Annotated in this window: 39 protein-coding genes and 4 pseudogenes; 22 read left to right on the top strand and 21 right to left on the bottom strand. The window is 39.8% G+C overall.

What is annotated here, in order from left to right; all coding sequences use genetic code 11:
* The first annotated feature begins 204 nt into the window (after nt 1–204).
* The 12 genes from AB4298_RS20615 (at nt 205) to hepT (ending at nt 14468) form a co-directional block, all read left to right on the top strand.
* Nucleotides 205–570 carry an STAS domain-containing protein gene (locus tag AB4298_RS20615; RefSeq protein WP_371988234.1) on the top strand — a complete coding sequence of 122 codons (366 nt, stop codon included), beginning with the start codon at nt 205–207 and terminating at the stop codon, nt 568–570.
* Nucleotides 571–614: 44 nt separating this feature from the next.
* Complete coding sequence (locus AB4298_RS20620) at nt 615–1898, top strand: polysaccharide biosynthesis/export family protein (RefSeq protein ID WP_371988236.1); 1284 nt, start codon at nt 615–617, stop codon at nt 1896–1898.
* 20 nt (nt 1899–1918) lie between these two features.
* Nucleotides 1919–3328 carry a GumC domain-containing protein gene (locus AB4298_RS20625; protein ID WP_371988237.1) on the top strand — a complete coding sequence of 470 codons (1410 nt, stop codon included), beginning with the start codon at nt 1919–1921 and terminating at the stop codon, nt 3326–3328.
* Entirely contained in the window at nt 3286–4584 is a 1299-nt protein-coding gene (locus AB4298_RS20630; RefSeq protein WP_371988238.1) for an O-antigen ligase family protein, read from the top strand. Before AB4298_RS20625 ends, AB4298_RS20630 begins: the two co-directional genes overlap by 43 nt.
* Before the next feature lie 479 nt (nt 4585–5063).
* A complete protein-coding gene (locus AB4298_RS20635) occupies nt 5064–6527 on the top strand; it encodes an oligosaccharide flippase family protein (RefSeq protein WP_371988239.1) in 1464 nt (487 codons plus the stop codon).
* Between the two features lie 45 nt (nt 6528–6572).
* Entirely contained in the window at nt 6573–7697 is a 1125-nt protein-coding gene (locus AB4298_RS20640; RefSeq protein WP_371988241.1) for a glycosyltransferase family 2 protein, read from the top strand.
* Nucleotides 7698–7944: 247 nt separating this feature from the next.
* Nucleotides 7945–10080 carry an exopolysaccharide biosynthesis polyprenyl glycosylphosphotransferase gene (locus AB4298_RS20645; protein ID WP_371988242.1) on the top strand — a complete coding sequence of 712 codons (2136 nt, stop codon included), beginning with the start codon at nt 7945–7947 and terminating at the stop codon, nt 10078–10080.
* A gap of 10 nt (nt 10081–10090) precedes the next feature.
* Complete coding sequence (locus AB4298_RS20650) at nt 10091–11575, top strand: sugar phosphate nucleotidyltransferase (protein WP_371988243.1); 1485 nt, start codon at nt 10091–10093, stop codon at nt 11573–11575.
* Between the two features lie 53 nt (nt 11576–11628).
* Nucleotides 11629–12075, top strand: a complete 447-nt coding sequence (locus AB4298_RS20655; RefSeq protein WP_371988244.1) for an adenylyltransferase/cytidyltransferase family protein — start codon at nt 11629–11631, stop codon at nt 12073–12075.
* A 2-nt stretch (nt 12076–12077) separates the two neighbouring features.
* Nucleotides 12078–13457 (top strand): CDP-glycerol glycerophosphotransferase family protein, encoded by a 1380-nt coding sequence (locus AB4298_RS20660; RefSeq protein ID WP_371988246.1) that lies wholly within the window; start codon nt 12078–12080, stop codon nt 13455–13457.
* Between the two features lie 191 nt (nt 13458–13648).
* Nucleotides 13649–14071 (top strand): type VII toxin-antitoxin system MntA family adenylyltransferase antitoxin, encoded by a 423-nt coding sequence (gene mntA / locus AB4298_RS20665; RefSeq protein ID WP_371988247.1) that lies wholly within the window; start codon nt 13649–13651, stop codon nt 14069–14071.
* A complete protein-coding gene (hepT, locus tag AB4298_RS20670) occupies nt 14064–14468 on the top strand; it encodes a type VII toxin-antitoxin system HepT family RNase toxin (RefSeq protein ID WP_371988248.1) in 405 nt (134 codons plus the stop codon). The genes mntA and hepT overlap by 8 nt, the downstream gene beginning before the upstream one ends.
* Before the next feature lie 217 nt (nt 14469–14685).
* Here the strand turns inward: hepT and rfbC are convergent, their stop codons facing one another.
* The 8 genes from rfbC to AB4298_RS20710 form a co-directional block, all read right to left on the bottom strand.
* Complete coding sequence (rfbC, locus tag AB4298_RS20675; RefSeq protein ID WP_371988250.1) at nt 14686–15252, bottom strand: dTDP-4-dehydrorhamnose 3,5-epimerase; 567 nt, start codon at nt 15250–15252, stop codon at nt 14686–14688.
* Between the two features lie 290 nt (nt 15253–15542).
* Nucleotides 15543–16553, bottom strand: coding sequence for an NAD-dependent epimerase (locus tag AB4298_RS20680; RefSeq protein ID WP_371988251.1), 1011 nt, complete (start codon nt 16551–16553; stop codon nt 15543–15545).
* Nucleotides 16554–16823: 270 nt separating this feature from the next.
* Nucleotides 16824–17990 (bottom strand): nucleotide sugar dehydrogenase, encoded by a 1167-nt coding sequence (locus AB4298_RS20685; RefSeq protein ID WP_371988253.1) that lies wholly within the window; start codon nt 17988–17990, stop codon nt 16824–16826.
* 178 nt (nt 17991–18168) lie between these two features.
* A complete protein-coding gene (gene rfbB / locus AB4298_RS20690) occupies nt 18169–19206 on the bottom strand; it encodes a dTDP-glucose 4,6-dehydratase (RefSeq protein WP_371988255.1) in 1038 nt (345 codons plus the stop codon).
* A gap of 12 nt (nt 19207–19218) precedes the next feature.
* Nucleotides 19219–20115, bottom strand: coding sequence for a glucose-1-phosphate thymidylyltransferase RfbA (gene rfbA / locus AB4298_RS20695; RefSeq protein ID WP_527251190.1), 897 nt, complete (start codon nt 20113–20115; stop codon nt 19219–19221).
* 194 nt (nt 20116–20309) lie between these two features.
* Nucleotides 20310–22253, bottom strand: coding sequence for a polysaccharide biosynthesis protein (locus tag AB4298_RS20700; protein WP_371988257.1), 1944 nt, complete (start codon nt 22251–22253; stop codon nt 20310–20312).
* Nucleotides 22254–22941: 688 nt separating this feature from the next.
* The gene (locus tag AB4298_RS20705; RefSeq protein WP_371988259.1) at nt 22942–23304 is read right to left on the bottom strand and encodes an XRE family transcriptional regulator; all 363 of its coding nucleotides are present in this window, start codon (nt 23302–23304) and stop codon (nt 22942–22944) included.
* A gap of 1391 nt (nt 23305–24695) precedes the next feature.
* Nucleotides 24696–25811, bottom strand: coding sequence for a Fic family protein (locus tag AB4298_RS20710; RefSeq protein WP_371988261.1), 1116 nt, complete (start codon nt 25809–25811; stop codon nt 24696–24698).
* A 732-nt stretch (nt 25812–26543) separates the two neighbouring features.
* Here AB4298_RS20710 and AB4298_RS20715 point away from each other — a divergent pair.
* The 3 genes and pseudogenes from AB4298_RS20715 to AB4298_RS20725 all read left to right on the top strand — a co-directional run.
* Nucleotides 26544–26699, top strand: a pseudogene (locus AB4298_RS20715) (type II toxin -antitoxin system TacA 1-like antitoxin); the annotation flags it as partial.
* A 108-nt stretch (nt 26700–26807) separates the two neighbouring features.
* On the top strand, nt 26808–27056 hold the full coding sequence (locus tag AB4298_RS20720; protein WP_239891619.1) for a type II toxin-antitoxin system Phd/YefM family antitoxin: 249 nt from the start codon (nt 26808–26810) through the stop codon (nt 27054–27056).
* Nucleotides 27046–27318, top strand: coding sequence for a type II toxin-antitoxin system RelE family toxin (locus AB4298_RS20725; RefSeq protein WP_371988263.1), 273 nt, complete (start codon nt 27046–27048; stop codon nt 27316–27318). The genes AB4298_RS20720 and AB4298_RS20725 overlap by 11 nt, the downstream gene beginning before the upstream one ends.
* A gap of 245 nt (nt 27319–27563) precedes the next feature.
* Here the strand turns inward: AB4298_RS20725 and AB4298_RS20730 are convergent, their stop codons facing one another.
* From AB4298_RS20730 to AB4298_RS20750, 5 genes and pseudogenes are all read right to left on the bottom strand, one after another.
* Nucleotides 27564–28574, bottom strand: coding sequence for a YecA family protein (locus AB4298_RS20730; RefSeq protein WP_371988264.1), 1011 nt, complete (start codon nt 28572–28574; stop codon nt 27564–27566).
* A 231-nt stretch (nt 28575–28805) separates the two neighbouring features.
* Entirely contained in the window at nt 28806–29729 is a 924-nt protein-coding gene (locus AB4298_RS20735) for a nucleotidyl transferase AbiEii/AbiGii toxin family protein (RefSeq protein WP_371988265.1), read from the bottom strand.
* The gene (gene abiEi / locus AB4298_RS20740) at nt 29722–30261 is read right to left on the bottom strand and encodes a type IV toxin-antitoxin system AbiEi family antitoxin (protein WP_371988267.1); all 540 of its coding nucleotides are present in this window, start codon (nt 30259–30261) and stop codon (nt 29722–29724) included. The genes AB4298_RS20735 and abiEi overlap by 8 nt, the downstream gene beginning before the upstream one ends.
* A 634-nt stretch (nt 30262–30895) precedes the next feature.
* Nucleotides 30896–32107 (bottom strand): annotated as a pseudogene (locus tag AB4298_RS20745) (IS256 family transposase).
* A 148-nt stretch (nt 32108–32255) separates the two neighbouring features.
* Nucleotides 32256–34049, bottom strand: coding sequence for a hypothetical protein (locus AB4298_RS20750; RefSeq protein WP_371988269.1), 1794 nt, complete (start codon nt 34047–34049; stop codon nt 32256–32258).
* Between the two features lie 337 nt (nt 34050–34386).
* Here AB4298_RS20750 and AB4298_RS20755 point away from each other — a divergent pair.
* A pseudogene (locus AB4298_RS20755) lies at nt 34387–35247 on the top strand (IS5 family transposase).
* Here the strand turns inward: AB4298_RS20755 and AB4298_RS20760 are convergent.
* A pseudogene (locus AB4298_RS20760) lies at nt 35239–35584 on the bottom strand (IS30 family transposase); the annotation flags it as partial. The pseudogenes AB4298_RS20755 and AB4298_RS20760 sit on opposite strands and share 9 nt — an antisense overlap.
* Before the next feature lie 246 nt (nt 35585–35830).
* On the opposite strand from AB4298_RS20760, the gene AB4298_RS20765 reads away from it, so the two are divergent.
* The 6 genes from AB4298_RS20765 to AB4298_RS20790 all read left to right on the top strand — a co-directional run bounded on the left by AB4298_RS20765 (nt 35831) and on the right by AB4298_RS20790 (nt 44960).
* Nucleotides 35831–36529 carry a hypothetical protein gene (locus tag AB4298_RS20765; RefSeq protein WP_371988271.1) on the top strand — a complete coding sequence of 233 codons (699 nt, stop codon included), beginning with the start codon at nt 35831–35833 and terminating at the stop codon, nt 36527–36529.
* Between the two features lie 565 nt (nt 36530–37094).
* On the top strand, nt 37095–37568 hold the full coding sequence (locus AB4298_RS20770; RefSeq protein WP_371988272.1) for a hypothetical protein: 474 nt from the start codon (nt 37095–37097) through the stop codon (nt 37566–37568).
* Between the two features lie 13 nt (nt 37569–37581).
* Nucleotides 37582–39186, top strand: coding sequence for a hypothetical protein (locus AB4298_RS20775; protein WP_371988274.1), 1605 nt, complete (start codon nt 37582–37584; stop codon nt 39184–39186).
* Nucleotides 39179–42079 carry a site-specific integrase gene (locus tag AB4298_RS20780; protein WP_371988276.1) on the top strand — a complete coding sequence of 967 codons (2901 nt, stop codon included), beginning with the start codon at nt 39179–39181 and terminating at the stop codon, nt 42077–42079. Before AB4298_RS20775 ends, AB4298_RS20780 begins: the two co-directional genes overlap by 8 nt.
* Nucleotides 42072–43376: a hypothetical protein gene (locus AB4298_RS20785; protein WP_371988278.1), complete on the top strand. Its 1305-nt coding sequence runs from the start codon at nt 42072–42074 to the stop codon at nt 43374–43376. The genes AB4298_RS20780 and AB4298_RS20785 overlap by 8 nt, the downstream gene beginning before the upstream one ends.
* A gap of 417 nt (nt 43377–43793) precedes the next feature.
* On the top strand, nt 43794–44960 hold the full coding sequence (locus AB4298_RS20790; RefSeq protein ID WP_371988280.1) for an Arm DNA-binding domain-containing protein: 1167 nt from the start codon (nt 43794–43796) through the stop codon (nt 44958–44960).
* A 124-nt stretch (nt 44961–45084) separates the two neighbouring features.
* On the opposite strand, the gene AB4298_RS20795 is transcribed toward AB4298_RS20790, so the two are convergent.
* The 7 genes from AB4298_RS20795 to AB4298_RS20825 form a co-directional block, all read right to left on the bottom strand.
* Nucleotides 45085–46089, bottom strand: coding sequence for an NAD-dependent epimerase (locus tag AB4298_RS20795; RefSeq protein ID WP_371988282.1), 1005 nt, complete (start codon nt 46087–46089; stop codon nt 45085–45087).
* A 17-nt stretch (nt 46090–46106) separates the two neighbouring features.
* The gene (locus AB4298_RS20800; RefSeq protein WP_371988284.1) at nt 46107–47273 is read right to left on the bottom strand and encodes a nucleotide sugar dehydrogenase; all 1167 of its coding nucleotides are present in this window, start codon (nt 47271–47273) and stop codon (nt 46107–46109) included.
* 88 nt (nt 47274–47361) lie between these two features.
* Entirely contained in the window at nt 47362–47910 is a 549-nt protein-coding gene (locus tag AB4298_RS20805; RefSeq protein WP_371988286.1) for a sugar transferase, read from the bottom strand.
* Complete coding sequence (locus AB4298_RS20810; RefSeq protein ID WP_371988288.1) at nt 47907–48821, bottom strand: NAD-dependent epimerase/dehydratase family protein; 915 nt, start codon at nt 48819–48821, stop codon at nt 47907–47909. The genes AB4298_RS20805 and AB4298_RS20810 overlap by 4 nt, the downstream gene beginning before the upstream one ends.
* Nucleotides 48822–49419: 598 nt before the next feature.
* On the bottom strand, nt 49420–50271 hold the full coding sequence (locus tag AB4298_RS20815) for a glycosyltransferase (protein WP_371988290.1): 852 nt from the start codon (nt 50269–50271) through the stop codon (nt 49420–49422).
* Nucleotides 50262–51548, bottom strand: coding sequence for an adenine nucleotide alpha hydrolase family protein (locus tag AB4298_RS20820; RefSeq protein WP_371988291.1), 1287 nt, complete (start codon nt 51546–51548; stop codon nt 50262–50264). Before AB4298_RS20820 ends, AB4298_RS20815 begins: the two co-directional genes overlap by 10 nt.
* A 21-nt stretch (nt 51549–51569) precedes the next feature.
* Nucleotides 51570–52418, bottom strand: coding sequence for a glycosyltransferase (locus AB4298_RS20825; RefSeq protein WP_371988292.1), 849 nt, complete (start codon nt 52416–52418; stop codon nt 51570–51572).
* Nucleotides 52419–52531 lie beyond the last annotated feature (113 nt).

Raw genomic sequence — 52531 nt, forward strand, 5'->3', positions numbered from 1 at the left:
TCTCTCTTCTCTCTTCTCTCAGCATTTTGCTTTGCAAATTAAGAACTCAACAAGAACAAATCCAAAAACAAACAATAAAGCAAACAAATACAACAAGATAAATATTGGCCTTGTTATTGCAACCATCAATATAACAATCAGATATGACACATGGTTAATAGACCTGATAAGCAAAATGCATCGAGCATTTTTAAGGACAATAATATGACCTTCTCGCAATTAGCACAAAACAACGCATGTAAAATCACTCTACCAACAGAAGTTGTGATGACACAAACTCCGACTCTTAGGGCCGCCATATTGCAACAAATTAACGCAGGAATGAGTCAGCTAATCATCGATTTAAGCCAAGTGGAATACATCGACTCAAGTGGTCTTTCAGTACTCATTTCAGCACTCAAACGTATTGAACAAATTGATGGTGACATCGTGTTGCTATCACCAACAGCAGGAGTGAGATCCTTGATAGAACTCACTCGCTTACACCAAATTTTTGCTATTTACGAAGATGAAAATGCCGCCATTGAATATATCTGCAATGAATCAAACGTTGAGCCAGCAATGCTTTAAACCTTAGTTTAAACAATGTCGGTATATAAAGAGAGGATAACGCTATGAACCCCAATCAAAGCATCCTAATAAGTTCAAATAGTCATAATGCGCATTCGTTAATAATCGCCGCATTAATGCTCGTAATAATCGCACCATTATTATCGGCTTGCGTGACACCACATGCACCGGAACAAAAAGCGATTTGTGATGAAGATAATAACGACATGACCCTATGCCACTTTTACGACAGTGACACTCCTTATCTGCGCAGTAAAGCGAATCATAATAAACAGACTTCGACACCACTAACTAATGCAATGGGTAACACATACTTAATGTACGCTGGACAGTCGCAGCAAGCTTTGCACCTTCCACAAAATATTCGTTTATCTGTGGGAGATAGACTTAATGTTAAAGTGTTAAATGGAGAAGAGTTTAGCGGCAGTGTTGAAATCAATAACGATGGCTATATCTATTTACCCTATCTAGCGCCAATTCATGCTAAAGGCCTTGATGTGCAAGCCCTTTCTATCAAGATAAAGCAGCATTTAGTCGATGAACAATTTATGTTGAGAAATAGTGTGCGCTTGAGTATTACCCCATTGAAGTGGGCCCCAGTTCAAATCACGGTATCCGGTGGAGTATTTGAACCTGGTCAACACCAAATCAATAAAAAATCAGATCTAGAGATCATCGATGATGATGGCGATCATAGCGGTGATCAAGCGTCAAAAAGAAGCATTGCAGCCGCGCTGCGTGCATCTGGCGGCGTCCGCCCCGATGCTAACATTAAAGAGATTATGGTTATCCGTGACCAACATAGCTTTACATTAGATCTTTCAGGTGTGATCCACGGTTTTCCTGTACCTAGTATGACTTTAATGTCAGGCGATCATATTCATGTCCCTCAACATGACTACTTTGATGATGCGCTGGCACGCCCATCTCAAATTACCGCTCCAGGTATTAGAGTCTTTCTATCCAACTTAACCCAGCCAGCCAGCAGTAACTCGCAATCTGCGGTCGACACTGATGCAACACGATTTCCTTATGGTACTCGTTTACTTAACGGCGCAATCGCTGCCAACTGTGTGGGTGGTGCACAATCTACCAATGCTAGCAGGCATTTACTGCTGATAACTAAGAACCCTCTAACTGCCCAAGTAGATGTTATTGAGCGTTCAATGGATGAACTCATTAGGCATTCATGGGAAACCGGCATGAATCCTATTTTAATGCCTGGTGATGGTATTGCTTGTTATGACTCTCGCGTCACTAATATTCGTGAAATTGCCCGCTCAATTACCGAAGTATTAGTTCCAGCCACATTACTAGAGCTGCTTTAAGCAAATAGGGAGAGGCGATAATGAAATCAATACACGCCTATAGACCACTGCTTTGGCTTCAACGCTATTTTATCAATGGTAGCCAAGTTAGCGTAAAACAAAGAAGGCGAACTTACGTGCGTTCAACTCTTTGGTTACTAGTATTATTGTGGGCATTTGTCCTGCTATTCGTATTACTAAGCCCAAGCCGTTATGTAAGCCAATGGACTCTTATTTTACCCGGTGCGGGTGCAGGTGCTCACGTGTCTTTAGATAGTGTTGGACAAGCCAACAGCTCTACTAATTCACCTTATGCTAGCAGCGCAATTGATCCTAGAGTGAATTACAAATCTATTGGTACAAGTAAATCGTTAATTAATGCCGCAGCTGAAACCTTAGCGTTAACGGCCGGAGAGTTTGGTACACCAAAACTTAAATTACCAAGTCAAACAGGAATAATGCAGTTCAGCATTAAAGCTAATTCAGCTAAAGCTGCGCAGCAAAAAGCCTGGGCCCATTATCACAGCCTACAAGCCATTCTGTCCGCTCTTAGAAGTGATGAAATAGAGCAGCGAGAAGATGCCATTCGCGTAGGCATGGCGAGCTTTGCCAACAAAGTAAACCATACTCAAGAAAAGCTACTTAAATTTCAATCTGAACATGGTTTGGTATCACTCGATCAATTTAAAGAATTGGCTTTGACGATGGAAAGATTAAGACACAGCAAAGTCAACTTGGTGTCAGAGCTACAAGGGGTCAAGGCTAGTCAAAAGATGCTGGAAATACACCTTTCACTGACACCGAAACAAGCAGCAGGACTACTTACATTAAAAAATGATCAGCTATTTCAACAGCTGTTGATTAGTTATACCCGAGTAACAGCATCTCTTGCTGAATATCGCAGCCGCTTTGGCCAACGTCATCCTAAAGTTGTCACTTACCGCGATGAGCAAACATCGATTCTGCGGGCGCTTAGCAAAAGATGTAAAGTCTTGCTTGGCTATACAGATAAACGCTTAATGCTGATGCTATCGGCCGATGATTTAGATGGCAGAGCACAGCTTATGCAGCAATTATTAACGCTTAATACAGAAGCTGAAGGTTTAAGGCATCAAATCGATACCCTTTCAAAACAAATTCATGATTGGGATCATCGCTTTACAGATAGTAATGACGATGCAGCAAAACTCGAAGACTTGCAGCGTGAACACCAAGTCGCTACGGCCGTATTTACCTCTGCCCTAGCCAAAATGGATATAGGTAAAGCTGACATCTATGCAGCCTACCCTCTACTACAACTGATGGCCGCGCCAAGTTTAGCTGAAGAGCCTGATAATCTTCTTGTTTTACTCGCTTTGGTTGGCGGCGTATTCGCTTCGATTTCACTAATTGCAGGGATGGGAATGCTATGGATCCGCAAACCTATACTCCAGAAAATTCTGACGAAGTAATCGTTTGGCGTGCAATTACTGGCACCTATGCATTTTGGTTATTGGGCGCTATGTATGTTGTGGCGCCAGTGATCGCTTGGATCCTTTTACTTAAAATGTTCAAACGTCGCTTAGTCGATAAAACGATTTATCCTATCAGTCGTGCACAAACGACTTGGTTAATCGCTATGGTGGTAATGCTGTTGGCCCTTATTATTGGCCACCTAACTTATGAGCTAGGTCTCGCTAAACTAATTAAGTCCAGCATTGGCTGGGCCAAAGGCTGGGCACTGCTCGCTATTTTTCCTTTGTTAGGATCACTTAATATCCGCCCACACCTTATTTATCGTGCCTGCTGCATTGTCTGCAAACATACACTTTTTTTGCTGCCGCTCTTTATCCTTGCTTGGGCTGTCAGCCTACCAAGTACTTTATATACTTCACCACTTAGCATTATTGGAGGCCCAGGACCTGAGTTTTTCAGTGTTAGTTTATATGAAATTGATCCAGCCAGTGGCTTGCCCCGTTGGCGCTTATTCACGCCTTGGGCACCAGCTCTCGGCATGGTGGCAAATCTATTTTTCATTTTCGCCACTCAAGAACAATCAGCTCGCTACAAGTTCTATGGTATTACGGGCAGTCTATCTATGGTTTTAATCTCGCAATCACGGTTAGCACTAGTGTGTTATCTATTAGTAGCTGGCTTCTTTTTGTTTATTCGTTTTTACCGCAGTCCATGGATATACCTTATTGCCAGCCCAATATTATTATTGTTTGGCGTATTCGGTATTGAGGTGATTGAAAAGCTACAACAGAGTGTTGAAGCTTTTAAAAGTGCACGAGCAGGTTCAACTCGAGTACGTCAAGAACTAGCCAATATCGCTATTGAGCGATGGGCAAATGAAGCTGTGTTTTGGGGGCATGGCATAGTCGAACGAGGGCCACATTTAGTTGAGTATATGCCAATTGGCTCTCACCATACTTGGTACGGTTTACTATTCGTAAAAGGTATAGTTGGTGCCTTAGCATTAGCGATCCCGATGTTAATAAGCCTATTGAGTTTACTCGGGCATATCTTTAGCTCTAAGTTATCAGCAGTTGCCGTTGCCATCTTATTACAGCTATTTCTTTATACCTTTGGAGAAAATTTAGAGATCTTAGCTTACCTGTTTTGGCCAGGCCTTATCATCATAGGTATTGCTCATAAAGAACGCGCTAATCACGCCCAAAATGAGCCTGTAATAGGTGATATAGCAAGCACAAGGATTATCATTTAACGATATAAAGACTGCTACGAACACAATATCAAAGTCGGTTCATTCGCCCATATATTTTAAATAGATCCACATATCGGATGTTAATTACACATCTACCAAATACAACTCTTAGCAACAACTATGAGCAAAAGACGTTTTATTCACTCTACTAACGATTAAAGCCTTAGCCTTACTCTCAAGGCTGCTTTTCCCAAAAACCACTAAGCTCTCTCATTAATCACATCACAAAACACTTTCTAATGCGTTAACTTTTACTTCAGAGGTGATTTGCATTTTGCGACGCTAATTTGCAAAGAGGCTTTTATCACATTATCAAAAACACAAAACGCTAGAAAAGATATTTTAATCATATGTTTTTAATGAAAATAAAATTATTTCAATTAAATAGTAAAACTTGGCATAAACCCTGTATTACCTCTGTACACCCTAAATATAAAAAGCATTTTATTCTTACCCATAAACACAGGAGGGCGTGCCATATGCAAAGCTTATCGCTATATCATAACGCGCTAACCGCGGCTTTCAGTACCGCATTGGGTAAAAGTCTTTTTTGGCTTGGGTCAGCTCAAGTGCTGGGGCGCATTGTACGCCTTGGCTCAAGTATTATTATCGCCCGACTGCTCACGCCTGAAGTATTTGGGCAGGTCGCCATTATTCTCGCTAGCTTTGAAATTATCTGTACGCCAACTCGCAGGATCTCCTCAGCAGCATTAATAAAAATGAATGATTCAGAGCTGAAACAGTCTTTAAATGCCGCAAACCAGGTCAATTGGTTTGCGGCAATAACCGCCTTCGTTGCCATGAGCTTACTCAGCTGGCCGCTTGCCATCTATTTTGATGACATGCAGCTAATTCCACCTATGATACTTATGGCAACAAGCTATTTACTCCTGCCGTTAGGCATGCTCTACGCAGCAATTAACCTACGCGCCAATAAAATGCGTGTTGTTGGCCGCGCAGTGCTGTGGCAAACCTTTTTTGATGGAGTGTTAACTGCATCATTTGCGTTACTCGGGCTGGGGATCTGGGCAATTATTTTGCCCAAGGTTATTGTGGTATTTATTTGGATTGGGGTTCATAAATACCGCAATCCTCTGCCCGAGGCTTCATCGCCACAATCAACACCAATGGCTCATGATAAAGCGAATAATAAGACAAATAGTCAAATAAGCGATAAAGCGGCAGATAACCCACAACTAGCAATCCCCATGGGACTTCTATCTAAAATATTATCAACTCAAGCACAGGCAATGCTTACCTTTGGTTTGCAGGTGGGCTTTGGTGATTTAGCTATCGCACTTAGACAAAATATTGATTACATCTTAGTGGGTTACTTTTTGGGGATTGAAGCACTAGGCATTTACTTCTTTGCCTTTAATGCAAGCCTAGGGATCAGCCTTGGCTTGGTACAAAGCTATGGCACGGCCTTATATTCCCACTTATGCCAACAGCAGCCCAAAGGCCCAACGCAGTCTAATCCAAAGCAACATTTTGTCTCAAAACAGCAGAAGTACTTTGATTCATTGAAGTTCATCATGCTATTAACTGTACCGATCATTGGATTGCAAAGTCTACTCGCCCCCCTATATGTACCTTTAGTCTACGGCCAAAAATGGCTCGATGCCGGTGCATTACCTGTATTTATTTTGCTTTGTTTAAGTGGATTTGTAAGACCGCTTGGCGAAGCTGCAAGCCAGTACCTTATAAGTGTTGGTAAAACCCGATTCAATCTAATTTGTAATGCGGCATTTACTCTTATTCTTGCACTGACAATTGCTATTTCGAGTCACTTTGGGCTCGAGGCTGTAGCGTTTGGAATACTGCTTGTTCATCTATTGATGATGCCTAGCCTCACACTGTATTTAAAATTATCTAATCAAGGTGAATCAACATCAATAGCCTCTTTAAACTTGCAAGGCACCAATACTGCCAAGCCTAAGTAAGCAATAGCGAACTCTAAGCCAATTAGCATTAGACGGAGACAAAATATGATAATCAACTCAAACTTCGACAATGATAAGCAAAATAGCTATCCAGCAATTGTTTCCGTTGTAATGCCAATCTATAACGTTGAAGCATTTGTACAGCAAGCTATAGAATCTGTGCTAACACAAAGCTTTAGCGACTTTGAGCTACTGCTCATTAACGATTGCTCTCCGGATAACAGTTTAGATATTTGTAAGCAGTTTACTGACCCTAGAGTTAAAATTATTAGTCACCAACATAACCAAGGTCTGTCGGCAGCGCGTAACACCGGGATCCGTAACGCTATTGGTCGATATATCGCTTTTATTGATTCAGATGACATGTGGCATCCTGATAAATTAACCGAGCATGTTAAGCATTTAGATAATGCCCCCGAGGTTGGAATAAGTTTTAGTCGCTCGTTATTTATCGACTTTGATGGTAAAAAAACGCCTTTTTACCAAATGCCACAACTTACCAATATCATGCCTAGTGATCTGCTATGTCGCAACCCGGTCGGCAATGGCTCTGCACCGGTGATCCGCCGCGAAACCTTAAGTGATATCCAATACTTTGGGGCACATAGCAAAGAAGCGCATCTTTGCTATTTTGATGAAGAATTTCGTCAATCAGAAGATATTGAGTGCTGGGTCAGAATTGTCACAACTACCCACTGGAAAATAGAAGGTCTCCCTGCACCGTTAACCTTTTATCGCCTAAATGAACAAGGGCTATCAGCCGACATTAGCAAGCAATATGCGTCATGGGAAAAAATGATAGATAAGGTGAGAAGCTATGCACCGAAGCTGCTCTTACAGCATGAAAATAAAGCCAGAGCATTTCAATTACGCTATATAGCGCGTCAAGCAATACGTAACAAAAATGGTAAACAAGCGGTGAAGTACCTTAATAGAGCGATCCTCACAGCTCCAGGGATTATCCTGCAAGAAACTGCGCGTACGTTATCAACCATGGCAGCGGCATACCTATTAATGTTACTGCCCTTTGCAATTTACAATACCGTTGAAAGATTAGCCCAAGCAGCACTGGGCAGAATTCAAATTGCCAAAATAAGCAAAGATGGTGTCAGTCAACGCGTACTGCAACATGAGTTAACTGGAACCTCCAATACTGAGCTCAATTCATAACTCAAACAGGAAAAATAGAGGCTAGTCTCGAAGCACAAACGTTAGTTTAACCTCCAGCTGATCTCTGGGTTGATTATTTGCAGCCTGCTTTGCAAGTTGCAAATATCACCTTCCCCATCGCTCCATGCTTTAAGAATAACATTTTATCCCATTTAAAACAGCAACTTAAAAAATGGCCTGATATATGCAAAGTTGTAAATAACATTACATATATCAACTGCCTGCTCATTAACTCTAAGGTGAGAATATGAAAAACTCTGCAGCGTACGTAACGCAATCTCGTTTAACTATTCGTAGTTTTGAGCTTATTTGTGGCTTATTGCTAATGGTGGTTGCAAGTCCGTTTATGTTATTTGCTTGCCTTAGGAGTGCTTTTACAGCTGGTCCTGTTATTGAGTGCGTGTATATCAAAGGTGTCAATAAACAAGTCATTTCGCTGTATCAGTTTAGCTATAATGGCTGGTTCAAAAAACTTCCTACTATCATCAATTTAATTACGGGTGACATCCATATAGTCGGTAACCAATTTAGGTTTTCCATCATCACAGAATCGGCAATAACACCATCAACTGAACAACAGAGTTATCCTCAAAAACGAGCCAAAATGGTTTCACAGGTTAAACCAGGGATCCTATCAATAGCGCAGTTAAATAGCCTTACAGGGCTCACATTTGAAGATAGTAACCAAGCAATAAATCGAGCCCACAGCAACCTAGCCCGCTACCTATTAGCGCTAGTTAGGATTATGACTCTAAACGCATTATTTAAACTTTTTTTCAAATCTCACCCAAAACATTGTGCCACTATCGCAGTCTTTGGCATCACGCTAAATAATTGGACAATGACGCAACTTTTAGAGGAAATTCTTTTTAGTTGTAACAGCAATGGTAAAAACGTACCTAAGCAGAGTACCGCCTTCAAAGGTGCTATGCAGCAATACGCTTTTGTTAATGCCGACTGCCTAAATATCAGTACGGCTAATGAAAACTATCGTCAGTGTTTACAGCAAAGCCAACGCGTCTTTGCCGATGGTATAGGGGTTAGAGTAGCTTGCTTAAGCAAAAACCAAGCGCTACTCGACAACCTCAACGGCACAGACATGTTTCCTCGCCTTTGCCAGCTAGCAGCAGAACAACAATTATCAATTTATATGCTTGGCGGGCAAAGTAATGTAGCCAGTATTGCCGCAAAAAATATGCAGCAGCGTTACCCTCAACTCAAAATTGTTGGTTGTCATAGCGGCTACTTTAATACTGAAGCTAATAGCATAGAAAACTCACAAGTCATTGACGCGATTAATCACTCCGAAGCAGATATTTTATTAGTCGCAATGGGCGCACCAAAACAAGAAATGTGGTTGGCTGAGAATAAAGCAAAACTTAACTGCAAAGTCGGTATTGGTGTTGGTGGATTGTTTGACTTTTATGCTGAGCGAGTAAAACGCGCTCCCTTATGGCTAAGGCAGATGGGTCTAGAGTGGACATATCGGTTATTACAAGAGCCAACTCGAATGTGGCAACGCTATATAATTGGTAGTCCAGCTTTTCTATACAGAGTATGGCGTGAAAACCGTCAGTTAAAGCAGCTATCAACTAAAGATAGTTTAACAATGAGTGAGCGCTCGCCGTCCATGTCAGCGCAAAGCGAAGCCAGTGAAGCTCTGCAAAAAATAAAGCTGAAGAAGCAATACGAAAAAGCAGCTAGGCGAGCCGTAACGGCCCCAGCCTTTGATGGCACAAGAGCAAATGCTCGTCGGGCCCTATTTGACCTCAATCTAAGGCTTAGCCGTACCGTTAAGCGTTGCTTCGATATCATGGTATCAGCGTTGTTATTAGCACTTCTTCTGCCGGTATTTTTAATGACTGCACTATTAATAAAAGTGACCTCTAGCGGACCCGTTTTATTTAAACAGCCTCGTGCTGGACTGCATAACCGTCCATTTAATATGTGGAAATTCCGCTCAATGTACATAGATGCAGAACATAGGCTGACTCAACTGCAAGAGTGCAACGAAATGGCAGACGGAGTCACCTTCAAAATGAAGTCTGACCCCAGAATAACCAACATTGGACGCTTCATTCGTAAAGCCTCAATTGATGAGCTACCTCAGCTATGGAATGTACTAAGAGGCGATATGTCATTAGTCGGTCCCCGCCCAGCCTTAACCTCGGAGGTTGAGCAATACAGTACTCATCATCGTAATCGTTTAGCCGTAAAGCCGGGAATTACCTGTATTTGGCAAGTTTCAGGTCGCTCAACGATTCCTTTTGAACAGCAAGTAGAACTCGATATTGAGTACATCTATCAGCAATCTCTGATTGCTGACATCTGGTTACTGTTAAAAACCATACCAGCGGTTGTTTTTGCCCGCGGCGCATATTAAGGAGCATCCTATGCAAGCAATCATTTTTGCAAATCGCAATGGTAATGAGCTGATGCCACTTAATCAGTTTTACTGCCCTGCTTTGCTGCCTGTTAGCAATAAAAACGTTATTGAATACACTCTGGAAGATCTTGCAAATACGGGGGTTAAGCAGGTAAAGCTTATCGTGTCATCCCAGATTCATGAGCTAAAAGCTGCAATTGGCAATGGTGAGCGCTGGGGATTAGAGATTGACTATTTTTTGAGCCGAGATCAGGAAGACGCATCAAAAGTCATTCCTCGCTTACAACTTGATAAAACGCAATCGATATTGCTCGCCCGAGCAGACATGCTTCGAAGCCCATGCATTAAGTCGTTTGTACGATTTAGTGAGCAAATGCCAAATAGCTTTGTTATAGCCAAAATCAACAATCAAAATGCAGGGCTATTAATGTTGCCAGCTGCTAGAGCACATACTGAAACACTGAATTGGCCACTAGCTAACACTGAAAATTTAATAGAACAGTTAGAGGGTGATTACGTGACCCAGGTGCTCCACGGTGATTGTTTTATGCTAGATAGCTTAAGCGACTACATGCAAGCAAACCAGTCAATGGCAATGGCAAAAGTCATTGGGTCTGCGCCAAAAGGTCGATATATCAGTAGCGCAACTGCAGCTAATGGTTTCTATGTCGGCGTAAAAACTAAAACGGGTCAATTAAGAACTCAAAATGCATGGGGAGTCATTGGCGACAATAGTCAAATTGACGAATCCGTTAATATGCAGCAAAACGTCATCGTTGGTAACAGCTGCCTAATTGATAAGAAATGTACGCTAAATAACTGCATTATTTTAGATGGTAGCTATGTTGGGCAAGATCTTAATGTCAGCAATGCCATAGTTTGCCAGTCATTACTTATAACACCAGATTCTGGTGGATATATCGAAATCAATGACCAATGCTTAATTGCAAGCAATCAGAGTCACGAGAACTCTATCGCAATTAATGACAAAGGCTCTAACGTATCGGTCTTTGAACGGTTAACAGCTAGCTTACTGTTTTCAGCGAGTCTAATGCTAAGTCCCATATTGATTGTGAGCGCTATTTTTAGCTCAAGTCATAAGCCCCTGTTTCATCAACAAGTCACCATTAATAATCAAAAGTTCAACACTTGGCGCTGGAACGTTGGCTCATTGTTTTTAAGTCGTTTACCGCAATTGATTTTAGTCATTACAGGCAAACTAAACCTCGTAGGTTGCAGCCCGTTTAATAAACCTTATCAGAACGATGAAACAACAGAAAAATACTCAGAGCAAAACCTGACTGCAAACAAAGAACTTGGCTTGTACGGACCAATACAGTTGCACTCAAATAACGATATAACACATGAAGAGCAGATGTTAATTGAAGCTGAATTCGCACAACTTAAGACCAAAGCCAAATTGTTAAAACTGTTTAAATTATCCCAATCACATAATAGAAATAAAGCTCACAGCAAGGCCACTTTAGGTTAAATCGACTTTTCAATATAGAAAAATTATCGACTGTCACTATAAGGACTAACGCCATGAAAACAATTATCACTTACGGAACATTTGATCTATTTCATTACGGCCATGTGCGTCTATTTAAGCGTCTAAGAGCTTTAGGTGACAAGTTGATTGTCGCGGTATCGACTGATGAATTTAATGCAAAAAAAGGCAAAGCGGCTTTTTTTAGTTACCTACAACGCAGTGAAATTGTAGAAGCCTGCCAATATGTCGACATGGTGATACCAGAGAATAGCTGGAACCAAAAAGCAAAAGATATATGTCGCCATGACGTCAGTATCTTTGGTATGGGTAACGATTGGAAAGGCGAATTTGACGAACTGGGGATCTTGTGTGAAGTTGTATACTTAGATAGAACCGGTGAAATATCTACCACTGAAATCAAAAATAATTTAGCAGAAAAACCACGTGGTAATAAAGGCCCAGCCAGCACAAAGATGCCAATAAGAAAAGAAGGGAAATAATATTGAACACGCTAAAGGTTTGGCTAAAAGCAATAATAAGAAAGCTAATTTATACCTTAGTGAGTGTACTGCCCAGAAATCCAAATAAAGCGGTATTTGGTAGCTACAAAGACAGTTTTAGTGATAACAGCAAATACTTGTATTTACACTGGCAGCAAAATCAGTTTATTCGCAGCATTTGGATAAGCGGTAATAGAAAAGTGATCCATCAATGCTCAGAGTTAGGTCATGAAGCTTACTATAGATGGTCAGTACTAGGTATGTTTCATGCGCTAACGGCGAAGTACTACTTCTATAATAGTTATATTGGCGATATTAACCAGTGGTTGGCTGGTGGTGCCATTAAAGTAAACTTGTGGCATGGTTTACCACTCAAGAAAATAGAGTTTGATATTAATAACGGCCCAATGGCGGCAGTCTTTAATCCTAAAGGCAAAAAGGCACTGTGTAAGCAATGGCTATTTGCCCACCAGCAACGCATAACACCTGATTTAATGCTCAGCCCAAGTGTGCTTATCGACTCTCTGTTTAGTAGCGCATTTAGACTTAACGACTCGAAGCATTATTTAGTTGAAGGCTCTAATACTCATACTGCTGATAGCTCTATAACTAATGGGGCTGAGTTAATACGAGCAACAAACCCAAGAACGGATTACTACGCGCTTTACACAAGCAAGCGCCAACTGCTAGATGAAATTTTTAGCTCAAACAAGCAAGAAAAAATAAAGCCGAACATCCATGACGCCTCCGAACAAGCAACTCAGCCGAACATCATTTTATATGTTCCTTCATGGAGAGATAGCCACAAACAGGATAATCCATACAACAGTGCTTTTGATTGGCAACAGTTATCGAATCACTTAGTTGCCAATAACCAACTGTTTCTACTCCGGCTACATCCAAACGAAGCAAGCTTGGCTGACGAGCTAACTGAATACGCCAATATTATTAATATTTCACACTTTGAAGATGTATATGGCTTCTTACAACAGGTTGAGCTACTCATCACCGATTACTCATCACTGTTTATTGATGCACTACCGTTAAACACACCAATATGCTTCTACCGCTTTGACGAACAACATTACCAACAAGATTGCCGCGATATGTACGACTACGCAGCAAAGCTGCCAGAGTTCGCACCTAAATGTACAAACTTTAAAGAACTATTGGCGCAACTTGTACCAGAGTCTATCGCCAAGCAGAAACATAAAATGAGAGATAATCGTGGTCGTGATGAAGATTGCGCTATTAACGATATAAAGAACGATATAAACAGCTATCAAGCAGTAACCGAGCTATTTTGGGGAAAGAATACGCCAAATGCATTCTCAGCATTAGAGGAATGGGTCAGTAAAAGGAAGAACCTAGGACCTTCTTAGCCCTAACCGTCAGCGCAGCGTTCCGTGAGTGAGCCTGCGAACGTTCCGTAATCGTTAGGCCGCAGGCTATTCCGCTTTAGCGCCTTTGCTTGTACCGTCTTAGCTTGGTTGGCTTTAACTTCTTAGCTTTAACCCACTGTGGTACACTCAACTGAGTAAAACCATAAAGTCACATGGGCTTTTTTATAATTATGTTTAATTTAAATAAAACATTTTTGATTGACTCCATTCTCGCTAAAGTCCCAGATGTAAAACTTATCTATTTATTTGGTTCCTTCGCTAGTGGCGAGCAACATGCTAAAAGCGATTTAGATATTGCTATATTGCCTGCTAAGGCACTAGATAACCTTAACCGTTGGCAACTTGCTCAAACATTAGCATGTGAACTCAATATCGATGTCGATTTAATTGATTTAAATACCGCATCAACCGTATTGTGCCAACAAGTTATTACTCAGGGGAAATTGCTATGGGGAAGCCAGAATGAAGACAATTATTTTACGGTTAAAACCATGTCCATGTACCAACACCTACAAGCGGAAAGAAGCATGATATTAGCTGATTTCACTTCTAATAACGTGGCGCATAGCAATAAGAGAACAACCAATGAATGATATTCTCATCAATAAAATAGCCACGATCAAACGCTGTCTAAAGCGTATTAATGATGTGTACGGTGATGGCACTGCATTTAAGCAAGATTTTACACTGCAAGACAGTGTGATACTAAACCTGCAACGTAGTTGTCAAGCTTGCATTGATATAGCAAATCATTTAAACCGCCAACATCAATACGGTATACCGCAAAGCAGCCGAGATAGCTTAACCTTGTTAGCACAAAATAATGTACTGAACGAAGAATTAGCTGATAATCTAAAAAAAATGGTGGGCCTAAGAAACATAGCGGTACACGACTATCAAGAGTTAAACCTTGACATTGTAATTCATGTTATCAAGCATCATTTAAGTGATTTTGAAGACTTCATAGAAGTAATTCAAAGAAGGTTCTAGAACGCTCCGCTCCGAGGACGGCCTTCGGCCTGCTAGAAAAATCAAAAGCAAACTCGCACCTGCGTTGTCGTTAACCTTGCAAACTTTTTTGGTTTTAACCGTCAGCGCAGCGTTCCGTGAGTGAGCCTGCGAACGTTCCGTAATCAGTGAGGCCGCAGGCCGTTCCACCTTCCCGTCTCAGCTTACCCTCTTTGCTCTTACCTAGGACCTGCTTTCCCTAGAACCTGCTTTTCTTAGGACCTAGAATCTTCTTAGCCTTTTTATCTTTTTCCGATAAAATCGGCTCAATGCATTCGTCTAGCGGCCATTGAATATTTAACCCTGGGTCATCCCATGCAATACATCGTTCAAACTCAGGCGCATAATAGTCAGTACATTTATAGAGAATGTCAGCGTATTCACTTAAAGTGAAAAAACCGTGAGCGAAACCCGGAGGAATATACATCTGCAACCGATTATCGGCTGACAATATGTGTCCAAACCATTGCCCATATGTCTTCGAGCCTTTTCGAATATCCACAGCAACATCAAAGATACTTCCCGCAGTGACACGAATAAGTTTACCTTGGGCTTTCTGCTGCTGATAATGCAACCCACGCAGAACATGTTTTGCAGAGCGGCTCATATTTTCTTGTACGAATTGAGGGCAAATAGAACCGGCCTCAGCAAATAAGGCGTCAAACTCTGATTGACGAAAGGTTTCCATAAAGAAACCACGTTCATCACCAAATACCTTTGGCTCAAACAGCAACACGTCAGGAATAGAAGTAGGTATTAATTTCATCGTGGTCTTTTAAAATAAGGTTAAAAAGAAAGCGAAGACGAACGCTTCGCTTACGGCTGACAGACTACGGAACCGTTTTACCATCTTTGCTTATCGTCTTTGCTTTTACCTAGGACCTGCTTTTCCTAGAACCTAGGCTCTTCTTAGCCCTAACCGTCAGCACAGCGTTCCGTGAGTGAGCTTGCGAACGTTCCGTAATCAGTGAGGCCGCAGGCCGTTCCGCTTTACCAACTTTGCTTATCGTCTTTGCTCTTACCTAGGACCTGCTTTTCCTAGAACCTAGGACCTTCTTAGCTTTTCAAATAATACGCTTTATACCAATCAGCAAACTTTTGTACGCCTTCTTCAACGCTAGTTTGTGGCTTATAACCCACAGTCTTAAACAAGTCTTCAGTATCTGCCCAAGTTGAATGAACATCACCAGGCTGCATATCCATCATATTTTTAATGGCTTCAATTCCCAGAGATTTTTCTAGCGCAGATATATAATCCATCAATTTAACCGGGCTACCGTTGCCGATATTGAACACACGGTAAGGCGCTGAACTAGTTGCGGGTGTAGCATGTTCAGCTTTCCACTCTGGATTAGCTGCTGGGATACAATCTTGAATACGGATGATTCCTTCGACAATATCATCAATATAAGTGAAGTCTCGGCTTAGATTTCCGTGATTGTAAACATCAATAGGTTCACCTTTGACGATCTTATTGGTGAACTTTAGCAGCGCCATATCAGGACGACTCCATGGACCGTAAACAGTAAAAAAACGCAAGCCTGTAGTCGGGATCCCATAAAGATGAGAATAAGTGTGTGACATCAGCTCATTGGCTTTTTTAGTCGCCGCATATAAAGAGATTGGATGATCAACACTGTCATCTGTTGAGAACGGCATTTTTGAGTTAAGACCATAAACAGAGCTTGAAGATGCATAGACTAAGTGCTTGACCTTATGATTACGACAGCCTTCCAGAATAGTTAAATGGCCAACCAAATTACTATCGGCATAAGCCATAGGATTATCAATAGAGTAACGCACACCCGCTTGAGCCGCTAGGTGGACAACTCTATCAAAACCTTCATCAGCAAACAGTTCAGCGATGCCTTCCCTATCCGCCAAATCTAATTTCTTAAATGAAAAAAGAGCTTGTGACTCTAGGTTTTTAAGGCGATCTAATTTTAAATTTACATCATAGTAGTCGTTGATATTATCGATACCAACCACTTCATGTCCAGCCGCACATAGGCGCTCACTTACTTTAGCACCGATAAAACCTGCTGCACCTGTTACTAAATACTTCATAAAATTCTCTTTTTCTTAAAAACAAGTTTCTAGGACCTAGAACGCTTAACTCCGAGGACGGACTACGTCCTACTAGGGGAATCAAAAACAAAACGGCGTTGCCTTCGAGCTTACAGCTTTTAACCGTGAGCGCAGCGCTCCGTACTCCGTAAGTAAAGCGTTATTTAGGCCGCAGGCCGTTCCGCTTTTCCGTTTCAGCTTGTACCGTTTTTGCTTTAATCTTCTTAGCTTTTTACCTAGAACCTTTCTTTTCCTAGGACCTTCTTTGAATCAATCCGATCCAAACAGATCACGTGTGTAGACCTTACCAGCAACATCCGCAAGCTCGTCAACCATTCGGTTAGATACTATGACATCCGCAACTTGCTTAAATTCATTCAGGTCTTGCATTACACGAGAATTAAAAAATTCTGGCTCGGTAAGTACAGGCTCAAAAACAACAACCTCAATCCCTTTAGCCTTTATGCGCTTCATAATGCCTTGAATAGAAGATGCACGGAAGTTATCAGAACCTGACTTCATAATTAATCGATACACACCGACTATTTTTGGCTTTTTCTTAATAATAGAGTCTGCAATAAAGTCTTTACGCGTAGAGTTAGCATCAACAATCGCGCTAATCAAGCTGTTCGGCACATTCTGATAATTTGCGCGTAGTTGCTTTGTGTCTTTAGGTAAACAGTAACCACCATAACCAAAAGATGGGTTGTTATAATGACTGCCAATACGTGGGTCCAAGCCCACACCTTCTATAATTTGACGCGTATCAAGACCATGAGACTCTGCATAACTATCCAATTCATTAAAATAGGCTACGCGCATCGCAAGATAAGTATTTGAAAACAGCTTAACGGCTTCAGCTTCTGTCGATTCAGTATAAAGAATGTCGATATTCTCTTTTACAGCCGCTTGGCTGAGTAAGTTTGCAAAGACTTCTGCACGCTCTGAACGCTCACCGATAATAATACGCGACGGATGTAAATTGTCGTAAAGTGCTCGACCTTCGCGTAAAAACTCTGGTGAGAAAAGAATATTCTGAGAACCAAACCTTTGTTTTACTGACTCAGTGTACCCAACAGGTACGGTTGACTTAATAATCATAACTGCATTGGGGTTAATAGCCATTACATCTTGAATAACAGCCTCAACTGAAGACGTATTAAAGTAATTAGACTCCGTGTCATAATCTGTAGGCGTTGCAATCACGACATAATCAGCGTCTTTATAGGCTAAGTTCTTATCTAACGTTGCGGTAAGACCAAGCGTACGATTAGATAAGTAATCCTCAATTTCAGCATCTGCTATAGGAGATTGCCTATTATTAATCATTTCCACTTTTTCTGGGACGATATCAACTGCAACGACGGTATTATTCTGAGCCAATAATACCGCGTTTGAAAGGCCCACGTAGCCTGTTCCTGCTATAGCAATTTTCATTTTAAAACCTTTAAAAAATATCAGCGTAAAATAGCATTGAGTAGACAAGAAGTCTTACCTAACGGCTACCTGCTTAGGGATCTGTGACTTAAAATCCTTAAATTATTTAAAAAAGAATCTCTAACAGAGAGACTCTTTCAACCTTAGCAATTATTGAGTCAATTATTTATAATTACTGTTACGAGACCCTATTTTCTTGCTTAATATACCATTCGACAGTTTTCTGTAATCCAGTTTGAAAGGTCTCTCTGGGTTGCCAGTTTAACTCAGCGTTAATTTTAGTTGCATCAACGGAATATCGTACATCATGCCCAGGCCTATCTTTAACATGAACAATAAGTTGCTTAAACCCAAGAGGATGTCCGCTAGCGGCCAATGAATTAGGGTTATCTGGCACTAACTTCTCAAGAAGTTCACAAATCGCGTTAACTATATCAATATTGCGTTTTTCACAGTTACCACCAATATTATAGGTTTGACCAACCTTGCCTCGGTTTAACACGCAATAGAGTGCTCTAACATGATCTTCAACATACAACCAATCTCGGACTTGTAAGCCATTACCATAGACAGGAATAGGCTTGCCAGCTAACGCATTACTAATGGTCAGCGGAATGAGTTTTTCTGTATGTTGAAACGGACCATAATTGTTAGAACAGTTACTGACAACAATTGGTAATCCATAAGTTCGATACCAAGCGCGAACTAAATGATCTGACGCAGCTTTACTTGCTGAATAGGGAGAGCTCGGATCATAGCGACTACTTTCCGTAAATGAAGTGCCCTCTTCTAAGTCTCCATACACTTCATCTGTAGAGATATGATGAAAACGAAAACACTCTCTTTTATCTTTAGCTAGTGAGGCGTAATATTCACGACTTGCTTCAAGCAACGTATACGTGCCAATAATATTGGTTTGCATAAACTCACCAGCGCCATTGATAGAGCGATCAACATGGCTTTCTGCAGCTAAATGCATTAGACAATCTGGTTGATACTCTTTAAGTACTCGAGTAACAAAAGCACGCTCACAAATGTCGCCTAACGCAAAATGGTAGCGTTTAGAAGACGCTATACCAATAAGGCTTTCAGTATTACTCGCATAAGTTAATTTGTCTAAATTAACCACACTATGTTCGGTATGATTGAGCAGAAACCGTATTAATGCCGAGCCAATAAACCCTGAGCCACCTGTGACTAATATGACCTTACTCATGAGTCAATCTCATCATTTATCTTGTACCAAATTAAGCAAGTACTGCCCGTAGCTATTGTGCGCCATTGTCTGAGCTAAGCGAACAATATCACCATCTGACAACCAATTACTTCGCCAAGCAATCTCTTCTAAACAAGCAATCTTTAAACCTTGAACCGTTTGTATGGTTTGTACATAAGAAGATGCTTGTTGCAAACTATCAAATGTGCCGGTATCCAACCAAGCAAATCCACGGCCTAACTTTTCAACCTTTAGCTCACCCAACTGTAAATACGCTTTATTAATATCAGTGATCTCTAACTCTTGGCGTGATGATGGCGATAAGTTCTTGGCGATAGTGACGACTTTGCTATCGTAAAAATAAAGGCCCGTGACAGCCCAATTTGATTGAGGTTGTATAGGCTTCTCTTCAATAGACAGGGCGTTAAAGTCCTTATCAAACTCAACGACGCCGAACCTTTCTGCTTGATCAACTTGATAAGCAAAAATTGTCGCACCAACTCGCCGCTGAGCAGCAGATTTTAAAGACTGACTAAAGCCTTGGCCATAAAAAATATTATCTCCCAAAATGAGGCATACACTGTCATTGCCGATGAAGCTTTCCGCAATAATAAATGCCTGGGCAATACCTTCAGGCTTTTCCTGAATTGCAAAAGTCAGCTGTACACCAAAATCGCTACCGTCACCAAGAAGACGTTGAAATAATATTGATTCTTCTGCAGTAGTTATAATCAATATGTCTCTAATACCCGCCAGCATCAATACTGATAACGGGTAATAAATCATCGGTTTGTCATAAACAGGCAATAGTTGTTTAGAGATCCCACGAGTAATAGGATAAAGGCGTGAACCTGCACCACCTGCTAACACTATCCCTTTAGTCGTATGATTACCTACAATATTTTCCAAATGAAGCACCTAACAATAAGGATTCTATACAATACAAACAAATTAACGCCACATGTAAACAATCACTACATGAGACGTAACGATTTCAAGGCGATATTTAATCAGCACAAACTGTTCCTAACCATTAATTAGGCTTTAAAAACGACAAAAACCAGCTCAACGAGCTGGCTTTTAAATAACGCTATTGAGTTTAGTTAAGAGACGATAGAAAGCACTTTGTTAGATTCAGATCCTGGTGCTTGTTCACCATCACGTTGTTGCCAAACCAAATCACAAATGCCATCAGTCGGATTAAAGCCTGTAGGTGCACTCAACAAAATTTCTCTGATAGTCTCATGCTGAAATTCATGACATGCTGTATCCAGTTTATTCAGAATAACCTCAAGCTCATGCCAAGGTAAGTACTGTTCATTGGCAGTCATGATCCGCTCATGATCGGTACCGGTAACATCGTCACCAATTAGCAGTTCTTCATACAGTTTTTCACCTGGACGTAAACCACTAAACTCGATGCGAATATCACCTTCCGGGTTAATATCATCTTTAACATCAAAGCCGCTTAATCGGATCATTTTTGCTGCTAAATCGACAATCTTAACAGAGTTGCCCATGTCTAAAACAAATACATCACCGCCTTTACCCATGGCGCCCGCTTGAATTACCAGCTGAGATGCTTCAGGGATCGTCATAAAGAAACGGGTAATTTCAGGGTGCGTTACTGTAACTGGACCACCTGCAGCAATCTGCTTTCTAAATAACGGAACTACAGAACCTGACGAACCCAGTACATTACCAAAACGCACCATACAAAAACGGGTGGAGTGTGATTCGTTAGCTAAAGCTTGTAACCCTAGCTCTGCTAGACGTTTAGTTGTGCCCATCACATTGGTTGGTCGAACGGCTTTATCGGTAGAGATAAGAACAAATGTTTCTACTTTTGCAGCTATCGCAGCTTGAGCAGTATAAAGCGTTCCAAATACGTTATTGCGAACGCCTTCAACAACATTGTGCTCAACTAATGGCACATGTTTGTACGCTGCAGCATGATAAACCGTTTGCACCTCAAAGGCTTCCATAACCGCTGTTATACGATTTTTACGCTGGACAGAACCTAGCATTGGGTAGATCTCAATATCTAATCCAAGACTCGTCGCCATTGCAGATAGTTCTCGTTCAATTGAATACAAACCAAATTCTGACAGCTCGAATAACACCAGCTTTTTAGGTGATTGCTTAATGATTTGACGACATAACTCAGAACCAATAGAACCACCTGCCCCTGTCACCATGACCACTTTATCTTTGATATTCGCCGTCATTAAATCATCACGAGGGCTAACACTGTCACGACCAAGAAGATCATCAATTTCAACTTCTTTAATATCGCTATAAAGCTTATTACCGCTAACTAAGTCGGCCATTGCAGGTAACGTCAGCACCTGTACAGCAAGCTGCTCTAATGACAACAAAATCTCTTTTCTACGCGAGCGGGATGCACTAGGTAGTGCCAGCAACACTTTCGTTGCTTGCTTTTCACGAATAAGCTTACGCATGATTGACGGTGAATGCACATGCACACCTTGAATGACAGTACCATGCAAGGTGGTATCGTCATCAACGAAAGCAAAAGGGTAATATTCGTGACTCTGTACTAAAGCGGTGACCAGTTGGCGACCACTCACTCCCGCGCCATAAATAATGACAGGTTCACCGACCCGCTTCATTCCTGTGCCAACAAAAGCGCGTACCATGGTACGTGTACCACCAATAAACACGATTGAGAACGCGGCGTAGATAATAGGTACCGTTCTAGGCAGTTGTGACTCAAAATAGTAAGCGAATAATACTAAGCTAACGGTAGAGACAAGGACCCCCAATAAAATAGCGGTGAGTGCTTGTAACCCCATATAGCGTAATACCGCGCGGTATAGTCCAAGTTTGGCAAATCCTAGAATACTTATTGGCACCACACTGATAGCAAGTAACCAGTAGCTACCATTGGTTAATGCGCTGATATCGTCCACACGCACGAGTACCGCGCCCCAAAACGCTATTACTAAAAATAACGAGTCGATTAAGACACTAACAATTCGTTTTTCCACTCGTTTTAACGAAAACAAACACTGCAAAAAATCCATTTTTTGATCCATTTGGCTCTGAGGCTTCATAAAATACGACTACTTAATAACTGAAGAAATAATGATATAGCGGGGCGGATAATAGCATATTTCAATACCAAAGTGCTGCTAGCACTCAACTAAAAATGACCCACTTAGCTAAAAAAAACGCAACCGAAGTTAGGCAAGTATCGTGGGGACGTAAACAGTACACTTTTCCAACGATGATAGGGGATCCGCTATCCTCTGGTTCACTTGCTATAATGCCAATAAACTCAAGTCTCTGCGCTGACAAGCTAATAATAATGTGCCCGATAATAAGTATAGGTCTTATATAACAACACCGTTGTGGTTAAATACAATATGAGTCAATCGCCTACACCGCTTAGGGAAGAAGCCTTACTATTCCAGCTGCTTTAATGAGGAGTAATCTCGATCACTTAATTGATTAAACGTAGTCAAAAGCACTTTTTGATTTAACTTGAAGCTCATATTCGCTGAGCTATAGAAAATAAGCATACACAAGGCTCACCACTTATCGATTTTTCTTCTCTCAGCGTGTTGAACCATTTGCGTTTAATTTTCGCTTAGTTAATCAAAATCATCCTAGATTAAGGCAACTTAAAGGACATGTGTACTCTTGCTCAATATGACGTAAAAAATGTTATCCCGATTCAACCGAATAGCGTTAATGACGTCAGTATCCAAATTATTCAATATATTTGAACTCTTTAAATAGTTCATCTTTTGTGAAATTGTCACGCGGTAAAATAGCGGCATATAAACCAACACCTCTTAACACCCTGTTGAGCACACAAACATTCGCTTTTGACCTATCGCTTTCTATTTCGGAGAGTATTTTTCTAGTGACACCGACCATCCGCGCATATTGCTCTTGGTTAAGCGACAACAGTTCAACCCGTAAAAACCTCAGAGCCTGTCCAGTTGTTTTTGTCCCTGTTAGCAAATCCCGACTCACAGCTAACATCAGTGCATCTTTTTCATTAGGGCCAATTTTTGAACGTTTAGCACTCAAAGTAGGGCGCCCTGCATTACCCGATGATTTTTCCATTATTAACAACACTCTCATCAATCATTTTTTAATTTATACATCCGAAATACGGTACTCTCGCACAATTTGTGGGATCCCACTTTCATATATGAACGAGTTATTAAGCCCTCAATTACTCGCGAGCAAATGAAAGTGCTTATGGGTAAAACAAATATGTCGAGTCAGTGTAAAACGTCTTCAAATTGTATTATATCCCTCCACATTATTATTCCCATAACCGCGCATTAATTGACAACAAATCGAATTACGGAGTCATTTTAAGAACATTAAGTCAGTTTCTTTTGATTTAATGAACCTAAAATAGGTCATTAACTATTGTGAACACGCACTCAAAATAGCGCTAAGGCGTTTTGACTATGCCTGATTTGAAAAGCTGCGCGTTTTAAGCGTGCAATAAAAACACCATTATTTCCCTTTAAGCTCTGGGAGCTTAGCAAACTCCAGCGCTTAAAACTGAACAGTCTTTAACTATAGAACCATCTGAGGCTATATTGACTAAGATATAAAATAACTCTATTTATCCCATGTGACATTTTATTCAGAGCAACTAGATCATGTTGCTTTGTTAACGACCCAAAATCAAGCTCTTGTATCGATAGGAGAGGTATCAAGCATACTTTGCCTATACTCCAATGACTTAGCTGATAGTCCCCGCAACAAAGTCCCCAGTTCAAGCCAGCTCGGACGGGGCCCCAATGCGGGCTTTGCCTGGTATATCCAAGCTATTTTGTTTGCTCCCATATCCACATAGACTGTTTTTTGATTCGATTAAACACTCTATTCGGATCACAGTATGATGCGATTAGACGGGGATCAAATCATCATAAGTCTGCCCATTGACAGGTTAACAGTTGTCACCCGCAACAAAGCAACCCGTAATCAATTGAAATAAATAACAATTAAAAACTAAATGATTATACATTATTAGTTATATGTGCTCCCTCTGTGTCGATATTTAATAACTTAATCTCCCCCTCAACAAGTAATAACCCAGCGACTACCTGAAGTAACCATCGCATCAAGGTGCAACAAAGTATTACTAAGAGTAACCATCAAGTTGCTACTACGAGCTTTTACTAAAAACAATGCGCATTGCTGCGACCTATAGTAAGAACAAACCGTTAAGAAGGTCACGGTATGGCGTCCAAATATTATTGATGGGGGGTGTAGTGGTGAACTAAAATTGCCAAAGGAATAGTCAAAATAAATCCTGAATAACTTTGCCACCAGAAAGTGCATTACTTGGTGTTACGTTCACCACTGGAACCGCTGCAGCTGCAGGAGATGCCTTTCAAGATAGCGAGAGTTTCGATTGGTAATGCAGGTAAATGGTTAGCGCTATTGGTTGCGCACTAAAAAATACGCAACCCTAAATGTTAGCATTTTGGGCTTCATCCATTTTGAGCAGTTTGATTTAGAATGTACCGGGTACTTCGACCACCCGAACCCGATCTTTGCAAGCAGCCTATTTCTACTAAATAAGCAAGATGGCGCGATGCCGTGGGCTTACTGACTTTTGCAACTTTATGGTATTGACTCGTATTTATACCGTCCAGAAAGTCCCCATCTAACATACGATTAAGTACTTTCATATGCTCTGTCGTGAGTTTTGTTTGATCAACCGCTCTCCAGTAATTAACCTTTTGTATGGTTTGCTCAATATCGTGTAAAACGTTGCTAAAAGTCTCATTAAGCACTTTACAAAACCAAACCAGCCACTGCGTAATATCAAGATCGCCTTTCTGCGTGCTCTCTAAGATTTCATAGTAGCTTTTTCGGTTTGCCATGATCCCCACTGACATTGCATAAAATCGTACCGATAGTTTATCGGCTTGGGCTAAAGCCAAATCGGTGAGTAACCGAGTTATCCGACCATTGCCGTCATCTAAGGGATGCAAAGTCACAAACCAAAGGTGTGTTATTGCCGCTCTCAATAAAGGGTCAAGCAATGGATCTGTTTTCGACTCATTAAACCAGTCCTCAAAACGACTAAGCTCATCTTCAAGAACTGCTCTAGGCGGCGCTTCAAAATGAACAACAGGCCGATCAATTCGTCCAGAAACCACTTGCATGGGAGCATCACCTCGCCATTGTCCTCCTATCACAGAGTTAAAGAGCGTGTCGCCTTTAGGAAACAATTTCTCATGCCACCCCAATAGTCGTTCGAGCGTAAATGACTCATCCAGACGCTCTACCGCATCAACCATGATCTCGGCTAATCCATCTGATTGCTCTGTTATAGGAAACGGTTTCTCTTCAGACACACCCAGTTTATTAGCAAGTGATGAACGTACCGAAAAAACATTTAGTTTCTCCCCCTCGATGGCACTCGAGTGAACAATATTGCTTAATAAAGTATCAAGCATACTTTGCTTATGATCCAATGACTGAGCAGAGACTTTACCCAACAAAATACCCTGATTAAGCCGAGTCTCCCTCAGGAGTGGCTCGATGCGTGCTTTGTCCCAGGTAAATACTGGCCATTCTGTTTGCTCCCATATCCACATAGACTGCTCTTTGATTCGATTAAACACTATATTCTAATCACAGTATGATGCGATTAGAAGGAATAATCAAATCATCATAAGTCTGTCGATTGACAGATTAAATGTTGTTACATGCCAAAAAGAACCCATAACAATTTGAAATGCAACAATAAAAATAATAAAAACAAGCTAAATGGTTAGCGCTATTCTACTGAATTCAACAAATACCAGTATTTCTCTTTCAATTTAAGGGTTTTCTGCGCACAGCCCCTCTCGCATGAGACTGAACACGGCCAATATCAGTGCGTTTGAGACAGTGTTGTCTGAGATGAAAAAGCGATAACACTCACGCTAACTGCCGCTTGTAGGGCTGACAATGTCCGTGAACAACAGCAGAACAGCACTATTTAGGCAGGGATGGCTCAGCGAGTTAGGCTTTAATTTTGATGCGCCTTTTTAGTCGTCAGCATGGCTATTGTTTGCGAACGCATGCTTAGCCATTATTGCCGACCCGTCCCCTCCCGGCGGTGTCAACATCATGACCGAATGTCGAGCAGACTTCCTGAAGTAACAGCAGTGTCTTTGCCATACTAAAAATTATCTGAACTCCGATCCCGACCATTTTACGAGTCTCAGTATCAAATCGAAATCATTACCTTTTAAATCCATAACCTTTCCGTACAAATTGAATGTAATCATTATTTGAATGATAGTTTCTGATGTTAAGGAATACGTCCGTACATAGGAAGAATGATGGCAACAGCACGTTTAGATCTCCGTCTTGATGAAGAAATAAATGCAAAAGCTGAAAACGCATCTGCATTGCTTGGTATGAAATGTTTAACTGAATATATCGTTAGGCTTATGAACGAGGATGCAACACGCGTAATTGAAGAGCACGAAAGTATCGTTCCTAAACAAGCCAAATAATAACCCTACAATGTCGAATGTAGTAAACTTTTCCAAAAGCAATGACACGCTATAATGACCGAATAAACAACCTAATTAGAGACCGATATGACGACAAGAATTTTAGCTGATGTAGCAGCAAGTATTACCGAGTTTAAAGCTAATCCAATGAAAGTTGCCTCAAGTGCATATGGTGAAGCAGTTGCTGTTCTGAACAGAAATGAGCCCGCATTTTATTGTGTACCAGCAGAAGCTTATGAGTTATTGATGGATCGTCTTGAAGATTTAGAATTGTTATCTCTTGCTGCGGAGCGAGAAAATGAAGAAACGATTTCGGTAAACATCCATGACTTATAAGCTAGATTTCAAAAAGAGCGCATATAAAGAGTGGAGTAAGCTAGGTGCAACGCTTCGTGAACAATTTAAGAAAAAATTAATTGAATGCTTAGAAAACCCTCACATTCCGGCATCTAAACTATCAGGAGCTGATAATTTATACAAAATCAAACTAAGACAGTCAGGCTACCGCTTAGTATACAAAGTCGAAGATAATGTAATCACAGTCACCGTCTTAGCTGTTGGTAAAAGAGAGCGCAAGAAAGCGATGCACAGGAATTGACTATAGCGTGTTAACGCCCCAATCTGCGTAATAGAAACCCACATCAAAATCATCAAGTACAATATCGTAGGCTTCAGCCTTTAGGTCTCTGTAGTGATAAACGACCTGAAAAGAAGTCACGGGGAATTCGGCCCGGCTTGAAATTTGTCCCTGCGCCTTTCGTTGCTTGCTCCCTAGCCCCCTCTTGCAGGATAGTTATCTACACACTCAAAACGGTAGGATTGATATTCGCTCATGCTAATCGGCTAGTGCGGTGTATTAAATTGAAAGGTCTGCGTTAACAGGGGCTGAACTTGCACACTTCGTGATACATGCTCTTGCGCGAACAACCGTTTGGGATCGATAGTCACAAAACCCCAGTATTGTAAAAAACGTTCAATAAAGCGTAACTCTATTAACGTACTCAATTGCTGGATTGGCGTGCGATAATCATCAACTTGGCTATCAAGTAATAGATCTGGGAATGCCGTGGCGACTTCATCAATCAACTGTTCAACGCTAGCATGTGTTTGTAAACGCCACAGCATAAACAGCCAAAAAGTTCTCAGCTCGATACTATGCTCCCAACTATCTAAGTAACCCCAGTTGTACTTCGTGGTTGCCGCTTCCAGCATCGGCTTGAAAAAAGCATGAATACCGTGGCGCTGATACTGTGTCAAAGCCGCTTTTTTGACATGATATCGACCACTACGACGATAAATAATACCGGCAATTTCGGCCAAAATGCGGGTGTAATGTAACGCATTAAACTTATCTTCATTACTGCCCGCAAATTCACTGATGCTAATGCTCGTATGCCATTCAAATTGTGACAGCGCGAACTCAGGTAAACAATCACTGGCCTGTTTGACTAATTTAGTCGGTAAATTTCCTTTACTGGTGGCTTTAAATGAACCGTCATTTCGCATAGCCTCGTCTAAAACCAGTGTCAAATAGCGCATTACTGGGCTAGTTGAGAGTACTTCCGGCGTACAAATCGTCACCCAATCCAATTCATCAAATGGTGCATATAGCCAATTCCCCATTTGCGTGGGTGACAGCCCACAAAAATCAGGATTAGCGCGGTTATTGCGCTCATCGTTTCTCTTTTGTATAACCACATTAAGCTCGTCGATCGTCAAGTTGGGTGACATCGCCACAACTTGCTCGACATCATCAAGCATTTCAGCATGCAATTTTGACGCGCCGTCCATACAACAACGCTTATATTTTTTACCACTGCCACATGGGCAAGGACTATTACGACCTAAATTCATCGCTCACAACTCTTTAATATTGTTAATTCACGCGAATTTCATCTGTTGTTCAACAGCTTAAAGCTACCCAGGCATTCATCTCGTTTTTACTGTACTCGTCTCTGGATCCTATAGTAGGCATCGGGATTTCTAAACAAAGCCTGGAAACATCGCCCATTATCGGCGACGCGGCTTGCCATTAATTAAGTATTATCACTGGCACTGATAGCACAACTCACCCCTAATATTCAGTTACATCGGAAAATCTGGTTCATTATCGTTAGCGTTAACTAGCCCTTTCTTCACCTCAAGCAAGATATTTGTAAGAGTTAACAGCATGTAAGCTTTGAATTTATCCGTAGCTAAGGTAGAGTCGAAAACCTCCTGAGCCAAAAAACGCTTCATTTCTTCCGAGAAAGCATCGCCATAAACAATCTCTTTAAGAGAGTCAATCCGGCTATCTAGCATTTCAAGGAAGCCCTCAATCTTGTAGTCTTCGATTTTCTTGTTAACCAAATCAAGATCGGGCCTTGCCCCCTTTCGATGTAAGAACACTAGATCCCACAGATCTCTGTGCCTTATGTACTTCTTTGTTGCTGGCAAGGAGATGATCTTATCAGCCATCACTTCATCAAGGCTTTCGGTGAAGACCAGTGTTGATGAATAACCATCCGGCAAAAAATCATAGTTCCTACCTAGAGGCAAAGGCTCCTTGGTGTATGCTGGAATATTTGCTATTTCTAACTTGATTTTCTGTTTAGCAAGATGTTTTTGCTCCGGTGAAGTTACAACTGCGATTTGCCACTTATCAATTTTCAGATCGGCGTATTTAGCGTCTTTCTTTAAAGAAGCGGGCTCTTTAACCGTTACCTCAAGTCCATACCGATTACCGATATACTTTTCAATGACCTGCTTCATTGCAATTAACATCTTACTATTGAAGTCCCTACCTCCTGCAAAATCAAGATCTTCACTATATCGATTTGATTCTCGGCACAAACGCAGTGAAGTTCCGCCCTGAAAAACCAAGTTATCGAGTAACCTAGCTTCATCCAGTGCATACAAGATGTCGTAATGAAGAAGTTCTTTCTCAATGACAGGGCGCATATCCTTTGCGCCTCCTTGTTCCACTGCTAACTCTACTAGCGCATCAAAATCTGCTTTTGCCTTAGTCATCAGCCATAGCCTCCATATCTATTAAGTGTGTGTTACGACCTACTCGCTTTAAGTCTCTGAGCGCTGCAACCTTTGAGGCAATTCTCAGCGGCCTGTCAGTTCTAATAACTTGGTTCAATATATCTTTAATCGATCTCTTGGTATGAGTGAACTCAATGACCCCGTAATCGGTTTTGTAGGTTCCTTTTACTCCCGTTGTCATTACGGTAATTCTGTCTATAGGGATTTGAGAAATCACCCCATATGATGACAGTGCTGACTCTAAGCTAATGTAGTTATAGTCACCTCTTCTTAGCGCTGTGGCGATATACTCAATCGTTTTAGAAGTGCGTTTATTTTTTGATAAGCCATACACATACACACCTCTTGCCACACGCTCTAATAGTCCGCTCTTAACAAATCGAGTAAGACTGTCGTTCAGGGAACGTATAGAGTCTTCGTAGAAGATTTTTGATAAATCTCTGTGTAGAAATACATAACGACCTTTTGAGTCTAGATCGTTAAGTCTGGTGATTGCTAATTCTAACCTCATAAAACTAAGTCAACTGTTATTGCGCCTGTAGGCAGTATAACTCACAACTTAAGCGGAGGAAATAAGTGGGTAGTTATAACGGTTGAAAGCCGTATTAATCACTACTTAAATCTCAACAGCATAATCAAGTGGTGAGTTATTACGGTTAAAAGCGGTATATATCTCTACTTAAACAGAGTGTGAAACCTGAACTGTAACATGTCGATTACTGCAAAGTTTCTCTTATTGCATCCTTTTAAATATACAGTTACTCATCAATTTAACATTGCTGTTTAACGCAACTGCGCTCAGCTTGACGAACCGCACATTAGCAAGATCTAATTTTACTTATGCTTCGATACCGCCTTCCATTATGGTGCAGTTCCACGGGCGAATTAAGCTTTAAAATAAGGATGAGATTAACTAACAGATTTGGGGTCAATAAAACCTTATAACTTGGTTTAGTCCTGATAATGTTCTTGCTACAAGGGACGCCTTTTCAAGATAGCGATAGTTTCGATACCTTAGATTGCTAATGCAAGTAAATCGTTGGGTTGTTTAGGATTGAACCCTAACATAATTTAGAGTTCTGTGTCGCAGGGCGATCTAAAGCTTCCATTAACAGAGGGTGTAACAGATTCTGTGTAACTGCAATTTAGTTAATATGCTTCACAATTCTGTCTTCGAACTCAATAATAAATCGGCTCATCGCTGTACGCCAGTTTCGAATGGGCATAGTCCATTTTTTACTGGCTTCTTTTATCGCAAGGTAAACCATTTTCTTGGCCGAGTAATCATTAGGAAACACCTTACGCTTTTTCAAGGCTCGCCTAATCACGCTGTTTAATGACTCAATAGCATTGGTCGTGTAGATAGCCTTACGAATGTCCTGAGGGTAGTTGAAGAACGTATTTAGGTTATGCCAATGGTTGTGCCATGACTTGCTGATTTGAGGATATTGGTGATCCCAGGTATCGCTGAAGCGGTCGAGTTCGAGTAACGCTTCTTTCTCCGTTGCCGATTGGTAGATGCTTTTTAGGCCAGCAGTTACTGCCTTGTAGTCTTTCCACGACACGTACTTTAACGAGTTCCTGACCATATGCACGATACAGAGTTGTATATGAGTATCTGGATAAACGGTATTGATAGCGTCAGGAAAGCCTTTTAGACCATCTACGCAAGCGATGAAAATGTACTCAACGCCTCGTTGTTGCAGCTCCGTGAGTACACCTAGCCAGAATTTAGCGCCTTCATTTTAAGCTATCCAAAGTCCCATCAGCTCTTTGTGGCCTTCAAGGTTAATACCTAAAGCTAAGAATATAGATTTGCTGATAACGCGCTTATCTTGACGGATTTTTACGACAATACAGTCAAGATAAACAATAGGATAAATGGCATCTAAAGGTCGACTCTGCCACTCAATCACTTGCTCGATAACAGCGTTGGTTACCCGAGAAACCAACGTTGGCGATATATCTGCGCCATACCATTCTTCAAAGGCTTGTACGATATCTCGAGTACTCATACCTTGAGCGTAGAGCCACAATATTTTATCGTCCATCGAGGTAAATCTGGACTGGTGCTTTTTGACTAATTTAGGCTCGAAACTACCTTCACGGTCCCAGGGCGTATCAAGCTCAAACTGTCCATCTTCAGTCTGAATACGCTTGCTGGTTTTACCATTGCGGCTATTGGTTGAAGTGGATTTGTGGTGTTTTTCATAGCCAAGATGCTCATCCATTTCGGCATTCAGGGCGGCCTCAACCGTTATCTTTTTAAGCATCTGACTGAATTGATTTAAGTCTTCGGGTGTTTTGATACTTTTCGCTGCTTCTTTAGCAAACGCTTCTATATCTTTTCTATTCATTGGTATCTGCCTATCCTTTACTCTCTTTAGAGTAGTGTTTGATAAGCAGTTACACAAAATTAGTTACAGTCTCAGTTCACCGGACACTTACGATAGCTGCGTCTAAAGTGAGGATTTAATCAACAACGCCACTCTATATTCAAAAAAGTTAACCCTTGATTTCGAACTTTTCATAAAGTTTTTTTAATTTACATTTATCTAGATATTTAGGAAGAACTTCAATTAAATCTGACTCCAAGAATATTTCTGAGTAGCCTTCAACTTCAGACTTAAAGCAGGGGGATACATGCTCTCTAATTGAGTTCAATACCCGCTGTTCACAATGATATGCTTTCGGCTCATAAGTATCAGCTACCTCGTAGATTACGCAGTCTACTTCAAGCCTTAATTCTTTATGGCGTGTTTTTGATTCAATACTCTTTATACGTGAATCGGTTGAATCACCTGTCCATCCATATTTAATAACAGCCATTTCTTTCTGAGTCTGCACACATATTGCAATAAATCTAATTACGTAAAAAATACCTAGTTTTTCTTTACAATTATTGATTTTCGTAACGTTATTCCGAGGCCTTGTTATATATTCATATCCGCCGATAATATTTACTATCTTAGTTTCTGGGTTTTTCATTTCCAAAAATCTAATCCGATCATAAAATGCACTCTCTGAAATACCCACCTCTCGACAAATATCATTCTTATTTAACTCTACAAGCGAGCCACTACAATCAGAGAAAACATAAACACTTTGATTCTTTACAGCACATACAATATCCTTTACTTTTGCGCTAGGTTGGATTATCTTATTTTCTAAAACGTCATCCACCTGTTTATTCGTTAATTGATACTGAGACATCATACCTGATTTATTCATCCCTAGTACCTCAACATATTTATATTTTACTCGATTATCCTTATCAATTTGCGTTAATATTTTTTTAATTTGAATATATTGATCTCCAGGTATTTTTTTTAACTCATTCTTCTGGAAAAAGCAGCATAACTTTAATTTTACATCCTTAGGAAAATTACCATTTTCATCAATAAGTGATAATACCGATTCATCATTATTCTTTATTGAAAAATCGATAAAACCTTTAAGCACTTCAGACAACCCTTCTATCGAAAAACAAAGGTCTCTCTCATAAAAATCAGATACCGGTGTTGACACATTTAATTCAACACATGTATCCATATAATCATTCTTATTATTAACAATCCCAAACAACCAAATAACAATCTGTGGTTCTTTTAAAATCTTATCTATTCCACTCATACCCTCACAAGGCCTGCAATGCCGTAACTTTTTAGTAATGCGACGTCTTACTTTATTCTTATCCTGTTTATAATCACAAAATTCAACATACTGCTTAATGAGATCTGCCATGCCTTTAAAATAAATTTTCTCGGTAAAAAACAACATTTCTTGAGATGGAGTAACATCATGAAAAAGCCCCTTTTCGATCAACGAATCAATTTCCCCCCTAATATTAATACAATACTTTCGTTGTAAATCCAGCGTATCTTTTTGTTTATTTCTACTTCGAGTCAATCTCATTTCCGGACTTAACATTGGCAAATACCAATTCTTAAAAATATATACAATCACTAGACCGATATCAGATGTATCTAATCGACTAATTTGACTTGGATCTATGCCAAAAAACTTAGCCAAATCTTTTTTATGTATGCATTCAAACAATAATTCATAAAAACCAGGTACAATTACATTAATATCAACCGAATCAGATATACACCATACAAAGTAATTTTCATTATGTATATTTTCAATTAATTTTATTTTTGATTCTTTAGACAATGTATTTAAAGGAATAAATAGTTTATCTTTACCATTCTTTGTTGTTGGGAAAAACTCTGTTACCTTCCTGAAAGCCTCCGACAACTCTTTTTTTAAATCAGAATATGATAGTTCAGCTTGCATTATGAATAGCTCACTTCTTTTAGAGATTGAGTATTATTTAATCATAGTCAAAAAGTTCATTTTCACAAGGCAAAAAAATAACCTAACTACTTGAATTAATGCGATTCGCATGAGCATTAGCTCAAATCTCATAAGGTTATTCAGGCCAAATCCATGCCCCAACTTTAACATTTGAGCATCATTAAAACTCCCGATTATCAGTTAATCATGAGTATGAGCCTGTGCTTAGTATCTTTTTAGTTATGTCTGGGGTTGTTGGGCGTTGCTGCCTAAATCGAAGGAACCATTTGGGTGCTCTGTGCTCTAATCTTGTAAGTACCGATACGAGACAGGCTACATAGGCAAATCTAATCGTAAAATAATCAACTGGAAACAGTACAACCAAGCATTAATCAATCGAGGTTCGGTCACTTTTTGGTTGGATGAATCAGCCATCAATGCTTGGCACTGCAAAGCCCATCACGGCGTTCGTGTTAGAGGCTTTCAATTTAGTGATACAACGATTGAAACCGCCCTAATGTTCAAAGGCCTATTTAAGTTGTCAGTGCGGGCAACTGAGACTTCATAAATTCTCTGTTTCGACTGATGGATGTACCATTAGCAGCACCGGATTACACTTAATATAAGCAAACGGGCAAAGACTGTTGAGGTAAAGTATCGTAAACCCTGTCGAGGACCCGTTACTCATCTTATCGTCGTTCTAACAGGATTGAAAGTTTATGGCGAAGGCAAGTGGAAAACGCTCAAGCACGGTAGAGCACGGCGACGCACGTGGCGTAAGTTACACCTCGCGATTGACGTAAATACTCACGATGTTGTATCAGCCGATGGTGCATACGACACTAAAGAGTGTCACAAATAGCTGCGGCACAAAGGTGCAAAACCAGCTATTCCGCCGCGTTCAAACACAGGATATTGGGAAGAAGGTCACCCGCGAAATGAAGCCGTTGACGCATTGAAATCTGGGAAGTTACAACAATGGAAAGATGACAATGATTACCATCAACACCCGCTATCGGAGACCGCGATGAATAAAGTCATAGAGCTAGGTGTGTCTGTTAGACAGCTGCATAAACTCGGAAAACCTCGTATAGCTGCACATCAAGCAATTAAAGCCATGCCGTTTAAAACCATTGCAGGCTACTTGAACCCTAAACACTTCTTTGTGTCGATGATTTATTCTATTTTATGCAAATAGAATACCCTTATCTGATACCACTCTTAAATCAGTGCCTTTCTGTAGATACAGCCTCAAAAGACCATTAGCGTTTTCATTAGCAACACGCCCCTAAGAACTATAGGGATGAGCAACGTAAATATCAGCATTCAATGCTGCTACTATCTCTTCGTGTTTGGCAATCTCTCGATCATTATCAACTGCAATAGTATGAACATGTTATTTATATAGCATAAGCAAATCTATTGTCGCTTTATTTACATCTATTGCAGACTTAGAAGCCACTTTTTGGCCAAGTAAAAGCGACTTTACGCTCCAAAATCGTGGCTAGAGCGCCTGTACTAGGTTTTCCCACTACAGGGGATTAAATCGTAAGCAAGCGGCTCAGCTTGGCACCGCCTGCTATTAAACGCACTGAAATACTGCGTTGACATAAAGCCATTGTCGTTGTAGGTTGAGATCTGCCACTCATGGCTATGGTGTGTTTGCTGTAAAAATGAGATTTTATTCAGAACAAATACTAGCTCGGTACTGTTGGTCAACGCCGTATCAATAAAATCAAACACGATAGGCAGTCAAATCCAATATAACTCGAGGTAATATTATGAATATTAATGCATATTCAGATTTTGTTGAAATATCTACAACCACTCTTTTAGATTGTTTTAAACTCGAATTTCGAGACATACCAACTGAAATACGACAATGTAAGCTCAATCAGGGATACCAGGCTCTGGCTAGGAATGCAGGTTTCAGCGGCCTAGAGGCAATGAAAGCGCAGAGTTCAGTGCTGCTCACGATGAATGAGTTCGTAGCAGCACTCGAATCATCCGGCGTGAAGAAACAATCATGGTCAACCAATGAACACATCGCTCAACTATTAGAAAGCGATGTGCAGTGTACGTTTAGTCAAGGCGATTTGTGTGTTGCTATTCACGATAACGGGGAGATCATAGAAACGCCCTACTATGCTAACCCCTCGCCATATTCTCCCGCTCTAACCTTTTACGTTTTGCCTGTCGATGCTAACGGCGCATGGCTAACCTACGATGAATGGTACAGATTTATTCTCGATTTAAGAAAAAATCTTAATTTCGACGATAATATCGATAGCCAAATTGAGGACATTTGGAACGCCGTCAATCCCGATCATTGTGGTGAATTGTTTCTATCTGAGCAACCCGACTGGGATGAGTTAACGCACTGTTCTGAGGGACTATTTCGTCAGCGAATACTCAAACACTCAGGACACACTCCGCTCGATCTACTCTACGACTATTTCAGTTCAGAACGAACTAGCTAGTAAACGTGCAATAAGCAGTGCTTGATTAAGCACTGCTTATTGGAAACAGAAATTGTCAGCGCTTATATATGTAGTAGCTCAGACTTGAGCTTACGCCGTATCTTACCATCGCCTCCTTGCTCAACTCGACTTTGAGTCGGTCTTCTGAATACAGCTTTTAAGCATCGATGTTTCCCTTCTAGTGCTTTAAGCCGTTTGATTTACGCTGAGTCGATTTGAATTTTCATTTAGAAAAAACCAGCATTTTACTTACGGAAAATCTAACGCTGAATCTAGGAGGTTTACTTGATTAACAATTAATATAATTGGCCCAAAATCAAGATATTCATTTTAAATTCAAAATCCTATCGCACACTAAAAATACTATTCCACAATCCTATCTTTTGGGATATGTCGATAACGAGACACTTTATGTTCTCACCGAAAAATAATAACTTTGACTTCTCACGCAACATATGCTCATGTGTATATATACAGTAATACAAAAGGATGAGTCGATTTTCTGTAGTTAATTGTTCAAGTATTAGCAAACAGAGATCTAACACGGATTGTTAAGGAGGGCAGGATGCCTAAATCAAAAAAAGTCATACTCAATAGTGTGCAATTGCAGCACCATCCGAAACTGATCACATTACTCTCCGGTGATGTTATAAGCCTTTCGGCACTTCCAGCTATCAATATACTCACTATTGAACAAATTCAGAGTCTATTAGATAACACACCAATCCCTGTCGTACACAACTCTAGTTCCGATACCTATGAGCAACTAGTTGATATGCCATTGCTGGATTTACTACTCGTTCATAGTGACTCCCACAAATTAACCGCGACCTTGCTCATATACAAGGATGCAGAGCCGACTTTAACCACATTAGCCCTAATTAAACCAGCGTTAATGTACCAAGAGCAAAAGCGACTGCCTCAAATGCTACATCATCGATTGCTTACAGCTAAGGCACACGGTGTGACAGTACTAACAAAAAAGCAATTTAGTGAATTAGCTCAGATCTCTCCCTCTGCAATCAGAGCAAAAAAGTGAGGAGAAATTAGTCATGAGTAAACAACATACGATCGCCAAGCAGAATCGGCAACGTAATGCAGGAGGGGTGAAACCTGATGCATTCAAAATGACTGTAACGTTGGTGAAATTATTCAATCAATTTAGACGTTCAGCATTTAAAGATCTTGACCAACCGAAATTTCTGGTGGTGATTTTATATCTTTGGCTGACCAACCAGCTAGATGAAAAACGGGATACTAAAAACAATCTCCAATATAAGATCCCCGATTGTTGTAGAGTCAGCGCCAGTGATGATTGCCAAGCGCACAGCTTTAGAACAGTAAAATACGGCAGTATAACCTATGCAGAATATGCGCTCCCTTACTGTTGCAATGGTGAGATTATCTTTCTGTGGCAACCGTTACCTGAGAATTTAAATCATCTATTCCAGCCTTTTATCGCCGCCCAGCCATACAAAACACCTTGGTTAACCCAAATTGAAAAACAGCGACTCATTGAGCTATTAAGTCAAAAATGGCTAATTTCAAGTGAGCTAAAGGGCAGAGCTAGTGCGAGAAAAGATATATTTTTTCGCTACTTTGCAAATTGCACTCGTGTGGATAATAAATTATCCAGTGTTGCAAAATCTGTATTGCTGCCTGAACATCGACGCCATCATAAAAGTGCGATCGCCTACCAACAAGAAGACAGCGACAGATTAAGGTATAAAATCCTAATCGCCCAGGGTGAATATCTCGAAAGACTTTTAAGTCAGGCACGGCTTTTTAATTGGGGGCATTTGCTTTCGATTAATAGCCCAAACTCAAATAGCAAAGTGGCAGGTGACAAACAAGCCAGTCCTCACCTCATCAGCAAACGATCCGCCAGAAGTATGCCTAAAGAGTGGAAAGCACAAGGACGCATAAGCCAATTACGCCGAAAACGTAATCAACGTAATTGGACAACACAAGCAGATCAGAAGGTTTACATCGGCAGTGAACGTGGTATTGCCGAACATGAGGTAAGTCATTTTTTTAAAATACTGCATGAAAAAATATTGAGCTCAAAACCCACAGGCCATGTAAAGCTAGGTGTTTACATTGATTACTACAACCTGTGTACCTATCACCTCGCATTGCTATTCATTTTACTCACTGGCACACGTCCAACTCATGCCATATCAATAGAACGAAAACGCTGTTTTAGTCACTCTCAAACCTGTGTTAATGATAAAGGTCGATTACGCCCTATCATACTATCCGATTACATGAGCCAACAGCTCAGCCAGTACCTAGAACTGCAAAAATCACTCATCACACACCTCCCCACATCAATCCAAAGCAACTCACTTTGGTTTCTTTATGATCACAGTGGGCAACCTAAATTACTCAATGCAAAATTATTAAGAGAGTTTATGCATGTTAGATTTCCGGGGAAAGTCCCCTACATGCTACGCCATGTCTTTGCTCAATGTGCCCTCACGAGTATTGAGCCAGTTAAACTCTCAGTCAGTCAGATTGATCGTTTAATGGGTCACTCGGAGTTTGGTGAGCACTTCGGTAGTGATCACCTACTCCCGGTAGGTTTAGCCCCATTAAAACTCCACCTAAACAGTTTACCCACCCGCTTTAAATTAATGGAGGTTTGTTATGTCTAATAAGCTACACAATTTAAAGGCTGCAGATATCGTAGAGTTTTATCTACGAAGAGGTGAAACATGCTCAGAAAAATCTGCATTACAATGGATTATTGAACATTGGAGTGAACAACCTGCCGTTCAAAATACGGTCTACGCTACAGACGCTGAGCGTCAAATCACCGAGTTTGATCTCCGTAAAATCAATAAAAACATTGAGATTGTTCCAACAGGTAAACAAAAACGCTATCGATGTGCTCTATCCGAATTACTGTGTTATTTACACGATGAGTGTCAGTGGACTATTCCCAATAAAAAAAAATCCGTATTAGTCGACAAAGATCTACAATGGTTTGATCGCTTAAATGGGTTCGCCAGTCAAGCGTCTGCGCTCAAGCATGCCTACGATGAGTATAAAGGTTATTTTTTAAAACATCGGCCGACCATATCCGTTGAATTCGTTGCACTGGTTATTGCAATGGAAGTTGCACCGTTTTCTATGCAATACCTAAGCAGTATCATCAATGATCTGGATGGCATAAAAAGAATAGGAACTAACATTCATCTCGACGTGATACACCTTGGTCGTCTAAGTCGTCGACACGAAGAAACACTATTTACCCGCTATCATTTACCGCTCTTTGTCTACCATGTTCTAAAAGAGTATCAACAGCAACAATTCAAACCGACTACAGCCTACAAACTATCGCGGCAAATCAACCGATTTACCGCTGAACCGCCATTTTCACTTCCAGCACTATCATCAAGAGAGTGGTTTCGATGTTTTCAAAGCCTCTGGTATTATCGAGATAACGTAGTCCCGCAGTTTTTGAAAGACATCAGTGATCCTGAAAGGCATGTAGCGTTTAATAAACAATTGATTGACGCTAAGCAAAAACACAAAGCCCTGGCCAGCATTTATCAACGCGATTGGGATGACAAGTGGTTTGAGTCATTAAATCAACAATCAAAAAAGACGCACTGGCCAAATCGCGAATTACTGATGAACAAAATGCGTAATCGCCTTGCAGATCCCACTCCACCCGCTTGGAAGTCGCATAACATCCTGCCAACAATGCTGTATTTCTATACGTTAGAACGGATCCGATTTGGCGGCGTCAAAAAGCCACAATTAAGTGACGCGACACTCACAAAATATACTCGGATAGAAATATTGTTGGAATCTTACCCACTGCCTTATGACCATGCAATTGATAGTGTATTACTGCAGCAATGGGCTCACAGACTTTATAACTCGCTCGAAAGTGATACTCATCGACAAGTCATTCATTATTTTTATCGCTACATGTCCCAACACTCATTAACAGATCATTTTGATATATCTGAATTTGACGCACCAACAACTCGTCCGAGCGTTGACCCCTACCAAATTTCATTAACAGATTTGACAGAGATCGTTGAGTCATTACTAGCGCAACCTACAGGCCATCTTCTACAACGTCTATTTTGTGCGGTTAGCTGCATACTCAGTTACTTTGCCATGCTACGGCGTGGAGAGATTTTACGTTTACGGATGAGTGATATTCACTTTCACCCAGAGCACGAAGAACTTTTTTACCTAACAATCACCAAAACCCAAGATGGGCAGACAAAAAATAGAAAATCAAGGACGATACATACCGTTATACCTGAAAAATTTGCAAAACTGGTACGGATCCTTATCAAGATTAAACAATCATCAGCACATAATGTGCCATTGATCGGCTTTAACAATGAAAATATCAACTCAAGGCAATTACATTATCTCCTCCCAATCACTAAAGCCCTTAAAGCTGTAGCTGGAAAAAAAGCCCGATTTCATCACCTTAGGCACGGTGGTATTCATTTGTTTCTGCTGCAAGGGCTTCACTTAGCCTATGGACTATCTGGTAATGAAACGACTCAAGAGCACCCACTACAAATCCTATTAGCCCCAGAAACGATTCAATTGCGATTTAGCTACTGGTTAGAAGGTAATTCTTTTGAACAATGCAATGATAATCTTTTACTTGATGAGATAGGGCGGCAAATTGGTCATGAATATTTCGCCACAACCCGTTGGTCATACCTTCATGGTATGGACTGGTTCTACCCTTTCTATCGCCTAGGCCATGGTGAACATCAGCAACGAGACTTTTGTCACTCAGAGTTACGCTATCTATTACAGCTCTCAGCAACCTCGAATGATCTATCGCGTCAATTAGCCTCACTCAATAAGCTGTATCGAGATAGAACTGCAAGTCAGCGCCAAAAAATACCAATTAGCCTCAGTGAGTCGATGATAAAGTCTTGGTTATTTAATCGCGAACGAGCTGATAGCGATCACCAACAAGCGTGCTCCCCTCAATTGAGCGACAATGTGAATCCATCATACGTTCAACTCTGGTTAGGCAACCTACAAGGTGTTCAATCCCCTGACTTCATCCGCTATCTATTCCTACAAATGCAAAAAGCAAGTGCTACAGACTGGGCAGCCTTAAGTCATGTTTGGCAGCATTCGGGTAAACATGGTCATCAAAAGTTTGCTAAACAACAGATCACTGCGCTCCGCAACCTGCCACTGATTGAAATCAGTACCAGTAAGCAAAAGGCAGATTATCTTCGAGTGAAGCTAGCGTGCAATGTAAAAAATGCAAAACTGATAAAAGCCACTTTTCGACAACCTCAGTGGCAGTGGCTATCACTGTCATTTGAATTGACTATCAATCGAAAAACCAACAAAGCGCGTCAATTAACTCTCCTACATCAACATTATGCCAAGCCAGGAGAGATTGTTAAATCTTCAAAACAATCAGATGGCAACAGTTTCCTTAGCATCATATTGACTGCGACATCAAACGCGAACCAGAAACTCCTGCAGCATTTCCACCCATTTTTAAATCACCTTCAAAATAGCAGAGGCACTTATGAGTAATCTTATTATCCCTACCGAAAAGCTTGATTCATTTGCTGCTATGACAAAGCAATTGAATAGTACAAAATCCGACTATTGCGTTAGTGTGATCATATCGCCAAAAGACAAGACGATAACCTGGATAGGTGGCTCATCACCGGACTATACCCTGATTACTCAGCCATTAACCAAAGGGCATCGATTCAAACAGGCCGAATTCGCTTTACCAGGTGACTTTTTTAGTCAATCAATTAAATCAGTCATCGCTACGAATCAAGCACTTTCAAAACACAACAGTTACGCATTGCAATTTAAGCTAAGGTCTTCAAAGGGGCGCTACATTCAAGCAACTCACATCGAAAGTGCGTTAAGCCAACCTGAACTCATGCAACCGATATACCGGGCCCTGCGCCAGTTTGCCACTCTTCCCATACACAAAAATCACATTGAGTATATGGAAGCAGTGAAGCAACGTGCCTTACACGAGGTATTGACGACCGATTTAAAACAATTGAGCAAGGAGGCTGAGGAATCAACACCGTTTGAATACATACAGTTCGACGATAGGGAGCAAGAGATCCGAATTCAACGTGCCGGTAAAATAACAACCAAACCTATGCCAGAAAATACTTCGTTCCCCCTTCCGATGGCATTAAATCAACCTGTGTTAACTCAACTACAACGGCTGATTAAACAGACTGATTCACCAACAATCTCTATTGCTCAAGAAGGGGAAATAGTGACCATCAGTACACCCGAAGAAACGGTCACATCTTCTATTGCAGGGCTGATTGACTTTTACAAGCGCGTGCCGGAGAAGCCAATGGTTGAAGTCGCTTTAGTAATTGATTACCTATCTCTTATCGCCGAGGTTAGATCTCATCAAAAATACAGAGAAATAAAGAAAAACCCAGAAGCTTTCATGTTGGTCCACAACAGTGAACTATTTGTCACTGCTGGATTATCCGGCAATAATCTTTGTCGACAAATATTCGGTCAGGCAGTAAAAAATAATGAAGACCACTTATATCGTTTTGATACGAAAGATCTCATTGATACCGGAAAATGCCGCAAAACTAACGGATCGCAAGTGAAATTGGTGATAACTCAAAATAAGAAAGGAGAACGATTTTTTGAATTTTACATCAATTCTAAAGAAGCCCTTCCTTTTGCAAAAATCTCAATCGAAGCAGAAAGCAATAACATAGAAACTGCTATACGACTAAAACGGGACTATCTAACAGAAACACAAGCAGAAAATACTGACATCCCCCAAACAGAAAAGCAGCTTGACTTGTATGGTTTTGAGGGCATGTAGCATAACTACTCTGCTGAAGAGCCCATTGCCATCAAAAGTAATGAATAGAAATGTGATAACTGGACAAATATACAGTTACAGCTATAGTAATAGATGTGTTTTTAACCAATAGTCCTATTTTAAGCAATATTGGTCATTAGCAATGAAGGAAAGGAAAGTAACAAAATAAGTATGATTGGTTAGCTTTTACTTTGAGAAAGCGTGTTTAACAAGCGAAACAGGCAAACGCGATTGACAAGCGAGAAGTAAAAAATGAGTTAACCTATAAAGAAGCAGTTGGGGCAGAGTGGCGGCAACCACCCTACCCCGTACCGGCTGCGACGGCTATTAACCACACCCAGCCGATGGGCAAATTCTAACGAATTCCATTGGTAAGGGACAGATCTATTTAACGATCTGCAATCAATGGAGGCCACTATGGCTCATATTCGTATCCGCCCTAACGGGCGCATTCAGTTCGACTTACACCTCTATGGCTGCCGCTTTCGTGAAGGCACAAAGCTGATGGCCACACCTAAAAACCTCGCTAGTGCCAAAGCTACCCTCAAACAAATGAATGCTGAAATTGATTTAGGCAGTTTTCAATATCGCGATTATTTTCCAAAAAGTAAAAAAGTCACCAAGTTTGAGAAGCTACAACGAGATAAATATCCCGACCGACAATATCCATTTTTTGATACGTTTGCTAATCAGTGGTTTGAACGACAAAAAGCCAAATGGAAAAACAGTTACCGCGATACCGTGCGTAATACCCTAGATAAATACCTAATCCCGAAGTTTGGTAATACTTTGGTTAACGAAGTCACCCTATCGCAAGTTGATTTTTTTCGTCAGGCATTAATGGAAGGCGAGAAAAAGGATGGTTCTCGGCTGTTATCCAATCGACGCATTAACAATATTCTGTGGCCGCTAGTAGCGATAGTCAGCCTTGCGGCAGAAGAATGTAAATTTGACTATTTGTTAAGACGTTATCGCTCTCTCAAAGAAGAAAAAGCCGAATCGCACCCGATGACAATTGATGAAGTGCGACAATTTTTAACTCACGTGTCTAAACAATGGAAGGATTACTTTATTGTCCGCTTTTGGACTGGGATGAGAAGCTGTGAAGTGCATGGGTTGGAATGGCAACATATCGATTTTGACCATCGATTAATCCGGATTAGACAAAACTGGGTCAATGGTGAAACATGTGATGTTAAAACGCCTAAATCGCGTAGAGAATTGAAGATGTGTGAGTCGGTGTATGAAGCATTTAAGCGGGTAAAAGATGCAAGCCAATCGGATTCAAACTTTGTGTTTATCGGACCGTCTGGCACACCATTAGAAACCCACTATGTGAGTAGAAAGCTCTGGTATCCAACGCTTAAAAAGGCAGGGTTAAAACTACGACGACCGTACGAAACACGCCATACGGCAGCCGTTTTGCATATAGCTGCACATGAGAACCCACTATATGTATCGCAAATGCTAGGACACAGTGATACGAGACTGCTATTTGATGTGTACGCGCCTTATGTGGCTAATGCGTCTAGAACAGATGGTAAGGCTTTTGATTTATTGATGAGGGGACACGGACTTAATTAGCACTACTTACTATATAGAGTGAATAAGGAGGTGTTAACTCGACAATTATTGGGTGTTATTTCAAAAAATAAATGCTATTCACCTTTAATGTGAATAGCATATTTCAATGTGATGTAATTAAAGCTTACTTGTTATAAAACTCTCGATACCACCGAATGAATTCAGCAACACCTTCTTTAACACCAACTTTAGGCTTATAGCCAGTTGCTTCAAATAAATCCTCAACATCAGCATAGGTCTGGTAAACATCCCCAGGCTGCATCTCTCGGAAATTTTTCTTAGCTTCTATCCCCAACTCTTCTTCAATAGCTTTGACAAAACCCATTAAATTAATTGGAGAGCCATGACCTATATTATACACAGCATAAGGTGCAGAACTCGTTGCTGGCGAACCAGCCTCAACAGTCCAGGATGCATCTCTATTTGGGATGACATCAGCTATACGCACAACACCTTCAACAATATCATCTACATGAGTAAAATCACGCCACATGTCACCATTATTATTGATGTCAATAGTTTCGCCATCTAGGATCTTTTTGGTAAAGATAAAGGGGGCCATATCTGGCCGTCCCCAGCTACCATATACGGTGAAAAATCTAAGACCTGTCGTAGGAATATCGTAAAGGTGAGAATAGCTATGCGCCATCAACTCATTAGACTTTTTAGTTGCAGCGTAAAGCGAAACAGGGTGGTCAACGCTATCTGATGTAGCAAATGGCGTTTTACTATTTAAACCATATACCGAACTAGATGAAGCATAAACTAGATGTTGAACTTTTGTGTTCCTACAGCCTTCTAGGATATTCAAATGTCCAACTAAATTCGAATCAGCATAAGCGTGTGGATTTTCAATCGAATATCGAACACCGGCTTGTGCGGCCAGGTGGATAACACGGTCAAAGCTTTCACTTTCAAATAATTGCGTTACAGAATCTCTATCCGCAATATCTAATTCTACTAACCGAAAGTTTTTGTGTTCGATACGTTTTAAACGTGCATATTTTAAAGCAGGGTCGTAATAATCGTTAATATTATCAATACCAACTATCTCATGCCCGTTTGCTACTAGTTTTTCAACAACTGCACTACCAATAAATCCAGCTGTACCTGTGACCAAATACTTCATATTTTTTACCTCAAAAACTAGTCTGAACCAAAAAGGTCTCGAGTATACACCTTATCACTTACATCTCGAATTTCATCAACCATGCGATTAGATACAATAACATCTGACATAGCCTTAAAGTCTTTAAGTGATTTTATAACTTCAGAGTGGAAAAAGTGGTCTTCTTCAATCACTGGCTCAAATACCACTACCTGAATGCCTTTGGCTTTCAAACGCTTCATTATCCCTTGAATACTCGATGCCCTGAAGTTATCTGATCCAGTTTTCATTATTAAGCGGTAAATACCGACGATTTTAGGCTCACGCTTTAAAATTGCATCCGCTATAAAATCCTTACGCGTGGTATTTGAGTCAACAATTGCACCAATGATATTATTCGGTACATCTGAGTAGTTGGCGCGTAATTGTTTAGTGTCTTTAGGTAAGCAATAACCACCATAACCAAATGAAGGGTTATTGTAATGACTGCCGATACGGGGATCTAAACCAACTCCTTCAATAATTTGACGAGAATTCAAGCCATGAGATTCTGCATAGGTGTCTAACTCATTAAAGTAGGCAACGCGAAGCGCTAGATAAGTGTTAGAAAACAACTTGATAGCTTCAGCTTCAGTAGCATCAGTAAATAAAACATCAATATTTTCTTTAATTGCGCCTTGAACTAGTAACTTAGCAAATGTTTTTGCTCGCTCACTTTGTTCACCGACAATAATACGTGAAGGGTAAAGGTTATCATAAAGTGCCCTACCTTCACGTAAAAACTCTGGAGAAAATATCAAGTTATTACAACCAAATTCTGCAGTAATACGACTTGTATAACCAACTGGTACAGTTGACTTGATAACCATTATCGCTTTTGGGTTAATTAACATTACATCTTTTATTACTGCTTCAATAGATGATGTATTAAAGAAGTTTGTTTTAACGTCGTAATCTGTCGGCGTAGCAATAATTACATATTCTGCATTTTTGTATGCAAACTCTTTGTCTAAAGTTGCTGTAAATGAAAGTGCACGATTTTGAAGAAATTCTGTTATCTCTTCATCAACAATTGGCGAAATACCATTATTCAACATATCGACTTTTTCTTCAACAATATCTATGGCAACAACTTCATTATGCTGCGAAAGTAGCATTGCGTTTGATAACCCAACATAACCAGTACCAGCGATAGCAATCTTCATATTTATTTTTATAAACCTTTGATTTCAAAATTTCAAAACTGCCAAAGCAGATTTTAAAGAGCAAAAATAGAGAATTAAGCGAAAACTATTAATTTATGGCGTCCCCTGAACCACTACCAGTGACCGTCATCATAATGTACTTGAAGTAATCTTTAACTGTTAAATTATCAATCATCTGTTTATCAATTTTGGCTAACAAAGCCGGCGTAGACATATCAATGTTTTGAACTTGAGCTAAACCTGTAACGCCAGGTAAAACATCGTAAATCCCTAACTCATCTCGCTCTTTAATTAAATCTTCTTGATTAAATAAGTTCGGTCGAGGACCAACCAAACTCATTTCACCTTTAAGCACGTTAATTAATTGCGGTAACTCATCAATCTTAGTTTTACGTAGAAAATTACCTAACTTTGTAATTGATACGTTACTCGCTAAGTGACTAGCAACTGACTTCGTTTCAACAGGCATAGTACGGAATTTAATCAACTTAAATGGCTTTTTATTTCGACCAACACGTGTCTGCACAAAAATTGGTGATCCGGTGTCAAACATGCCGATAATAGTAACAATAAGTAAGACAGGCCACAGTAAGAGCAAACCAAAGAAGGCTGCTAGCAAATCAATTAAACGAATCATTTTTTACTCTCTGAAAGTGAAGCCATTGCCTGCTCCATTGTGTAGGGAGGAACCCATCCTAAGACATCTTGAGCATTAGAAGAGTCAACTTCTAAGTTTCCTAAAAGCTGTTCTGCCATTGTAACTTTTCCGACAAGGCGCGCAGCTAAGTACATAAGACTAACTGGAACAGGTAGCTGAATTAACTTTTTATTAAACCCTCTAGCGATTGCATTTGTGAATTCCTTGATAGAAACTGTTTCGCCATCTGAAGCAAGAAAGGTATGCCCTGCTGCATTTGGCGAGTTCACGCATGTTATTAGCAAATCCGCCAAATTCTGAACAGAAATAAAGTCTCTCTTATTATTGCAAGCTCCAAAAGGTAAAAAAGGCACCTTTTTAACTAACTTTGTTAACATGCCAAAATTACCTGGAGCTAGTGCCCCATAAACTAAAGTTGGACGAATAATTACTACTTCAAGACCCGTCTTCTTCGCAATATCGATTAAACCGACCTCGGCTTGATATTTAGATAGAGAATAATAATTGTGAGGTTTGGGGGGTGAATGTATTGAAAAAGATTTTTGACTAGTAGAAGTTCCATAAACACCAATGGAACTAACGAATATAAAACGTCTAACACCAGCCTTTACAGCCTCTGATGCTAAATGAAGCGTGCCCTCCACATTAACAACGTTAAAATCGTCACAGGAAGCTCTATTTGTATGCGCTAACCCTGCCAAATGTATCACTGAGTCACAACCAACAAAAGCCCCATCCCAATAAGTATCCTTAGACAAACTATTAATCATATAGCTATCTAAAAATGAATCGGCATCTTGATTTCGGATCACACAACGGAATAACGAAGGTTCATTCGATACCAAAACTCTTCCAACAAAACCTGAAGCCCCAGTTAATAAAACTTTCATTACTTTGACCCTTAAAAAAGTTATAGAAAAAATCATAACCAACTCAAACTAACAGCAGGCTACCAAATTCAAATTCATAAAATTAGCGTCTAAATTATAAAACATAGGATTTAAACAAATTTTTATTAGCTCGTTCTAAATGTAGTATTATTTAATCTACAATCAGCAAATTCTGATTTAACAACGCCTTCCCACGTGTAAGTCAACTAACTACATTAATTATTCAATTCTAATTTAAACCTAAAAATTATAATAAATTTCGCCCCCTTTAACTATATATCAAATTCCACCAAAAATGTTTGACTATAAAAAAACAGAGTTAGCCAATGTAAAATGAGTGAAATTCAGCTGATGGTAATACTTTTAATCTAGTCACATAAGACTTACTTAAAAGCCAGGAAAACGAAACATACATAACAAATTATTTTAAACATTTAAAATTGCGGGCTATACAATAAACCGCTTTAAAATTTAGGTTTAATTATCAGCTAAACTTAAATACCAACATCATTAAAAACTGTACTCCATGTAAACTAACATTTAGACAGCTTGTATAAATCAATGTTTTTAATGATAAAAAGTACATAAAGATACATAATTAAGCTGTGTTCCGCCTAGGATCAAACTTTCTAAATATCGTGTTAAAAAACCTTTGAAGATAATCTGGAAAAATAATTCTAAAACAAGGATAAAAACACAAGAGTGCTTTATGAAGCGGCAAGCCTAATCGCAAGCTACCTTTAAAACCTATTTTACCTTGCTCATAATTCAACTTAAAATTTTGTTTTTTTATAGTGTGATAGTCAAATCGATAATAAATAAGGCTTTCATTCAAATTATGAAATCTCAATTTGTTACTTGCTAACCTAAACCAAAGTTCATAATCCTGCCTACGCCTCAAGCTTTCGTCATATCCACCATTATTAATAATTTCAGATTTTCTAAACATAACGCTCGGATGTATAATTGGATTGCACCATAAAGAGGAAATTATATCGCTATTAGATTCTGGGTTTACCTTTTCACCAGTCACATTCCCTTCAAGATCAATTACTGTCGCCCCACTCCCTAATACTGATATCTCGGGATGACTTAATAAAAAAGAAACTTGTTTTTCTAATCTCTCAGGTAAAGCAGCATCATCAGTATCTAATCGTGCTATAAACTCTGCTTCGCAAAAAGAAAGTCCGTAATTAAGTGATTTAGCCAGTCCTGAATTACAATCTAATTGAACAACCTTCACATCCATTTTATGTACAAACTTATTTACAACCTTTACTAGCTCGTTATTTATAGGCCCATCATAAACAACTACCACTTCAAAATTATTATAAGTTTGTTCAGATATACTTTTTAAGCACTCATCAAAAAATTTGGGGTTTTCTGCATCGTACAAGGATAAAAGAAAAGAGACCTTGTGACTATTAACTGAACTCGTAGCTACTTGCATAATAAACGCTTAATTTCCTGATGGGTATAGCCTTGACCTAAACAGAAGCCATAAAAATTCATCAACTCTAACGAGGCACGCTTCTTTACATATAAAGGTAGCAATCTATTTTTAGAAATTTTTTCGATTACATCTATAGGTACAACTTGTAAAACAACCTCATTTAGAAACTTGTCCAAATTTATATCAAAATAAAGATCAACACCTCTTTTAGACTGTGACCAATTAAGCTCTTTAATCAAAAGACGTCTCAGCAAGGTCTTGTTTTCATACAACTTGAAATCAAATTTAAACTCCAAAGGTAAATTAAATACATAATTTGCTAGCTCTTCATCAATCCAAGGAAAATATACTTCGCAACCAAGTTCCTTGGCTGCAGCTCTAGTTTTCCCCATCATACATTGGTGATCATGAAATGATCCCCGAGAAAAAGCTCGAAAATCAATAAACTCGACTTCATTCATAGATTTATTTATCTTTGAAAAAAATGAATTTAAAGGAAAGCTCCCTCTCAATGGAAAAAAACATGACAATGCGGATAAATCACCATGCGACTCTGCAGGTGAACGTATATACCACCTTAAACCTGGCAAAGAGTTAGGTCTAAATTTCCAAAGGTTTAGGAGTGACAGCTTGAAGGACTTAACTTGGTCAATCGACGGAAGGTAACCAAATGTTTCATCATTGCCTAATCCATCAATTACCGCATAATCTTTAGGTAAAAAACCAGTCTCATCGAAGAAAGCACGTAAACCAAATAAAAAGAAAAGATAACCTTGATCCATTACTAGATTTGGCATTTTTGTACAGGAATTTAAAAATATTTTTGAATTGAACTTCTCAATGATTGTATCTACATCGACAAAATAAGCAGTATGACCTAACTGAGTAGCAATACTCTTTACATACTCTTTCAATTTGTGATCATCTTTTCTTAAAAAAGTTAGTGTATTAACAGAAAGGCCTGCTTTCTTGTATGCTAACGCAAGAGACATTGAGTCTTTGCCATCGCTTAATAATAGCAATGGCTTTTTACGTCCACACCTTCCCAAGGCTCTCTTTATCTTTTCTAATAAAACATATTCATCAGGTATACTATCTTGAGTATAGTGTTTTGAACTCATACGAAAAACATATGAATTAAAATATTCGTTACCTGCGGCCCCTACAGATAACTTTCCATTGACACTTAGCTTACTATCACTAAAATATTTAGGACATATCATGTGTCTAGCAAAAGTAGCTAAAGTTTTATTATTTTCCATTTTTATATTCATAATTGTTACACTTCAAGGTTATTATTTCATTATTCCTGATTCTTGTTTGAAAAAGGCACGAATTCCAGAAAAGAAAAATTTATATCTTTTTAATTTAGAATCTAGAGTTAAAATTTCAAATAGCGTAAAACACAACTTCATAAATAGCTTAAACTTTAATTTTTTTGAGCTAACACATGAAAAGATCAAACGCAACGAGTCTCTAGATCTATAGTGTAACCTGAACGGGGCACCATAAAAAAATTTATAGCCAAATAATGAAGAAAAACCATCCCCGTAATCATGAACAAGCTGAACACAATTATTTAAACGAAAATCATATCCTTGTTTCTTCGCCCGCAAACACCATTCTGTATCCCCCAAGTTCAAGAAGTAATCTTCATTAAATAATCCAACTCGACCTAAAACCTCGTATTTAATTAACATTCCTGACAATTGTGTTCTTGCAACTAATGAAAATTTATCGCCATGCTTTTCCGCTTTAAAAAAGCTATCGTGGATGCTTTTTCCTGCAGAGTTGACAATGGTTGGGGCTATTATCGGATAATTACTATCTATCGCATCTTCAATGAATTTAGATAATTGAACTGATGAAAAATAGCTATCTTGATCTAGGAGTAAAAAATAATCAAATGAATTGCCAGCATATTTTATACCAGAGTTCATTGCTCCAGTAATACCTGAATTATCCTGAGAGATCTTTTTTACTTTATCATACTCAAAACCAACAACTTTATTATTATCCGATGAATTATCTACAAGAATAACAAGGTCGGTTTGTTCCAATAAATTAGGAATTAGTACTGCCAATCTTTCAAGGCATGGGTTATACAGTGAGATTATGACGCATATTTTTTTCTTAATAGTCACTTTAAGTACCTAACCTTTACAAATAAATAAAATATAAAATAAAAAAATAAATTGAAAAACATTGTAGAAATCCAAATTTGAGGATTATATATTAAAGTATAAGCACCTATAGC

Source organism: Shewanella sp. 10N.261.52.F9 (assembly GCF_041471165.1).
GTDB lineage: Bacteria > Pseudomonadota > Gammaproteobacteria > Enterobacterales > Shewanellaceae > Shewanella > Shewanella marinintestina.

Coding starts and splice junctions, on each gene's coding strand:
- AB4298_RS20615 (WP_371988234.1), top strand. CDS start 205: ATGACCTTCTCGCAATTAGCACAAAACAACGCATGTAAAATCACTCTA.
- AB4298_RS20620 (WP_371988236.1), top strand. CDS start 615: ATGAACCCCAATCAAAGCATCCTAATAAGTTCAAATAGTCATAATGCG.
- AB4298_RS20625 (WP_371988237.1), top strand. CDS start 1,919: ATGAAATCAATACACGCCTATAGACCACTGCTTTGGCTTCAACGCTAT.
- AB4298_RS20630 (WP_371988238.1), top strand. CDS start 3,286: ATGGATCCGCAAACCTATACTCCAGAAAATTCTGACGAAGTAATCGTT.
- AB4298_RS20635 (WP_371988239.1), top strand. CDS start 5,064: ATGCAAAGCTTATCGCTATATCATAACGCGCTAACCGCGGCTTTCAGT.
- AB4298_RS20640 (WP_371988241.1), top strand. CDS start 6,573: ATGATAATCAACTCAAACTTCGACAATGATAAGCAAAATAGCTATCCA.
- AB4298_RS20645 (WP_371988242.1), top strand. CDS start 7,945: ATGAAAAACTCTGCAGCGTACGTAACGCAATCTCGTTTAACTATTCGT.
- AB4298_RS20650 (WP_371988243.1), top strand. CDS start 10,091: ATGCAAGCAATCATTTTTGCAAATCGCAATGGTAATGAGCTGATGCCA.
- AB4298_RS20655 (WP_371988244.1), top strand. CDS start 11,629: ATGAAAACAATTATCACTTACGGAACATTTGATCTATTTCATTACGGC.
- mntA (WP_371988247.1), top strand. CDS start 13,649: ATGTTTAATTTAAATAAAACATTTTTGATTGACTCCATTCTCGCTAAA.
- hepT (WP_371988248.1), top strand. CDS start 14,064: ATGAATGATATTCTCATCAATAAAATAGCCACGATCAAACGCTGTCTA.
- rfbC (WP_371988250.1), bottom strand. CDS start 15,252: ATGAAATTAATACCTACTTCTATTCCTGACGTGTTGCTGTTTGAGCCA.
- AB4298_RS20680 (WP_371988251.1), bottom strand. CDS start 16,553: ATGAAGTATTTAGTAACAGGTGCAGCAGGTTTTATCGGTGCTAAAGTA.
- AB4298_RS20685 (WP_371988253.1), bottom strand. CDS start 17,990: ATGAAAATTGCTATAGCAGGAACAGGCTACGTGGGCCTTTCAAACGCG.
- rfbB (WP_371988255.1), bottom strand. CDS start 19,206: ATGAGTAAGGTCATATTAGTCACAGGTGGCTCAGGGTTTATTGGCTCG.
- AB4298_RS20700 (WP_371988257.1), bottom strand. CDS start 22,253: ATGGATTTTTTGCAGTGTTTGTTTTCGTTAAAACGAGTGGAAAAACGA.
- AB4298_RS20705 (WP_371988259.1), bottom strand. CDS start 23,304: ATGGAAAAATCATCGGGTAATGCAGGGCGCCCTACTTTGAGTGCTAAA.
- AB4298_RS20710 (WP_371988261.1), bottom strand. CDS start 25,811: ATGTGGATATGGGAGCAAACAGAATGGCCAGTATTTACCTGGGACAAA.
- AB4298_RS20720 (WP_239891619.1), top strand. CDS start 26,808: ATGACGACAAGAATTTTAGCTGATGTAGCAGCAAGTATTACCGAGTTT.
- AB4298_RS20725 (WP_371988263.1), top strand. CDS start 27,046: ATGACTTATAAGCTAGATTTCAAAAAGAGCGCATATAAAGAGTGGAGT.
- AB4298_RS20730 (WP_371988264.1), bottom strand. CDS start 28,574: ATGAATTTAGGTCGTAATAGTCCTTGCCCATGTGGCAGTGGTAAAAAA.
- AB4298_RS20735 (WP_371988265.1), bottom strand. CDS start 29,729: ATGACTAAGGCAAAAGCAGATTTTGATGCGCTAGTAGAGTTAGCAGTG.
- abiEi (WP_371988267.1), bottom strand. CDS start 30,261: ATGAGGTTAGAATTAGCAATCACCAGACTTAACGATCTAGACTCAAAA.
- AB4298_RS20750 (WP_371988269.1), bottom strand. CDS start 34,049: ATGCAAGCTGAACTATCATATTCTGATTTAAAAAAAGAGTTGTCGGAG.
- AB4298_RS20765 (WP_371988271.1), top strand. CDS start 35,831: ATGAATATTAATGCATATTCAGATTTTGTTGAAATATCTACAACCACT.
- AB4298_RS20770 (WP_371988272.1), top strand. CDS start 37,095: ATGCCTAAATCAAAAAAAGTCATACTCAATAGTGTGCAATTGCAGCAC.
- AB4298_RS20775 (WP_371988274.1), top strand. CDS start 37,582: ATGAGTAAACAACATACGATCGCCAAGCAGAATCGGCAACGTAATGCA.
- AB4298_RS20780 (WP_371988276.1), top strand. CDS start 39,179: ATGTCTAATAAGCTACACAATTTAAAGGCTGCAGATATCGTAGAGTTT.
- AB4298_RS20785 (WP_371988278.1), top strand. CDS start 42,072: ATGAGTAATCTTATTATCCCTACCGAAAAGCTTGATTCATTTGCTGCT.
- AB4298_RS20790 (WP_371988280.1), top strand. CDS start 43,794: ATGGCTCATATTCGTATCCGCCCTAACGGGCGCATTCAGTTCGACTTA.
- AB4298_RS20795 (WP_371988282.1), bottom strand. CDS start 46,089: ATGAAGTATTTGGTCACAGGTACAGCTGGATTTATTGGTAGTGCAGTT.
- AB4298_RS20800 (WP_371988284.1), bottom strand. CDS start 47,273: ATGAAGATTGCTATCGCTGGTACTGGTTATGTTGGGTTATCAAACGCA.
- AB4298_RS20805 (WP_371988286.1), bottom strand. CDS start 47,910: ATGATTCGTTTAATTGATTTGCTAGCAGCCTTCTTTGGTTTGCTCTTA.
- AB4298_RS20810 (WP_371988288.1), bottom strand. CDS start 48,821: ATGAAAGTTTTATTAACTGGGGCTTCAGGTTTTGTTGGAAGAGTTTTG.
- AB4298_RS20815 (WP_371988290.1), bottom strand. CDS start 50,271: ATGCAAGTAGCTACGAGTTCAGTTAATAGTCACAAGGTCTCTTTTCTT.
- AB4298_RS20820 (WP_371988291.1), bottom strand. CDS start 51,548: ATGAATATAAAAATGGAAAATAATAAAACTTTAGCTACTTTTGCTAGA.